The sequence below is a fragment of the Saccharothrix sp. NRRL B-16314 genome (assembly GCF_000716595.1).
Lineage (GTDB): Bacteria > Actinomycetota > Actinomycetes > Mycobacteriales > Pseudonocardiaceae > Actinosynnema.
Genome location: NZ_JNXC01000038.1, coordinates 56,589 through 104,245, shown reverse-complemented (window position 1 = coordinate 104,245; position 47,657 = coordinate 56,589). Strand labels below are relative to the sequence as shown.

50 protein-coding genes (1 of these 50 only partly in view) are annotated in these 47,657 nt (G+C 72.2%); 24 read left to right on the top strand and 26 right to left on the bottom strand.

The annotated features are described in order from the left end of the window. The first annotated feature begins 251 nt into the window (after nucleotides 1-251). Genes OQ02_RS34890 through OQ02_RS34880 form a run of 3 tightly spaced genes read left to right on the top strand, consistent with a single transcriptional unit; the run spans nucleotide 252 to nucleotide 2,185 of the window. Nucleotides 252-848, top strand: a complete 597-nt coding sequence (locus OQ02_RS34890; protein ID WP_033442920.1) for an ATPase AAA — start codon at nucleotides 252-254, stop codon at nucleotides 846-848. Further along, nucleotides 845-1,450 carry a hypothetical protein gene (locus OQ02_RS34885; protein ID WP_033442919.1) on the top strand — a complete coding sequence of 202 codons (606 nt, stop codon included), beginning with the start codon at nucleotides 845-847 and terminating at the stop codon, nucleotides 1,448-1,450. The genes OQ02_RS34890 and OQ02_RS34885 overlap by 4 nt, the downstream gene beginning before the upstream one ends. Before the next feature lie 36 nt (nucleotides 1,451-1,486). Beyond that, nucleotides 1,487-2,185, top strand: coding sequence for a hypothetical protein (locus OQ02_RS34880; RefSeq protein WP_051773163.1), 699 nt, complete (start codon nucleotides 1,487-1,489; stop codon nucleotides 2,183-2,185). 6 nt (nucleotides 2,186-2,191) lie between these two features. Here the strand turns inward: OQ02_RS34880 and OQ02_RS34875 are convergent, their stop codons facing one another. The 5 genes from OQ02_RS34875 to OQ02_RS34855 all read right to left on the bottom strand — a co-directional run bounded on the left by OQ02_RS34875 (nucleotide 2,192) and on the right by OQ02_RS34855 (nucleotide 7,164). Beyond that, nucleotides 2,192-2,794, bottom strand: coding sequence for a TetR/AcrR family transcriptional regulator (locus OQ02_RS34875; RefSeq protein WP_197043634.1), 603 nt, complete (start codon nucleotides 2,792-2,794; stop codon nucleotides 2,192-2,194). Between the two features lie 14 nt (nucleotides 2,795-2,808). Then, nucleotides 2,809-4,704, bottom strand: a complete 1,896-nt coding sequence (locus OQ02_RS34870) for a YhgE/Pip domain-containing protein (RefSeq protein WP_033442918.1) — start codon at nucleotides 4,702-4,704, stop codon at nucleotides 2,809-2,811. After that, on the bottom strand, nucleotides 4,701-5,324 hold the full coding sequence (locus tag OQ02_RS34865) for a hypothetical protein (protein WP_033442917.1): 624 nt from the start codon (nucleotides 5,322-5,324) through the stop codon (nucleotides 4,701-4,703). The genes OQ02_RS34870 and OQ02_RS34865 overlap by 4 nt, the downstream gene beginning before the upstream one ends. Before the next feature lie 75 nt (nucleotides 5,325-5,399). Beyond that, the gene (locus OQ02_RS34860) at nucleotides 5,400-6,323 is read right to left on the bottom strand and encodes a GNAT family N-acetyltransferase (protein ID WP_033442916.1); all 924 of its coding nucleotides are present in this window, start codon (nucleotides 6,321-6,323) and stop codon (nucleotides 5,400-5,402) included. A 10-nt stretch (nucleotides 6,324-6,333) separates the two neighbouring features. After that, a complete protein-coding gene (locus tag OQ02_RS34855) occupies nucleotides 6,334-7,164 on the bottom strand; it encodes a class I SAM-dependent methyltransferase (protein WP_033442915.1) in 831 nt (276 codons plus the stop codon). 190 nt (nucleotides 7,165-7,354) lie between these two features. On the opposite strand from OQ02_RS34855, the gene rpsA reads away from it, so the two are divergent. The 3 genes from rpsA to coaE all read left to right on the top strand — a co-directional run bounded on the left by rpsA (nucleotide 7,355) and on the right by coaE (nucleotide 10,816). Next, complete coding sequence (gene rpsA, locus OQ02_RS34850) at nucleotides 7,355-8,851, top strand: 30S ribosomal protein S1 (RefSeq protein WP_033442914.1); 1,497 nt, start codon at nucleotides 7,355-7,357, stop codon at nucleotides 8,849-8,851. Between the two features lie 134 nt (nucleotides 8,852-8,985). After that, the gene (locus tag OQ02_RS34845) at nucleotides 8,986-9,600 is read left to right on the top strand and encodes a hypothetical protein (RefSeq protein ID WP_051773162.1); all 615 of its coding nucleotides are present in this window, start codon (nucleotides 8,986-8,988) and stop codon (nucleotides 9,598-9,600) included. Between the two features lie 43 nt (nucleotides 9,601-9,643). After that, the gene (gene coaE / locus OQ02_RS34840) at nucleotides 9,644-10,816 is read left to right on the top strand and encodes a dephospho-CoA kinase (protein ID WP_033442945.1); all 1,173 of its coding nucleotides are present in this window, start codon (nucleotides 9,644-9,646) and stop codon (nucleotides 10,814-10,816) included. Nucleotides 10,817-10,823: 7 nt separating this feature from the next. Here the strand turns inward: coaE and OQ02_RS34835 are convergent, their stop codons facing one another. Beyond that, a complete protein-coding gene (locus OQ02_RS34835) occupies nucleotides 10,824-11,342 on the bottom strand; it encodes a DUF402 domain-containing protein (RefSeq protein ID WP_033442913.1) in 519 nt (172 codons plus the stop codon). A 136-nt stretch (nucleotides 11,343-11,478) separates the two neighbouring features. Beyond that, entirely contained in the window at nucleotides 11,479-11,991 is a 513-nt protein-coding gene (locus OQ02_RS34830; RefSeq protein ID WP_033442944.1) for a DUF402 domain-containing protein, read from the bottom strand. A 108-nt stretch (nucleotides 11,992-12,099) separates the two neighbouring features. Here OQ02_RS34830 and OQ02_RS34825 point away from each other — a divergent pair, with 108 nt between their 5' ends. Both OQ02_RS34825 and uvrB read left to right on the top strand, forming a co-directional pair. After that, a complete protein-coding gene (locus OQ02_RS34825; RefSeq protein ID WP_033442912.1) occupies nucleotides 12,100-13,416 on the top strand; it encodes a DUF5685 family protein in 1,317 nt (438 codons plus the stop codon). Nucleotides 13,417-13,486: 70 nt separating this feature from the next. Further along, the gene (gene uvrB / locus OQ02_RS34820; RefSeq protein ID WP_033442943.1) at nucleotides 13,487-15,646 is read left to right on the top strand and encodes an excinuclease ABC subunit UvrB; all 2,160 of its coding nucleotides are present in this window, start codon (nucleotides 13,487-13,489) and stop codon (nucleotides 15,644-15,646) included. Nucleotides 15,647-16,253: 607 nt separating this feature from the next. On the opposite strand, the gene OQ02_RS34815 is transcribed toward uvrB, so the two are convergent. From OQ02_RS34815 to OQ02_RS34805, 3 genes are all read right to left on the bottom strand, one after another. Continuing rightward, nucleotides 16,254-16,646 carry a hypothetical protein gene (locus OQ02_RS34815; protein ID WP_033442911.1) on the bottom strand — a complete coding sequence of 131 codons (393 nt, stop codon included), beginning with the start codon at nucleotides 16,644-16,646 and terminating at the stop codon, nucleotides 16,254-16,256. Nucleotides 16,647-16,712: 66 nt separating this feature from the next. Then, on the bottom strand, nucleotides 16,713-17,639 hold the full coding sequence (locus OQ02_RS34810) for an ABC transporter permease (RefSeq protein ID WP_033442910.1): 927 nt from the start codon (nucleotides 17,637-17,639) through the stop codon (nucleotides 16,713-16,715). Further along, nucleotides 17,636-20,500, bottom strand: a complete 2,865-nt coding sequence (locus tag OQ02_RS34805; RefSeq protein ID WP_033442942.1) for an alpha/beta fold hydrolase — start codon at nucleotides 20,498-20,500, stop codon at nucleotides 17,636-17,638. Before OQ02_RS34805 ends, OQ02_RS34810 begins: the two co-directional genes overlap by 4 nt. A gap of 295 nt (nucleotides 20,501-20,795) precedes the next feature. Here OQ02_RS34805 and OQ02_RS34800 point away from each other — a divergent pair, with 295 nt between their 5' ends. From OQ02_RS34800 to OQ02_RS34780, 5 genes are all read left to right on the top strand, one after another. Continuing rightward, nucleotides 20,796-21,806 (top strand): TerC family protein, encoded by a 1,011-nt coding sequence (locus tag OQ02_RS34800; protein WP_033442909.1) that lies wholly within the window; start codon nucleotides 20,796-20,798, stop codon nucleotides 21,804-21,806. Between the two features lie 53 nt (nucleotides 21,807-21,859). Beyond that, complete coding sequence (locus OQ02_RS34795) at nucleotides 21,860-23,788, top strand: S9 family peptidase (RefSeq protein WP_033442908.1); 1,929 nt, start codon at nucleotides 21,860-21,862, stop codon at nucleotides 23,786-23,788. Nucleotides 23,789-23,856: 68 nt separating this feature from the next. Continuing rightward, the gene (locus tag OQ02_RS34790; protein WP_033442907.1) at nucleotides 23,857-24,540 is read left to right on the top strand and encodes a Crp/Fnr family transcriptional regulator; all 684 of its coding nucleotides are present in this window, start codon (nucleotides 23,857-23,859) and stop codon (nucleotides 24,538-24,540) included. A gap of 200 nt (nucleotides 24,541-24,740) precedes the next feature. Further along, the gene (locus OQ02_RS34785) at nucleotides 24,741-25,334 is read left to right on the top strand and encodes a hypothetical protein (protein ID WP_231500351.1); all 594 of its coding nucleotides are present in this window, start codon (nucleotides 24,741-24,743) and stop codon (nucleotides 25,332-25,334) included. Between the two features lie 33 nt (nucleotides 25,335-25,367). Beyond that, nucleotides 25,368-25,934: a GNAT family N-acetyltransferase gene (locus OQ02_RS34780; protein WP_033442905.1), complete on the top strand. Its 567-nt coding sequence runs from the start codon at nucleotides 25,368-25,370 to the stop codon at nucleotides 25,932-25,934. Between the two features lie 92 nt (nucleotides 25,935-26,026). Here the strand turns inward: OQ02_RS34780 and OQ02_RS34775 are convergent, their stop codons facing one another. Further along, entirely contained in the window at nucleotides 26,027-26,683 is a 657-nt protein-coding gene (locus OQ02_RS34775; protein ID WP_033442904.1) for an RES family NAD+ phosphorylase, read from the bottom strand. Between the two features lie 259 nt (nucleotides 26,684-26,942). Beyond that, the gene (locus tag OQ02_RS34770) at nucleotides 26,943-27,527 is read right to left on the bottom strand and encodes a hypothetical protein (RefSeq protein WP_033442903.1); all 585 of its coding nucleotides are present in this window, start codon (nucleotides 27,525-27,527) and stop codon (nucleotides 26,943-26,945) included. Between the two features lie 212 nt (nucleotides 27,528-27,739). Here OQ02_RS34770 and OQ02_RS34765 point away from each other — a divergent pair, with 212 nt between their 5' ends. Next, complete coding sequence (locus tag OQ02_RS34765; RefSeq protein WP_197043631.1) at nucleotides 27,740-28,873, top strand: glycosyltransferase 87 family protein; 1,134 nt, start codon at nucleotides 27,740-27,742, stop codon at nucleotides 28,871-28,873. Here OQ02_RS34765 and OQ02_RS34760 read toward each other — a convergent pair. The 3 genes from OQ02_RS34760 to OQ02_RS41630 all read right to left on the bottom strand — a co-directional run bounded on the left by OQ02_RS34760 (nucleotide 28,857) and on the right by OQ02_RS41630 (nucleotide 32,088). Then, entirely contained in the window at nucleotides 28,857-29,723 is an 867-nt protein-coding gene (locus OQ02_RS34760) for a hypothetical protein (RefSeq protein ID WP_033442902.1), read from the bottom strand. The two genes, OQ02_RS34765 and OQ02_RS34760, sit on opposite strands and share 17 nt — an antisense overlap. Nucleotides 29,724-29,898: 175 nt before the next feature. Further along, nucleotides 29,899-30,246 carry a toxin-antitoxin system YwqK family antitoxin gene (locus OQ02_RS34755; RefSeq protein ID WP_051773158.1) on the bottom strand — a complete coding sequence of 116 codons (348 nt, stop codon included), beginning with the start codon at nucleotides 30,244-30,246 and terminating at the stop codon, nucleotides 29,899-29,901. A 3-nt stretch (nucleotides 30,247-30,249) separates the two neighbouring features. Beyond that, a complete protein-coding gene (locus tag OQ02_RS41630; RefSeq protein WP_051773157.1) occupies nucleotides 30,250-32,088 on the bottom strand; it encodes a hypothetical protein in 1,839 nt (612 codons plus the stop codon). Nucleotides 32,089-33,418: 1,330 nt separating this feature from the next. Here OQ02_RS41630 and OQ02_RS41625 point away from each other — a divergent pair. Then, nucleotides 33,419-34,165 carry a hypothetical protein gene (locus tag OQ02_RS41625; RefSeq protein WP_156077495.1) on the top strand — a complete coding sequence of 249 codons (747 nt, stop codon included), beginning with the start codon at nucleotides 33,419-33,421 and terminating at the stop codon, nucleotides 34,163-34,165. 24 nt (nucleotides 34,166-34,189) lie between these two features. Further along, nucleotides 34,190-34,552: a hypothetical protein gene (locus tag OQ02_RS41620; protein WP_051773155.1), complete on the top strand. Its 363-nt coding sequence runs from the start codon at nucleotides 34,190-34,192 to the stop codon at nucleotides 34,550-34,552. On the opposite strand, the gene OQ02_RS34745 is transcribed toward OQ02_RS41620, so the two are convergent. From OQ02_RS34745 to OQ02_RS34735, 3 genes are all read right to left on the bottom strand, one after another. After that, entirely contained in the window at nucleotides 34,536-34,838 is a 303-nt protein-coding gene (locus tag OQ02_RS34745; RefSeq protein WP_033442901.1) for a type VII secretion target, read from the bottom strand. The two genes, OQ02_RS41620 and OQ02_RS34745, sit on opposite strands and share 17 nt — an antisense overlap. A 60-nt stretch (nucleotides 34,839-34,898) precedes the next feature. Further along, nucleotides 34,899-35,489 carry a YbaB/EbfC family nucleoid-associated protein gene (locus OQ02_RS34740; protein WP_033442900.1) on the bottom strand — a complete coding sequence of 197 codons (591 nt, stop codon included), beginning with the start codon at nucleotides 35,487-35,489 and terminating at the stop codon, nucleotides 34,899-34,901. A 185-nt stretch (nucleotides 35,490-35,674) separates the two neighbouring features. Then, entirely contained in the window at nucleotides 35,675-36,049 is a 375-nt protein-coding gene (locus tag OQ02_RS34735) for an FKBP-type peptidyl-prolyl cis-trans isomerase (RefSeq protein WP_033442899.1), read from the bottom strand. Nucleotides 36,050-36,207: 158 nt separating this feature from the next. Between OQ02_RS34735 and OQ02_RS34730 the strand changes: the two genes are divergently transcribed. Then, nucleotides 36,208-38,157 (top strand): beta-propeller domain-containing protein, encoded by a 1,950-nt coding sequence (locus OQ02_RS34730; RefSeq protein WP_033442898.1) that lies wholly within the window; start codon nucleotides 36,208-36,210, stop codon nucleotides 38,155-38,157. Here the strand turns inward: OQ02_RS34730 and OQ02_RS34725 are convergent. Further along, nucleotides 38,150-38,902 (bottom strand): EI24 domain-containing protein, encoded by a 753-nt coding sequence (locus OQ02_RS34725; protein ID WP_081916155.1) that lies wholly within the window; start codon nucleotides 38,900-38,902, stop codon nucleotides 38,150-38,152. The two genes, OQ02_RS34730 and OQ02_RS34725, sit on opposite strands and share 8 nt — an antisense overlap. Before the next feature lie 152 nt (nucleotides 38,903-39,054). On the opposite strand from OQ02_RS34725, the gene OQ02_RS34720 reads away from it, so the two are divergent. Further along, nucleotides 39,055-40,395 (top strand): helix-turn-helix domain-containing protein, encoded by a 1,341-nt coding sequence (locus tag OQ02_RS34720; RefSeq protein WP_033442897.1) that lies wholly within the window; start codon nucleotides 39,055-39,057, stop codon nucleotides 40,393-40,395. A gap of 87 nt (nucleotides 40,396-40,482) precedes the next feature. After that, on the top strand, nucleotides 40,483-40,782 hold the full coding sequence (locus OQ02_RS34715) for a hypothetical protein (RefSeq protein ID WP_231500350.1): 300 nt from the start codon (nucleotides 40,483-40,485) through the stop codon (nucleotides 40,780-40,782). 52 nt (nucleotides 40,783-40,834) lie between these two features. Here OQ02_RS34715 and OQ02_RS34710 read toward each other — a convergent pair whose 3' ends face one another. The 5 genes from OQ02_RS34710 to OQ02_RS34690 form a co-directional block, all read right to left on the bottom strand. Continuing rightward, nucleotides 40,835-41,272 carry an SRPBCC family protein gene (locus tag OQ02_RS34710; RefSeq protein WP_033442896.1) on the bottom strand — a complete coding sequence of 146 codons (438 nt, stop codon included), beginning with the start codon at nucleotides 41,270-41,272 and terminating at the stop codon, nucleotides 40,835-40,837. Between the two features lie 53 nt (nucleotides 41,273-41,325). After that, on the bottom strand, nucleotides 41,326-41,511 hold the full coding sequence (locus OQ02_RS34705) for a hypothetical protein (RefSeq protein ID WP_033442895.1): 186 nt from the start codon (nucleotides 41,509-41,511) through the stop codon (nucleotides 41,326-41,328). Nucleotides 41,512-41,684: 173 nt separating this feature from the next. Beyond that, entirely contained in the window at nucleotides 41,685-42,131 is a 447-nt protein-coding gene (locus OQ02_RS34700) for a DUF309 domain-containing protein (protein ID WP_033442894.1), read from the bottom strand. Nucleotides 42,132-42,169: 38 nt separating this feature from the next. After that, complete coding sequence (locus OQ02_RS34695) at nucleotides 42,170-42,580, bottom strand: VOC family protein (RefSeq protein WP_033442893.1); 411 nt, start codon at nucleotides 42,578-42,580, stop codon at nucleotides 42,170-42,172. Between the two features lie 23 nt (nucleotides 42,581-42,603). Continuing rightward, a complete protein-coding gene (locus OQ02_RS34690) occupies nucleotides 42,604-42,966 on the bottom strand; it encodes a helix-turn-helix transcriptional regulator (protein WP_051773165.1) in 363 nt (120 codons plus the stop codon). A gap of 77 nt (nucleotides 42,967-43,043) precedes the next feature. Here OQ02_RS34690 and OQ02_RS34685 point away from each other — a divergent pair, with 77 nt between their 5' ends. Both OQ02_RS34685 and OQ02_RS34680 read left to right on the top strand, forming a co-directional pair. After that, a complete protein-coding gene (locus OQ02_RS34685; protein WP_033442936.1) occupies nucleotides 43,044-44,075 on the top strand; it encodes a DNA polymerase IV in 1,032 nt (343 codons plus the stop codon). After that, nucleotides 44,072-44,635: a dihydrofolate reductase family protein gene (locus OQ02_RS34680; protein WP_051773153.1), complete on the top strand. Its 564-nt coding sequence runs from the start codon at nucleotides 44,072-44,074 to the stop codon at nucleotides 44,633-44,635. Before OQ02_RS34685 ends, OQ02_RS34680 begins: the two co-directional genes overlap by 4 nt. 40 nt (nucleotides 44,636-44,675) lie before the next feature. Here OQ02_RS34680 and OQ02_RS34675 read toward each other — a convergent pair whose 3' ends face one another. Further along, on the bottom strand, nucleotides 44,676-45,470 hold the full coding sequence (locus OQ02_RS34675; protein WP_051773152.1) for an SDR family NAD(P)-dependent oxidoreductase: 795 nt from the start codon (nucleotides 45,468-45,470) through the stop codon (nucleotides 44,676-44,678). Between the two features lie 48 nt (nucleotides 45,471-45,518). Here OQ02_RS34675 and OQ02_RS34670 point away from each other — a divergent pair, with 48 nt between their 5' ends. After that, nucleotides 45,519-45,923 (top strand): winged helix-turn-helix transcriptional regulator, encoded by a 405-nt coding sequence (locus OQ02_RS34670; protein WP_033442891.1) that lies wholly within the window; start codon nucleotides 45,519-45,521, stop codon nucleotides 45,921-45,923. Here the strand turns inward: OQ02_RS34670 and OQ02_RS34665 are convergent. After that, nucleotides 45,875-46,537, bottom strand: a complete 663-nt coding sequence (locus OQ02_RS34665; protein WP_033442890.1) for a type 1 glutamine amidotransferase domain-containing protein — start codon at nucleotides 46,535-46,537, stop codon at nucleotides 45,875-45,877. The genes OQ02_RS34670 and OQ02_RS34665 overlap by 49 nt on opposite strands. A gap of 115 nt (nucleotides 46,538-46,652) precedes the next feature. On the opposite strand from OQ02_RS34665, the gene OQ02_RS34660 reads away from it, so the two are divergent. After that, the gene (locus tag OQ02_RS34660) at nucleotides 46,653-47,546 is read left to right on the top strand and encodes a LysR family transcriptional regulator (RefSeq protein WP_033442889.1); all 894 of its coding nucleotides are present in this window, start codon (nucleotides 46,653-46,655) and stop codon (nucleotides 47,544-47,546) included. A 68-nt stretch (nucleotides 47,547-47,614) separates the two neighbouring features. After that, nucleotides 47,615-47,657, top strand: partial view of an ADP-ribosylglycohydrolase family protein gene (locus OQ02_RS34655; protein ID WP_033442888.1) — the beginning only. The gene runs 791 nt beyond the window's last position; only the first 43 of its 834 coding nucleotides appear in the window; the start codon lies at nucleotides 47,615-47,617; the stop codon falls past the right edge of the window.

Below are 47,657 nucleotides of genomic sequence, written 5' to 3'. Positions count from 1 at the left end.
CGCCCGACCCGCCCGACCCGCCCGACCGCAGCCCGACCTGCCCGCCGCCCGACCCGGCCGCAGCCTGGCCCGGTGTCCGCCTGACCTGGCGTCCCAGCCCATGGAGCCCCGCCGCCGCCTCCTTCTTTCCCGGCAACGCAGCTCGCTCCCCCAAAGTTGCCCATTCATCGCCGGTTAGCTCGGAAGGGTGATCTTCAGTCGGTGATCGCTGGTCACCACCAGGGCTTGCGGTGCGGCGGTAGCCTTGCTCGGTGCCGCTCTTGGGACCAGCCGACGAGTTGCCGCATCCGCCGCGCCGGGTGCTCGTGGCCGGCACGTCCGGCTCGGGGAAGTCCACCTTGGCGAACCTCGTCGCCCGCACCCTCGGCTTGTCCTACGTCGAAATGGACTCCCTGTTCCACGGTCCACAGTGGACGCCCCGGCCGGAGTTCGAGTCCGATGTGCGCCGATTCGTCAAGCTCGACACCTGGGCGACGGAGTGGCAGTACAGCCTGGCCCGGCCGGTCCTGCTGGAGCACGCGGACACGTTGGTCTGGTTGGACCACCCCCGCCACGTCGTGATGCGCCGGGTGGCGGTGCGCACGGCTCTCCGCCGTGTCCGCCGCCAGGAACTGTGGAACGGCAACGTCGAACCGCCCCTGCACACGGTGTTCACCGACCGGGAGCACCTGCTGCGCTGGGCGTGGAAATCACACGGCCGCACCCGCGAACGAGTCCGCGTCGTGCTCGAAGGGGCGCACGCCGAACGGGTCGCGGTGGTGCGGCTGCGAGGGCAGCGCGAGGTCGACCAATGGCGGTCAGGCCCTCTGCGCCGGGCCGCCGAACGGGGCGAGGAGTCGGTGCGATGAACGAGCGGACGGCGTTGGTGCTGGGCGGCACGGGGATGTTGAAGGGGTGCGCGGACGACCTGCTCGCCCAGGGCTGGCAGGTGGTGCTCCCCAGCCGCCGACCGGAGGGGAAGTTGGGTCGCGCGGCCAATGCGGCGTTGCGCGGGCGCAGCCACCTGCCGCACGTGAGCCAGGTCCGGGAGGTCGGTGCCGCGCAACGGGTCACGGTGACGGCGGACTGGTCCCGGCCGCAGGAGCTGACCGACCGCGTCCGCGAGGTGATGGACCGACCGGCGGACCTGCTGGTGGCGTGGGTGCACGCGAGCTACCGGGACGACGTGCTCCAGGCCGTCGCACCGCTCCTGGCCCCGCGCGCCCCGGTGGTCGAGGTCCACGACAGCGGCGCGATCAACCCGGTGCGCGGCGTGCCCGACCCGGCCCTGGACGGCCACCCGACCCAGCAGGTGGTGCTCGGCTTCGTCCGGCACGGCGGCAGCACCCGCTGGCTCAGCCACGAGGAGGCGTCGGTGGGCGTCCTGGAGGCCGTGCACCGGGCGCTGGCCGGCAGACCGCCGTCGGTGCACCAGGTCGGCGAGGTCGACACCTGGGTCATGCGGCACTAGACCACCGATCACCGAAGCTCCGGCACGGAGAAGGGCATGGCAGGCAACGACTACGGCGACGCGTCGATCACGATCCGCGAAGTCGACGAAGCGTTCCGCCGCAACCCGTCCCTGTTCTTCGGCGTCGGCCGGGACGACCCGAAGGCGGCGACCGCGGTCCTGCGCGGCGTCCTGGGTCACGGACTCCACCCGGCCACGGCCGTCGCGCCAACGCACACCCCGCAGGTCGACGCCCGAGTCCGCGGCGACCTCACCTTCGACGTCACGGACGACCAGTCCGACGCGGTGGACGAGCGGGGTGCGCTCCACCTCGGCTTCTACGGGGCGCTGCTCGGCCCCAACCGCTGGGCCGCTGCCGCCGCGGCTGCCCTCAGCACGCGCACCGAGGTCGAGGTGTGGCGGGACGGTCGAGGCTTCCGGCAGGTGCTCGCGGGGCTCCGCCCGACCGGGGAACCGGAGCCGTTCGACCCGCCGCCGGGGACCGGGACGCGGATGGCGTTCGACCTGGACCGCGACCACTTCGCCGTCGGGATCACGACCGAGCTCGGCTCCCTGGACCTGCACGGCCCGGACTGCCGGCCCGACCCCGCCGCACTCGGACTCGTCGTGCTCCGCGATCTCCGGCGCGACCGCGATCACGACCCGGACAGCGATCACGACACGGGCAGCGATCAAGACCCGGACAGCGGTCAAGAGCCGGACAGCCACCGTTGCCGGGAGCACCGCTTCAGGTAAGGGCGGTCAGCTCGGCCGCAAACCACGAACCAGCGACAACACCGACTCCCGGACCTCCACGAGGCTCCGCTCGGGCTGGAACACCTGCCAGTCCAGCGCGATCACCAGCAGCGTGCCGAACAACGCCGCCGACGCCGTGCCCACCTGCACACCCTCGGGCAACCGACCGGTGTCGGCCAACCGCTGCATCTGACCGCGCACGATCGACACGATGTCGTCCCGCAGCAAGCTCAACGTGTCGTGCCACTGACCTGGCGTCCGCCACAGCTCGGACACCAGCAACTGCCCGAACGCCGGGTACTCGGCGAAGAACCCGAGCATCCCGTCCACCAGCGACGCCATCGCCGCCGCCGTCTCCGACTCCTCCTCGGCCACCCGGAGCCGAGCCGCCAGCAGGTCGACGCCGTGCCGCAGCAACGCGTCCACCAGCGCGTCCTTGCTGGCGAAGTTGTAGTAGACGGTCCCCTTCGCCACCCCCGCCTCGGCGGCGATCTCCTCCACGGTCACGCCCGCCGCACCCCGCTCGCCGACCAGCCGCAGCGCGGCGTCGAACAGCTTCTGCTTGGTCACGGCGGTACGGCCCGGTCGCGTGCCGGTCACAGCCGCCACCCCCTCGGTCAGAGTCACAGCACCAGCTCGGGCCTGAGCCGAGCCGGCGTCCACACCCGCTGCCGGTACGCGGCGAGCGTCGCCAAGGCTAGGCCCGCCACCAGGTAGCCGACCAGGACCAGCGCGTCCCGTCCCACACCGCCCAGCGGCCCGCCGTACATGAGGTGCCGCAGCCCGTCCACCGCATACCCCATCGGCAGCCCGTGATGCAGCGGGTGCAGCGCCACGGGGATGGTCTGCCACGGGAACGTGCCGCCGGCGCTCACCAGCTGGAGGATCAGCAGCACCAGGCCGAGGAACTTCCCCACCGCCCCGAGCAGCGCGTTCAACCCGTGCAGCACCGCCACGAACGTCGCCGACACCAGCAGCAGGAACGCCTGCATGCCCACCGGGTGCGCCGGCCGGATGTCCACCACCACCGTGACCACGGCGAACATCACCACGACCTGCGCCGCGCCCAGCAGCACCCCCGGCAGCCAACCGCCCAGAGCCACCCGGAACGGTGACCGCCCACCCGCGAGCCCACGCCGCGACAACGGCCTGAGCAGCAGGAACAGCACGAACGCGCCGATCCACGTCGCCAACCCCAGGAAGAACGGCGCCAGCCCCGCGCCGTAGCTGCCCGCCGACGTCTGGCTCACCCCGCGCACGCTCACCGGGTCGCCGATGGTCCGCGCGGTCGCCTCACGGGTCGGATCGTCGGGGTCCGGGATCTCCGCGACCCCCGCCGCCAACCCGTCGCGCAGCTGGTTCGCCCCCTCCACCAGCTGTCCCGAACCGTCGCGCAGCCGCCCGGCGCCGTCACGCACCCGCACCGCACCTGACGCGACCTGCGCAGCCCCGTCGTCCAGCTTGACCACCGCATCGATCAACGCGGGCGTGCTCGCGGCGAGCTGCGCCGCACCGTCGGACACCCGACGAGCACCGTCCGCCAACGTCCGCAGCTGCCCGGCCGCGCCCTGGACCTGGGCGTTGGCGTCGTTTACCGGCTTCCGGGCCTCGCCCAGAGCCGCCACCACGCGCTGCACTTCCTCCTCGGAGAACCCGAGCGCGCGCAGCCGTGCCGCCACGTCCCCGTCCACCGCGCCGAGCCGGTCGACGAGACCCTGCGCCTTGACCGCGTAGTCCTCGGCCGTCGCCGCGACCTGCTCGTTCCCGTCGGCGACCTGCCGTGCGCCCGTCGCCAGCTGCTCGGCCCGCCCCGGCAGTTCCGCCGTCGAGTCGCGCAACCGCGTGAGCCCGGACGCCACCTGCGCCGCGCCGTCGGCCAACGGCACCGCACCGTCCGCGAGCTGCTGGGCACCGGCGTACGCGTCCTGCTGACCGCCGGCCAGCTTCGTCGCGCCGTCCGCCGCCTCGGCGGTCTTCTGCCGGATCGTGGAGAAGCCCAGCAGCAGCCGGTCCGCCGCCTCCGCGCCGACCTCCGCCGACACCGACCGGCGCACCTCGGCGACGACCTGGTTGGCGATCGTGGACCCCAGGTAGTTGTTCGCGTCGTTGGTGGTCAGCACGAGGACGCCCTGCCGGGGCGTGAAGTCGCCGGACGACTGCAGGGCCCGGGTGAAGTCCTCGGGCAAGGTCAACCCGAACGTGTAGGTCCCGTTGCGCACCCCTTCCTCGGCCTCCGCCGCGCCCACCCGCTGCCAGTCGAACCGGCCGCCGCGCACCAGCTCCTCGGCCACGTCGTGCCCGGCGTCCACGCGGGTGCCGTCGCTCGCGGTCGCGCCCTCGTCCTCCACGACCAGCGCGGCGGGCACCTGGTCGAGGTGCGCGTACGGGTCCTTGTTCGCGTACAGGTACAGGGCCGCGTACAGCAGCGGCACCAGCGTCAACGCCAGCACGGCGAGCTTGGGCAGCCGGCCGGCGGTGACCCGGCGCAGCTCGTTGAACGCCATCCGAACGGCGGTCACTCGGACTCCTCGGGAACGTTGTCGACGCCGATCCGCGCGACGGGCACGCCCAGGACGCCGGCAGAGGTGGTGGTGCAGAGCGCGACCACGGACCGGTCGGGCGTCACGTGCCCGCGCGCCAGCTCCCACCAGCCCTTCGGATCGCCGTGGTAGCGGTCGGGGCTGTCCAGCACGAGCGCTTCGACGCCGGGACGTCCTGCGGCGAGTTCCAGCGTCAGCGCGCACCGGGTGGCGGCCGGCACCTGCTCGAACCGGTGGTCCAGGTACTCGTCGGCGCCCCGCTCGACCAGCCAGGCCGCCACCGCCCTGCGCCCGCTGCGGACGCCGTTCATGGCCAGTTCCTCGCCGACCACGCCCGCCAGCGTGAGCGACCCCTCGGGCTCGGTCACGTCGGGGGAGTCGACCAGCACGACGCGCTCGCGCAGGTCGGCCGGGGAGGGCGAGACCTCGCCGGTGCTCGGCCGCATCCGCCCGGCCAGCACCAGCCCGAGCGCCGTGTGCCCGGCGCCGGGATCGCCCGCCACCAGCACCAGCTCGCCCGGCTCGACCAGCAGGGACGTCGGCTCCAGCAACGGGCCGCGCGGCCCGGTGACGCCGACGCGCCGAGCGTGGATCTGCACCGCGGACCTCCTTTTGAACTGACCGGTCAGTTCAAATAGTCGTCCGGCCCGTGCCGACCCGCAAGCGGGTGTGACCTATCGCAACGCCCCCGCCGGGCGCACCTCCCACATCGTCCACAGCGGCCGGTACCCCTGGCGCGGCCAGAACACCGAGGACAGCGGGTTCGGCGGGTTGTAGTACAGGTAGGTGCCGACCGTGCCCAGCCGGTGCAGCTCGCGGTGCGCGTGCGCCATGACCTGGCGGCCCAGACCGGCGCCCCGCGCGCCCGGCAGCACGGACACGCAGTTGACGTAACCCCACCGCCCGTGCGGCAGCCTGGTCGCGGTCCAGTTGCCCGGCTCGGACGTCACCACCGCGCACTCGGCCAACGCCACCGCGATGCCGTCCCGCTCGGCCAGCCACGCCGGACCGCCCGCGGCCAGCCGCTCGGCCAGCGTCCGCCGCTTCAGCTCCACCGCGTCCGGCCGGTGCACCGTCGAACCCACCATCGACGAGTAGCGCAGCTCGGCCAGCGCGAGCGTCAGCACCGTCTCCAGGTCCGCGGGCGTGGCGCGGCGGATCGTCGCGGTGCCCGTCGCCGGCGGGGGAGGACCCTGGCGCACGGCGATCACGGTCAGCGGCACCAACCCGTGGTCCAGCAGCGCCCTGGACGCCTCCGCGTCCCGGCTCGGCCAGGTCAGCACGCACGCCGAGTCGCGTTCGGCCGGCGACAGCAGGTCCAGCCGCTTGCGCCACGCGCGCAGCAGCGCGTCCATGCCCGCCGCGCCCGTCGCGCCCAGCAGCGGCGTCAGCTCCCACACCTCGGTGGCCGACCACAGCCGGGCGGCCGACCGCCGCTCGTGCACCTGCCGGTGCAGCACGCCCGCGACCCTGGTGCCGTCCGGCAGCGCGGCGGTGATGACGTCGCCCTCCGGCGGCGCGACCACCGGCGGCAACAGCGGGTCGACGCTCGTGAAGCGCGCGCTCTGCGCGTCCATCAGCCCTTGACCGACGGTCATGCCAGGCAGGTTACGGCTTGCGCGTGCGGAAGATCGCGGTGCCCGGGAACAGCCGGCCGCGCAGCGGGCTCCACTGGCCCCACGTGCGGGTGTGCCCCGCCGGCCACTCCGGCTCGACCACGTCCACCAGCTCCAGGCCCGCGCCGACGAGCGCCCGCACGTAGTCCCCGGTGGTCCGGTGGTGCTCCACGTACGTGGCCCGGCCGCTGTCGTCGACCTCGACGTACGGGGTGCGGTCGAAGTACGACTGGGTGACGGTCAGCCCGCCCGGCCCGGGGTCGTCCGGGAAAATCCACCGGATCGGGTGAGTCACCGAGAAAACCCACGGCGCGCCCGGCCGCAGCACCCGCGCGACCTCGCCGAACACCTCGCCGACGTCCGCCACGAACGGCACCGCGCCGAACGCCGAGCACGCCGCGTCGAAGCTCCCGGACGCGAACGGCAGCTGGTCCGCGCTCGCCTGCACCAGCGGCACGGCCACGCCGGTCGCCTCGTTCGCCGCCACGGCGTGCCGCAGCATCCCGGCCGAGATGTCGAACGCCACCGCGCGCGCACCGCGGGCCGTCAGCCACCTGGCGCACGGCGCGGAACCGCAGCCGACCTCCAGGATTCGGCGTCCGCGCAGGTCACCGAGGTAGCCGGCGTCCTCCTCGCGGACACCTTCCGGGCACCAGACGAAGTCCGCCGAGCCAAGGAAGTCGCCGTGCTCGGCGTGGTAGTCGTCCGCGTCGGCGTCCCACCAGATCCGGTTGGCCGTGCGCGACTCGGCCGCGTCGACGCCCCGCTTGGCGATGCCGGTCGTGCCGAGCGCCAGTTCCGCGCTCGCGTGCTGGTCGGACACACTGCTCCATTCAAGGGGGTGCGTTTGCCGGGTGGACGGCCGGCCGCGTACGATATCGCCCGCGTAGTGGGTTCGCGCTGTCCTTGATCGGTGATCACCTGGTGAGTCGGTCTTCGCGGGTGGGGCGCGCCCTCCGCGTAGCGTTGAACCCGCAGGCCTAACCCCAATCCGTACCGGAGCCACCTACCTAATGTCCACCGACACCACCACTGTCCCGGTTGCCGCTGCGCCGAAGCAGGTCGCCATCAACGATATCGGGACGGAGGAGGACTTCCTCGCTGCTATCGACAAGACGATCAAGTACTTCAACGACGGCGATATCGTCGAGGGCACCATCGTCAAGGTCGACCGGGACGAGGTCCTGCTCGACATCGGCTACAAGACCGAGGGCGTCATCCCCTCGCGCGAGTTGTCGATCAAGCACGACGTCGACCCCAACGAGGTCGTCAAGGTTGGTGACGAGGTCGAGGCTCTTGTTCTCCAGAAGGAGGACAAGGAAGGTCGGCTGATCCTCTCCAAGAAGCGCGCGCAGTACGAGCGCGCCTGGGGCACCATCGAGGCGCTCAAGGAGAAGGACGAGCCCGTCAAGGGCACGGTCATCGAGGTCGTCAAGGGCGGCCTGATCCTGGACATCGGCCTGCGCGGCTTCCTCCCCGCCTCCCTGGTCGAGATGCGCCGCGTGCGCGACCTCCAGCCGTACGTCGGCCGGGAGCTCGAAGCCAAGATCATCGAGCTGGACAAGAACCGCAACAACGTGGTCCTGTCCCGCCGTGCGTGGCTCGAGCAGACCCAGTCCGAGGTCCGCAGCGAGTTCCTCAACCAGCTGCAGAAGGGCCAGGTCCGCAAGGGCGTCGTGTCCTCCATCGTCAACTTCGGTGCCTTCGTGGACCTGGGTGGCGTGGACGGCCTGGTGCACGTCTCGGAGCTGTCCTGGAAGCACATCGACCACCCGTCCGAGGTCGTCGAGGTCGGCCAGGAGGTCACGGTCGAGGTCCTGGACGTCGACATGGAGCGCGAGCGCGTGTCGCTGTCGCTCAAGGCGACGCAGGAAGACCCGTGGCGCCAGTTCGCCCGCACCCACGCGATCGGCCAGATCGTGCCGGGCAAGGTCACCAAGCTCGTCCCGTTCGGCGCGTTCGTCCGGGTGGACGAGGGCATCGAGGGCCTGGTCCACATCTCCGAGCTGGCCGAGCGCCACGTCGAGATCCCGGAGCAGGTCGTGCAGGTCGGCGACGACGTCATGGTCAAGGTCATCGACATCGACCTCGACCGTCGCCGGATCTCGCTGTCGCTCAAGCAGGCCAACGAGGGCTTCACGGTCGACTCCGAGTTCGACCCGACCCAGTACGGCATGGCCGCCGAGTACGACGACCAGGGGAACTACATCTACCCCGAGGGCTTCGACCCGGAGACCCAGGAGTGGCAGGAAGGCTTCGACAAGCAGCGCGAGGAGTGGGAGCGTCAGTACGCCGAGGCCCACACGCGCTACGAGGCCCACATGAAGCAGGTGGCCAAGGCCGCCGCGGCCGAGGAAGAGGCCGCCGGGGAGACGAACTACTCCTCCGGTGGCGAGGCTCCGGCCGCCGCGACCTCGTCCAGCACGGGCGCCCCGGCTCAGGCCGGCGGCACCCTGGCGAGCGACGAGCAGCTGGCCGCGCTCCGCGAGAAGCTGTCGGGCGGCGCCTGAGCAGCACCGGCCGACGGCACCTCGTCGGCTGACTGATCGACACGATCGCCCCCTGCCCACTACGGGCGGGGGGCGATCGTCGTTTCGGCTTCTCGCGGTGCGAAGTCGTTGTGGTGCGCTAAGTTGAGAGTCCTATGGGCGTGCGGACGGCGGTGTTGGCAGCTGTGGTGGTGCTCGTGTGCGCGGCGTGCTCCACCGAGAAGAGGCCGCCCGCAGCCGCTCCGCAGATCCCGACGATCCTGCCGCCGACGACGTTCACCAGAGCGCCGCAGATGACGGACAGACCGCTGCCCGACGACTGCGAGCTGATCGTGCCCGTCACGAGCCTGCACAAGTTCCTCGGCCGTGAGCTGCCCGGCGAGCTGAGAACGATCATCGGCATCCCGGAGCCCTCGCTCGCCCGGACCGGGAAGGTCGACTGCTACTACGGCCTCGGTGAGCGCCAACCGCTCGGCGCCGCGCCCGTCGTCGTCGGCCTGGCCACCTACGCGGACCCCGGGGCGGCCGGCACCAGGGTCGAGGAGAGCGTCGCCGCCGAGCGCGAGGACGGTGCTTCCGTCACCCAGGTGGACGTGGGCAAGGTGAAGGCGTCCCTGGTCAGGACGAAGGACGAGCGGCTGCTCATCGGGTCACTGGGCAAGACCACGTTCGTGAGCCGCGCGAAGGCCGACGTGGTGCCGGACGACCAGGTCGGGGTCTTCCTCGCCGCCCTGGCCCAGCAGTCCATGACGCCGATCGAGGACGCCTGAGGCCGACGGCCGGGTGGAGCCGGAGCATGGCAGGCTGGTCGTCATGTTGCGCGTGGGGCTCTCCGGGGGAATCGGGTCGGGCAAGTCGACGGTGGCGGGCAGGCTCGCCGAGCACGGGGCGGTGGTCATCGACTCCGACCGGCTGGCCCGGGAGGTGGTCGAACCCGGCACCGACGGCCTCCGCGAGATCGTCGAGGCGTTCGGCCCGGACGTCCTGGACGCCGACGGCGCGCTGAACCGGCCGGCCCTCGCGGCCAAGGTTTTCGGTGACGACAAGTCCCTGACCACGCTGAACGGCATCACCCACCCCAGGATCGCGGCCCGCACGGCCGAGCTGCTCGCCGCCGCGCCCGAGGACGCGATCGTGGTGCACGACGTGCCGCTGCTGGTCGAGAACACCATGGCGCCGCTCTACCACCTGGTCCTGATCGTGCACGCGGACCTCGACCAGCGCCTCACCAGGCTGCGTGACCGCGGCATGGCGGAGGAGGACGCGCGCCGCCGCATCGCCGCGCAGGCCGACGACGAGCGCCGCCGCGCGGTGGCGGACGTGTGGCTGGACAACTCCGGGCCGCGCGAAGTGGTGCAGGCGCAGGTGGACGAGCTGTGGGCGGACCGGCTGGTGCGATACGAGTCGAACATCAGGCTGAAGCGGTACGCGCCCGGTGCGCCGGTCGTGGTGCCGTACGACGAGACGTGGCCGGTGCAGGCGGAACGGGTCGCGGCCCGGATCAGCGTGGCGGCGGGCGGCCGGCGGGTCGAGCACATCGGGTCCACGTCCGTGCCGGGGCTCGCGGCCAAGGACGTGCTGGACTTCCAGGTGGGCGTGACGTCGATGGAGGAAGCCGCCGGGTTGGAGGAGGCGCTGACGTCGGCCGGGTTCCCGAGCCTGGGCATCCGCGAGGATGCGGTGCGGTACGAGGGCGACGCGCCGGAGGACTGGCACAAGCGGCTGCACGCGGGGGCGGACCCGGGTCGGCGGGCCAACCTGCACGTCCGGGTGGAGGGCGGGCCGGCCTGGAACTGGGCGGTGCGGTTCCGCGACTGGCTGCGCGCCGACGAGCGGGCGCGGGACGAGTACGCGGCGGTGAAGCTGGAGCTGGCCGAGAAGCACAAGGGTGACGCGGAAGGCTTCGCGTACGGCGAGGCCAAGGAGCCCTGGATGGCCGCCGCGACGGCGCGGGTCGACGCCTTCTACGGGGGAGTGCGGGCGTGACCGCTGCTCAGAGCGACGGCCACATGTCGTAGATGCCGCGGTGCGTCAGCCACGTGCGGAGGTCGTGCCGGTGCAGGCTGACCTCCTCCAGGGTGCGGTGCACGGTGCGCAGGGCCTGGTCGGCGTCGCCGGGGCCGAGGACGCGCCCGGCGACGGCGGCGGCGAACTCCTCGCAGCGCACGATCCGCGCGGTCGTGCCGCCCGGCACGGCCAAGCCCAGGAGCAGGTCCGTCGTGCGCCACGAGCGGCCGTCGCGCTGGACGCGAACGGCGCTCAGCACGCTCGGGCCGCTGCGCGCGTGCCGTGAACGGGGCCGGTGGTGGGTCAGCCGGAGGCCCAGGTCGGGCATCAACCAGGTGACCTCGGAATCGGAGAAGGGATCCTCCGGGGTGGGGCATTCGAGCCGCAGACCCCAGGGCTCCACCCGACAGGTGGACAGGTACCGCGACATCCCACTGGAGTAGCTGCGAACAGCGCTGACGGTGTCGACAACGTCGACCAGCTGAGGTGTGATGACCGCTCCCACGCGACCCGAGGGTAGCCGGAGATGTGCTCCAGGTAACTATGCGGGTTGATTCGTTACATCACGGTCTGTGTGGTAAGCGGTCTCTATCAGGTGACGGACACGATCGGCGGTTGACCAGCAAGTGTGACCGTCTGTATTAGCGGCGACACCAGGTGGTGACCGTGCCCTGGGAGGCCAGCCAGCGCACCGCGTCGTACCCGTGCGCCGAGATCCCCGCCACCGCGCGGTACGTCGTCTCCAGCGCCCACTGCGCCCGGTCCGCCTGGACGAGGCCCTGGTCGAGGGCGGTCAGCAGCTCGTCGGTGTCCAGCACGGTCACGCTCCGGCCGGTGCGCACGACCAGGTCCAGGTACAGGTCGACGGTCTTCCACACCGAACCGCTGGAGCTGATCTCGACCACGTCCACGTACAGGTCGTAGTCGCGCTCGTGCCCGGGGTGCCAGGACTGCCGGGTCAGGCGCAGGCCGTGCGCGGGCAGCAGCCACGACTCGAAGTGGGTCAGGTGCGGGTGTCCAGGCACCGGGCGGGACATGTACAGGCCGTCCGGTGTCAGCCGGTACTCCTCGACCCCGCGGAGGTGGCCCTTGGGATCGGTGTTGCTCTTCGCGTCGAGGTCGAAGTACTCGATCTTCGGCGGGTGGATGTGCATGCGGGTCCCGGCGGTGCTCGACGTCACAACGGCGACTTTAGGCAGCGACACCTCTGGATTACCCCTTCCTGTCACCCGAAAGAAGGATGATCGCTTACTCTTCCCGCCATGTTCGGCATCATCCGCCCCTGTCGCAACCGCCTCGGCCCTGAGCTGCGGGAGTCCTGGATGGCCCACCTGTGCGGGCTGTGCCTGGCGTTGCGGGACGACCACGGCCACATGGCACGCCTGGTCACCAACTACGACGGCCTGGTCATCTCGGCCCTGGTCGAGGCACAGGTGGGTGCGCAGTCCGGGCGGACGCGGCGGGCCGCGGGGCCGTGCGCGCTCCGCGGGATGCAGTCGGCGGACGTGGCCGTGGGCACGGGTGCGCGCTTGGCCGCGACGGTGTCGCTGGTGCTGGCGTCGGCGAAGGTCGGCGACCACGTGTCCGACGGCGACGGCGTGTTCGCGAGCGCGCCGATGCGCGGGGTCGGCCGGCAGGTGGCGCGTCGGTGGGCGGCGCAGGCCTCGGCCACCGGGCTTGACCTGGGCTTCGACACGGCGGTGCTGGTGGACGCGGTGCGGCGGCAGTCGTCCGTCGAGGCTGCGGCCGGCTTGGGGTCGTCGGTGCTGCTGGTGACCGAGCCGACGGAGACGGCTTCGGGTGAGGCCGTGGCGCAGACCGCCGTGCTGGCCGGACGTCCGGGGAACGCGGAGCCGTTGCGCGAGGTCGGGCGGCTGTTCGGGCGGATGGCGCACCTGCTGGACGCGGTGGAGGACCTGGAGGAGGACCGGGCGTCCGGGTCGTGGAACCCGTTGTCGGCGACCGGGACGACGGTGGACGAGGCGCGGCGGTTGTGCGATGACGCGGCGTTGGGGATCAAGCTCGCCCTGAAGGAAGTGGAGTTCGCGGACGACCGGCTGGTGCACGTGCTGCTGGTGCACGAGGTGCAGGAGTCGATCCGGCGGGCTTTCGGCGAGGGGCACGGGCACGGGGCGCACGAAGGGCCGCGCCTCCACACCCCACCCCCGCCGCCGGGGTGGCAGCCCGCGCCGGGGATGTACCCGCCGCCGGCGCCGTACGGGCAGCAGCCCGGCCCGCACCGGGGGAGCACGCCGCCTCCCGGGCACGTGCCGCCGCCCTCGGCTCCCGGTCACGGCGGGCCGCCGCAGCCGCCGACCGGTGGCAAGGGCCGGAAGAAGCGCGGCGGCGAGCCGTTGCGGCCGGGCAGCGGGCTGTGGTTCTGGCCCAAGCTGAAGGAGCCGCCCGTGAGGCGCGGGGCGATCCTGGGCTGCCTCGCGGTGCTCTACCAGTGCGGCACGTGCCAGCAGTGCTGTCGCGACCCCTTCCCCGGCCCGTTCAGCGGCAAGCCGAACGGCACGTGCGGCGACTGCTCGTGCCCCGACTGCTCGGGCTGCTCGGGCTGCGACTGCTCCTGCTGACGGCGTGCCCTGACGTGGTGTGACCTGGTGCGATGGAACTTTGTCGTACCCCCGGCGTACCGTCGTGTCCGTGGCTTTCCCTACCGAGATCCCGGTCAAGGCGCACTCGTCGCACCGTCCCGTCGGTGACATCCCGCGCACCGACGGGAAGTTCCGCGTGGTCAGCGACTACCAGCCGGCGGGCGACCAGCCCGCGGCGATCGCGGAGCTCGAACGGCGCGTCCGCGCCGGTGAGAAGGACGTGGTGCTGCTCGGCGCCACCGGCACCGGCAAGTCCGCGACGACGGCCTGGCTCGTGGAGAAGGTGCAGCGGCCGACGCTGGTGATGGCGCCGAACAAGACGCTGGCCGCGCAGCTGGCGAACGAGCTGAAGGGGTACTTCCCGGACAACGCGGTGGAGTACTTCGTCAGCTACTACGACTACTACCAGCCCGAGGCGTACATCCCGCAGACGGACACGTACATCGAGAAGGACTCCTCGATCAACGAAGACGTCGAACGGCTGCGCCACTCGGCCACGATGAGCCTGCTGACCAGGCGTGACGTGATCGTGGTCGCGTCCGTGTCCTGCATCTACGGCCTCGGCACGCCCCAGTCGTACCTCGACCGGTCGATCAAGCTGGAGGTCGGCGGCGAGGTCGAGCGCGACCTGCTGCTGCGCGCCCTGGTCGACATCCAGTACACCCGCAACGACATCGCGTTCAACCGCGGCACGTTCCGGGTCCGCGGCGACACGGTCGAGATCATCCCGGCGTACGAGGAGCTGGCGCTGCGCGTCGAGTTCTTCGGCGACGAGATCGACAAGCTGTACTACCTGCACCCCTTGACCGGTGACGTGGTCAAGGAGGTGGACGAGCTGCGCATCTTCCCGGCCACCCACTACGTCGCGGGTCCGGAGCGGATGGAGAAGGCGATCCGCAACATCGAGACCGAGCTGGCCGAGCGGCTGGCCACGTTGGAGCGGCAGGGCAAGCTGCTGGAGGCGCAGCGCCTGCGCATGCGCACCGCGTACGACGTCGAGATGATGCGCCAGGTCGGCTTCTGCAACGGCATCGAGAACTACTCCCGGCACATCGACGACCGCGGCGCGGGCACCGCCCCGGCGACCCTGATCGACTACTTCCCGGACGACTTCCTGCTGGTGATCGACGAGTCGCACGTGACGGTGCCGCAGATCGGCGGCATGTACGAGGGCGACGCGTCCCGCAAGCGCAACCTGGTGGACCACGGCTTCCGGCTGCCGAGCGCCCTGGACAACCGCCCGTTGACGTGGGAGGAGTTCGCCGACCGGATCGGGCAGACGGTCTACCTGTCGGCCACCCCCGGCCCGTACGAGATGGGCCAGGCCGGCGGCGAGTTCGTGGAGCAGGTCATCCGGCCGACCGGTCTGGTCGACCCGGAGGTCGTGGTCAAGCCGACCGAGGGGCAGATCGACGACCTGGTCCACGAGATCCGGACGCGGGCGGAGAAGGACGAGCGGGTCCTGGTCACCACGCTGACCAAGAAGATGGCCGAAGACCTGACCGACTACCTGCTGGAGCTGGGCATCCGGGTCCGGTACCTGCACTCCGAGGTCGACACGCTGCGCCGGGTCGAGCTGCTGCGCCAGTTGCGGCTGGGTGACTACGACGTGCTGATCGGCATCAACCTGCTGCGCGAGGGGTTGGACCTGCCGGAGGTGTCGCTGGTCGCGATCCTGGACGCGGACAAGGAGGGCTTCCTGCGCTCGGGGACCAGCCTGATCCAGACGATCGGGCGCGCGGCGCGCAACGTGTCCGGTGAGGTCCACATGTACGCGGACCGGATCACGGACTCGATGCGGCACGCGATCGACGAGACGAACCGCCGGCGGGCCAAGCAGGTCGCGTACAACGAGGAACGCGGGCTCGACCCGCAGCCGTTGCGCAAGAAGATCACGGACATCCTGGAGCAGGTGTACGCGGAGGCCGAGGACGCCATCGCGCCCGGCGGGTCGGGTCGCAACGCGTCGCGGGGCAAGAAGCCGACCGGGGACCCGGGTGCCGGCGGTCGTGCCGGCTCGGGGGTGCTGGCCGGTCGCGACACCGGGACCATGGCGCGGTCCGAGCTGGCCGATCTGGTGCAGCAGCTGACCGACCAGATGATGAACGCGGCCCGGGAGCTCCAGTTCGAGCTGGCGGCCCGGTTGCGCGACGAGATCCAGGACCTGAAGAAGGAGCTGCGCGGGATGGACGCGGCCGGCGTCAAGTAAGGCGTCGCGCCTGGCGGCCGGTGGCGCGCCGGGCGGCTAGATGCCGCGCCGGGCGGCTAGATGCCGCCGGGTGGCTGCTGCGGTGCCCGGATGGCTGGTGGCGGGCCGGGTGTCGGGTGGCGTGCCGGGTGGTTGGCGGCTGGGTGCCGCGCCGGGCGGCTGCTGCGGTGCCGGATGGCCGGTGGCGGGCCGGGTGCCGGTGGTTGGCGGCTGGTGGCGCGCCGGGCGGCTGGTGGCGCACCAGGTGGTTGGCGGCTGGATGCCGCGCCAGGCGGCTGCTGCCGCGCCGGATGGCCGGTGGCGTGCGGGGGGTTGGTGGCTGCTGCCGTGCCGGGTGGCTGGTGTAGGGCCGGGTGGCTGCTGCGGTGCCGGGCGGCTGGTGGCGTGCGGGGGGTTGGTGGCTGCTGCCGTGCCAGGTGGCTGGTGTCGGGCTGGGTGGCTGCTGCGGTGCCGCGTGGCTGGTGGCGAACCAGGTGGCGGGTAGCGCGCCGGGTGGCCGGTGTCGGGCCGGGTGGCCGCTGAACCGCCACCCGGCGAGCGTTCCGGCTCCCGGCCGATTACCGCCTCCCGCCGACCACCGCCTCCCCGCCGCAGCCCGGGCGGCGGTTCAGCGGGTGGTCAGGGCGGTGCGGATCTTGGCCACCACGGCGTGTTCGGCCTGGCCCACTCGGCCGTCGGCCGAAGCGACCTCCTCGCAGATCGCGAGCACGGTCGAGGGGAAGGCGTCGGCGTCCCCCGGGGCCTTGGCGGCCAAGATCGCCACCGAGTGGCGCAGTGCTTCGAGCACGCCGTGCTCCACGTCGGTAGTCGTGCCGGCGGGGAGTTCGGGTCGGGCGGCGCCCAGGAGTCGGCGCAGCGGCGGCGAGAACGTCGCCATGGCCCGGATGCCCGCGTGGCTCTCCTCGTCCAGGGCACCCGGCTCTGCGGTGGACACCAGCACCATCGCGCCGAAGACGGCCGTGCGCAGGGTCCGGCTCTCCTCGTCCGTGTAGACAGTCACGTGACCACCTTAAGAGAAGCGGCGCACCGGGAAGTCCCGATGCGCCGCTCCACCCTCGTCACCAAGTCAGCTGGTGATGTCCTTGCGGGCGAACTTGCGGGCTGCCAGCAGGGTGAAGAACGAGCCGAAGGCGAGGGCGGAGAACGTGCCCTTCGCCATCTGCGACCAGTCGACGTCGGACGACAGCAGGTCCGCCCAGGCCAACGCGTAGTGCGTCGGCAGGTAGTCCCGCAGGCCTTCCAGCGCGGTGATCTGGTCGAGGATCTGCGACACGATCGACGCCAGGACCGCGCCGCCGACCGCACCCAGGGGCGCGTCCGTCGACACCGAGAGGTACAGCGCCAGGCCCGCCACCCAGAACAGGTGGATCGAGATGTAGACGACGGCCAGCGCCACACCGTAGACACCGGCGCCGAACGACGCGGCCTCACCGGTCGGTGAGACCGCTTCCCCCGCCCCGTACCAGACGACGCCGACGCCCAGGGCCACCGCGGGCAGGAGCGCCAGCGCGAACACGGACATCAGGCCGGACGCCAGCGCCTTGCGCCGCAGCAGGCGGTGCCGGGGGATCGGGGCGGCCAGCAGGTACTTCAACGAGGACCACGACGCCTCGGACGCGATCGTGTCGCCGAAGAACAACGCCACGATCATCGGCAGCAGGAAGCTCCCGCTGACGAACAGCGTCAGGATCACGAAGTTCACGCCGCTGGCCGTGGCCAGGTCGACGAACCCGCCCGCCCGGCGGTTCGGCGACGCCTGCCCGAGTTCGAACGCCACCACCAGGATGACCGGCAGCAGCACCAGGAAACCCAGTACCAGCTGCGTCCGCCTGCGGCGCAGTTGCCGCATCAGCTCCACCCGGACGGGCAGCGTCCGGCCGGCCCGGTAGCCGACCTTCGAGCCGTCCGGCGCCACCGACGAGTGCTCGGCCGCCGCCGCGTCCGTCAGGTCGGAGATCGCCGCCGGATCAGTGTGCACACCGTTCTCGCTCATTCGCCGCCCACCAACTCCAGGAACGCGTCTTCCAACCGCCAGCGGGGACCGGCCTGGTCCACGGCGACGCCTGCTGCCACCAGCGCCTGCAACGCCGACGCGCGTGGCGTGCCGTTGAGGCTGGCGTGGACCTGTTCGCCGTCCACGTGCACGTCGTGCACGCCGGACAGGCTTCGCAGGACGGTGGCCGCCTCGTCGGGCCGGTCGACCCGGAAGCTCGCCTCGCCGCCACCGGTCGCGATCTCGTCCACCGGACCGGCCGCCACCAGCTTGCCCTTGTGCATCACGACGACGTGCGAGCACGTCTGCTCGACCTCGGCGAGCAGGTGCGACGACACCAGCACCGTCCGCCCGGCCGCCGCGTAGCGGCGCAGCACCTCGCGCATCTGGTGGATCTGGGGCGGGTCGAGACCGTTGGTCGGCTCGTCCAGCACCAGCAGGTCCGGCAGGCCGAGCATGGCCTGGGCGATCGCCAGCCGCTGCCGCATGCCCTGGCTGTAGGTCCGCACCCGCCGCTGGACGGCGTTGCCGAGACCCGCGATCTCCAGGGCCTCTTCCATGTGCGCCTGCTCCGGCGGACGGCCGGTCGCCGCCCAGTAGAGCCTCAGGTTCTCGGCACCGGACAGGTGCGGCAGGAAGCCGGAGCCCTCGACGAACGACCCGATCCGGGACAGCACGGGTGCTCCCGGGCTCACCCGGTGGCCGAACACCCGGATTCCGCCGTCGCTGGGTCGGATCAGGCCCATCAGCATGCGCAGCGTGGTGGTCTTGCCCGCGCCGTTGGGGCCGAGCAAGCCCAGCACCTGGCCGTGCTCCACCCGGAAGGACAGGTCCTTCACGGCGGTCAGCCCGCCGGGGTAGGACTTGGTCAGGCCCTCGATCACCAGCGGCACCGCTTCGAGGTCCGGGTCGACGTCCGCGGTCAGCCTGCGGCGGAACCAGGCCACCACGCCGGTGATGACGCAGACGGCCAGGACGATCGCGATGCCCCACAGGGCCTCGGTCGGCACCTCGCTGGTCGCGTTCACGCCGGCCACCACCGGGACCGACAGGGCCGGGGAGGCCAGCGAGATCCGGTAGGCGGCGGGCTCCTCCGCGTTCGCGTACGCCATGTCGGTGGTCGACACGACCAGCTGCAGGCGGTGATCCGCCTCGACCGGGCGCACCGCGCCGGGCAGGGTCACGGTGACGTCGACCGGCGTGCCGTCGGCGGGGAGCGCCACGCGCACCGGTGCCACGGCCGAGCCGGGCAGGGTGCGCACGCCGCTGCCGTCCGCGTCGTACAGCTTCACGAACAGGACCGCGCCCTCCGGGGGAACGGCCTGGCCCGGCACCGGTGCGACCCGCAGCTTGACGGTCGACGCGCCGGTCAGCAGGGTCTGCGCGGTCTGCGGCTCGCTCTGGAACACCGCTGCCTGCCCCGGCAGGTCGAGGGACAGCCGGGAGGCGAGCGAGCTGGACCTGGTCAGCGCCGAGCCGAGGCCCGGCAGGCTGGACACGGCGGCCGGGTTGCCGCCCGCCGGGTTGACCACGACCTGCTCGCGGCCGGAGAGCCCGATGTCCCGTCGCTCGGCTCCGGTCGAGCCGTCGAGGCCGGGGTAGCTCGGCGCGACGACGTTGCGCAGTGACGGCGCACCGCTGCTGCGGAACGCGCCGACCACGGTGTACTCGAAGGTCGTGCCGGGGTCGGCGCCCTTGCCCTCCAGGTGGAACGCCATCCAGTCGGCGATCTGGCCGCGCAGCTCCGGGCCGGGTGAGCCGCCGTCGTGGCCGCCAGAGTACCAGACGACCTTGACCTTCGCGTTGTTCGCGGCGATCTCGCGGGCGTTGGCGTCGGCCTGGTCGAGGCCGAACAGAGTGTCCTGCTCGCCCTGGACCAGCAGCGTCGGCTGGGTGATCTTGTCGGTCACGGCCGACGGCGAGGCGCGGCGGAGGATCTCCAGCGTCTCCGGGCCTGCCTTGCCGGTGGTCGCGACCTCGGTGTAAGCGGCGCACACGTCGGCCTGGAAGCGACCGCAGGCGCCGTTCACCGGACCGGCGGGCCGGGGGTCGTCGCCCTGCTGCTGGGGCGGTGTTGTTGCCGCCGTGGCCGCGCTGTCGAGGTTACTGCCCGCGTCGTCGTCCTGCCCCGGCTCGGAGGCCTCCTGGCCGGGGTTCGCGGTGTCCGCGCCGGACAGCCCGGCGGAGAAGAAGATGCCCGCCCAGGACCGCTTGAACACGCCGTCGTCGGCGAACGCGCCGGGTGACGGGGTGGCGCCGGCCACGTCGTCGGTGCTCGCCGAGTTCGGCAGCAGCGCCTGGCCGAGGTCGTTCCAGGTGATGACGGGCGCGATGGTGTCCACCCGCGGGTCGACGCCGGCCAGCGACAGCGCCAGCGCGCCGCCGTACGAGCCGCCGGTCACACCGACCTTCGGGTCACCGCCACCGTCGGTCACCACCTCCTCCCGGGTGGCCAGCCAGTCGAGCAGCTTCTGCGCGTCGCGGACCTCGTGGTCCAGCGAGTTCAGCGCGATCTGCCCGGTGCTGCGGCCGAAGCCGCGCGCCGAGTACGCCAGCACCACGAACCCGCGCTGCGCGAGCTCGGTCGCCTGTGCGGCGACGCTCGCCTTGCTGCCGCCGAAGCCGTGCGGCAGCAGCACGGCGGGCGCGGGTGTGCGTTCGGGCAGGTAAAGGGTGGTGTCGATCTGCACGGTGCGGTCGCTGTCCGGACTTTCCGGCACGTCGATCACCGCGTCGCGGGTGCTCACCGGGGCGGGGTCGTCTCCCTGGCGCGTCCAGACGACGAAGGCGCCCACGAGGGCGACCAACACGACGAGCGCGGGGAGCGACCACCTACCGCGGAGGCGGTTGAGGGAGGCCACGGAGTTGACCATAGGCGCGATTACCTGAGAACGGGCTGTCAGCCGAGCGTGGCACCCCTCAGGTGCGTCCGGCCGTCCGAGGCCCCGGACGGGTGCGTCCGATCACCTCCGCTGGCGCGAACCCGCATTCATGCGTGAGACTGTGCTGAGCGTGGAGGGGAGTACTCCCTCGCGGCGGTGTCGTCAGCACGGAGCCTGGCGTGAGGTTCCCGGTGCCGCCGGTCGGTTTCGCGGAACCGGCGGAGGAGACCTCCGGTCATTGGCGTGCGCGCGATGCACCGGAGGTAATTGTCTGATGTCCGTACCCGTGTGGCTGTGGTTTGCCACGATCGCCGGCCTGGTGGTCCTCCTGGCCATCGACCTCTTCATCGTCGACCGCAAACCGCACGAGGTCACCATCGGTGAAGCAGCCCGGTGGGTCACGTTCTACGTCGGGGTCGCGATCCTGTTCGGCGTCGGGATCTGGTTCTGGTCCGGTGGTGTGTACGCGGGCGAGTTCTTCGCCGGGTACATCACCGAGTACTCCCTGAGCGTCGACAACCTGTTCATCTTCCTGATCATCATGACCACCTTCAAGGTGCCCGCGATCCACCAGCACAAGGTGCTGCTGATCGGCATCCTGATGGCGCTGGTCATGCGCGGCATCTTCATCGCCGTGGGCGCGGCGGTCATCGCCGAGTTCAGCTGGGTCTTCTACCTCTTCGGGTTGTTCCTCATCTACACCGGCTACAAGCTGGCGCGGACGGACCACAACGAGGAGGAAGAGGAGTACAAGGAGAACATCGCGCTGCGGCTCGTCCGCAAGGTGTACCCGGTGACCGACGGCTACCAGGGCTCCAAGTCGTTCGTGAAGATCGACGGCCGGCGGTTCGTCACGCCGATGTTCATCGTCATCGTCGCCATCGGCACCACGGACCTGCTGTTCGCGCTGGACTCCATCCCGGCGATCTTCGGCCTGACCAAGGAGCCGTTCCTGGTCTTCACCGCGAACGCGTTCGCCCTGATGGGTCTGCGCCAGCTGTACTTCCTGCTCGGCGGGCTGCTGAGCAAGCTGGTGTACCTGTCCATCGGGCTGTCGGTGATCCTGGGCTTCATCGGCGTGAAGCTGATCCTCGAGGCGCTGCACACGAACTCGCTGTTCTTCCTCAACGGCGGCGAGCCGCTGCACGTGCCGACCATCGGCATCGAGCTGTCCCTGTCGGTGATCATCGGCGTACTGGCGATCACCACCATCGCGAGCCTGGTGAAGGCGAAGCGGGACGCCGCCGAGGCGGTCGAGCAGGCGTCCGGGAGTGACCATCTGTGAGCGTCAAATTCTCGTGAGCCTTGCTAAGGATCGGTGCGGTAGCGTCCTGGGACGTGCGCCCCGATGACTTGCAATCGCTGACCCTGCCCGGCTCCGTGTCGGTGCGCGGTGACCTCGTCCTGGTGGACGTGACCTGCCCGGACGTCACCGCGAACGCCTACCGGGGCGGGCTGCACCGCGTCGCCCCGGACGGCGGCGGGGTGCGTCGATGGACGTGGGCGGAACGCGATCTGGCCCCCCGGATCTCACCGGACGGGCGCTGGGTCGCGTTCCTGCGCGTCACGGCCCGTGGCAAGGCGCCGCAGCTGCACGTGATGCCGGCCGACGGCGGCGAGGCCCGTCGGGTCACCGACCTGGAGCTGGGCGCGGGCGTGCCGGTGTGGGCGCCCGACTCGCGTCGGCTCGCGTTCACCGCACGGGTGCCCGAGCGCGGCCGCTACGGCGCGCCGCTCGTCGAGGGTGAGGAAGCGCCGGCACCGGACGCCGAGGCGCCCCGCCACATCACCCGGCTCGACTACCGGCTGGACGACGTCGGCTTCACCGCCGACCGGCACGCGCGGCTGTTCGCCGTGGACGCGCTGGACCCGGACACCGAGCCGGTGGAGCTGACCGACGGCACGTTCTCCGCGGCGGAGCCGGCCTGGACCGCGGACGGCGAGGCCGTGCTGTTCATGGCCGACCGCGACCTGGGCGTGGCCGAGTCGTTCGACAACGACGTCTACCGCGTGCCCGCGTCCGGTGGCGCCCCCGAGCTGGTCGTGCGGACGGCGGGCTGGGCCGCGAGGCCGGTCGCGCTGCCCGACGGCGGGGTGCTGTTCTACTCGGCCGAGCACGGGCCGGTCTCGGGGCCGGGCACGGTGTCGGGCACGGTCGCGCGGAACACGAGCCTGTGGCGGTTCGACGGCGAGCGCGTCACCCGGCTCACCGACCTGGAGACGGTGGACTGCGAGAAGGCCGCCGGCCCTCCCGTGGTGACCGACGCGGGTGTGCTCGTGGCGGTCCGGAACCGGGGCGCGGTCGAGCTGCGCCGCGTGCCGCTGGACGCCGACAACGCCGTGCTGCCCGACCTCGAAGTGCTGGCCGGTGCGCAGGCCGAGGTGAAGTCGTTCGACGCGGACGGCGACCGGATCGTGGCCGTGGTGTCCACTTCGGACAACCCCGGCGAGGTCGTGCTCGTCGGCGGCGGCACGCTGACCGACTTCGGCTCGGAGGTGCCGCTGCGGCGGGCCGCGGAGCTCACCGGCACCGCGCCCGACGGTTACCCGGTGCACGGCTGGGTCGTGCTGCCCGAGGGCGAGGGCCCGCACCCGGTGGTGCTGGCCGTGCACGGCGGCCCGTTCATGTACCACGGCTGGGGCTTCTTCGACGAGGCGCAGGTGTACGCCGCCGCCGGGTACGCCGTCGTGCTGCCCAACCCGCGCGGTTCCGCCGGGTACGGGCAGGCGCACGGCCAGGCCGTGATCGGCGCCTTCGGCACGGTCGACGTGGACGACGTCCTCGCCGTGCTCGACGTCGCGCTGGAGAACCCGGCCCTCGACGCCGACCGCGTGGGCGTGATGGGCGGCTCGTACGGCGGGTTCATGACCTCGTGGCTGGCCGCGCACCACGGCGAGCGGTTCCGCGCCGCGTGGAGCGAGCGCGCCGTCAACGCGTGGGACTCGTTCGGCGGCTCGTCGGACATCGGCTGGTTCTTCGCCGACGCCTACTGCGGGCCGAGCCCGGAGCGGCAGCGCGCGATGAGCCCGCTGACCTACGCCGAGAAGATCACCATGCCGTTCATGGTGGTGCACTCCGAGCACGACTGGCGCTGCCCGCTCGAACAGGCGCAGCGGATGTTCGTCGCCCTGCGCCGCAACGGCGTCGAGGCGGAGATGCTGCTGTTCCCCGGTGAGGGCCACGAGCTGACCCGCTCCGGCAAACCGCGCCACCGCAAGCAGCGGTTCGACGCGGTGCTGGAGTGGTGGGGCCGCCACTTGGCCTGAAATACGGCAAAAGACGGGATCGGTGACCTCCGCGGGCGGCAGACTGGGTGCTCGCGGAGGGAGGCACGATGGCGATCCCGTCGAACTGGCCCGTCGGAACCTATCTGGACACGCTCGATCCGGCCGCGCAGACCGCACTGCTGGGCCTCGGTGTGCCGAAGGTGTTCCGGCGCGGTGACGTGATCATGCGCGAGTCCGAGCGGTCCGACCACGTGGTGGTGCTGGTGCAGGCGCTGGTCAAGGTCACCGAGACGCTGGACAACGGGCGGGTCGCGCTGCTCAACATCAAGGTCGGCGGCGACGTCGTCGGCGAGATGGCGTTCCTGAGCGGCGAACCGCGCTCGGCGACCGTGACGGCGTGCCTGGACACCAGGGCGCGGGTGGTGACGGCGGCGCAGTTCCAGCGGTACCTCGGCGAGTACCCCGAGGCGAACCTCGCCCTCACCCGGATGATCATGAAGACGCTGCGCTGGAACCAGCAGCGCCGGGTCGACGTCAACGGCTACTCGGCGGTGGTGCGGCTGGCCCGCGTGCTGAACCACCTGGCCGACGCCTACGGCAGCCAGGGACCGGACGGCGTCACGCTGAAGCTGGGGCTGACGCAGGGCGAGCTCGGGTCGCTGGTCGGCGTGGAGGAGGACACCGCGCGGCGCGAGCTGCGTGCGCTGAGGGACCGGGGCGTCATCAGGATGGGGTACCGGGCGATCACGATCGTGGACCGGGACGTGCTGGCCAAGGTCGCCTGCTCCTGACCGCCGGGAACGTGGCTCGGGGCGGCTGGGAACGTGGTGCGGGCTGCCGGGAACGTGGCGTGGGCTGCCTGGAACGTGGTGCGGGGCGCCGCTGGAACGTGGGGCCGGCAGCGCGGGGCCGGGAATGGGAAACCCGACCGGAAACGGGAAACCCGGCGTTCGCCCTACTTCCGGGCACCGGACGGCCGGATGCTGTGGCGGTGACAACAGACACCATGACACCGCTCGACGGACTGGTCTACCGCCTCGTGGTGGCCGTGGACGTCGAGGGTTACAGCAAGCTCGACGCGCTGGACCAGTCCCTGGTGCAGTCGAGGCTGGGCGAGGCCATGGACCTCGCCGCCCACCACGCCGGACTGGACCGCTCCCACTGGTACCGGCAGCTCCGCGGTGACGGGGAGCTGGCGGTGCTGCCGGCCGACGCCGACACCGCGTGGGTGGTCGCCCACTTCACCGAGCGACTGGCCGCCGCGCTCGCCGAGCTGCGCCGCGCCGGCACCCCGTTGCGGATGAGGGTGGCCATGCACTGCGGCACGCTCACCGCGGGCCGGTTCGGCCTGGTCGGCGACGCCCCGATCGTGACGAGCAGGCTCCTGGACGCCAAGGTGGTCCGCCGCGAACTCGCGCTGGCCGACAGCGACCTGGTGCTGATCATCTCGGAGCGCCTGTTCGACGACGTGGTCCGCACCCGCTTCCACGACCTCGACCCGAACATGTTCCGGGCGACCCGCTTCCGGGTGAAGGGCATCTCCTATGCGGGCTACCTGTGCCCCGGCCCGCCGCGGCGGGGCTAGCGGACGGTGCGGTGCGTGCGGCACGCTCTCCCGATGCAGTGGACCGTGCGGGCCGGACAGCCCGACGACGCGCCCGAGATCGCCAGGATCAACGTCGACGCCTGGCAGCACTCGTACCGGGGGATAGTGGACGACCCGGTGCTGGACCGGATGCTGCCCGAGAGCAGGCTCCCGGCGTGGGCGCGCGTGCTCAGGCTGCCGGACCCGAGCCGGGTGTTCGTCGCGGTCGAGGAGGGCACCGGCAAGATCGGGGCGTACAGCGCGGTCGACGCGGTCCGCGAGTCCAAGGACGCGCACCCCGACCTGCACACGGGCGAGCTGGTGGCGATCTACGCGGACCCCCGCTACCAGGGCAGGGGCGCGGGCCACGAGGTGCACGAGGCCGCGATGCGCCACCTGATGGAGCAGGGTTTCCGGTACGCGGTCCTGTGGGTGTTCCAGGACAACGCCAAGAGCAGGGCGTTCTACGAGTCGCACGGCTGGCGGCACGACGGGCTGGTGCACCGCTACGAGCTGGGCGGGCAGGACCTGCCCGAGGTCAGGTACGGCCGGTTCCTCCCGGCGCCCCGCAAGCGGGGCAGGCAGGCGACGAAGGTCTGAGGGGCCGACGCGCCGCGCGAGGTCGTGCTCTCGATGCCGACGCCGACGTCCCGCTTCTCGACGCCGACGCCGACGCCCTGCCGGTCGACCCGTCAGCCGAGCAGCGTGTAGTTCAGCTCTTCGCAGACCCGCGCCAGCGGCAGGTCGAGGCCGGGGTGCTCCAACGGCAGCAGCACGTCCGGTGAGACGGGCAGCCCGGAGCCGCCGGGCGGGTCCCACAGGCACACCGCCGGGTCACCGGAATCCATCGAGGACCGGTACCAGAGCCCGTCCAGCTCGGGGTAGGCCGCCCGGATTGCCCGCGCCCACTGCTGGGTCAAGGCCTTCGGCCCCGAGCTGATCTCCTGCGAGGCGCCGACCCTGGTCGGCCACAGCCCGGCCAGGTCGAGCAGCCGCAGCGTCCGCCGGGGCCGCAGCACCACCAGGAACGGGCTGCGGGTCCGCCGGTCCACCACGGACGTCGCCTGGTACACCTCGGCCACCGACGTCCGCACGGTCATCCCGAAGTACAGCACCCCCTGGTCGTGGGCGTGCGTGGGTGAGCCGTCGGGGCCGGGTGGCTGGGTGTCGAACCGCGCGTGCGGCAGCGGCCCGGTGTAGCGGAAGCTGTTCCACCGCTGCGGGTGCAGGCCCTTCGCGGCGAAGATGCGGACCAACCGGGTGGCCCGGTGCACCGCCACGACGTCCTCGGTGCGGCGCAGGTTCGCCTGGAGCACAGCGGGAGCGGGCGGCAGGGGAAGCCGTGACATTCGCGTCCAAGGTTCTCGGCGACAGGATCATCGACGGCAAGGTCGACGGCAGATCTGGTGCCCGACGGCGTCGTCGGGCGGGGGTGTCGCGGGTTTTGTCGGCAGCCGGTGCGGTCGCAGCCGGTGTCGTCGGCGGTTCGGGGTCGTCGCAGTTCGCTGTTGTCGCAGTTCGGTGTCGTCGCGGTAGGTGTCGCGCGGTGTGTTCTCGCGGTCCGTCCTTCGCGGTCGGTGTCGTCCGGTCGGTGTCGTCGCGGTCGGGTCAGGCGGGTGTGCCGAGCTGCGCGGCCAGCGCCGTCACCCGGCGCGGCTCACCGCCCGCCAGCAGCCACTCGCGCGGCGTCGTCGGCTTGCCGTCCACCACCAGGTCCTCCTGCTCGGTCGTCATGAAACCGGCAACCACCAGCGCGGGCTGGTCCGCGGGCACGGTGGCCAGCACGGCCTCCAGCCCCGGCAGCACGCCACCGCCGGCGAACTGCCAGGCGGGCAACCGCCAGCTGCCCCGGTCCTTCCAACCGACCAGGCGGCCGACGCCCAGCCGGTGCCGGATGCGGCTGGTGTCCACGCCCAGCTGACGGGCGGCCTCGGCCACGGTCAGCGCCGAGTCCCGCAGCACGGCGTGCGCCACCACGGTCCGCGCGCGTCCCCGGTCGTCGGTGATGCGGTGCGGGCTCAGGTCAAGGCCCACCTCGACCAGCGCGTCGCGTTGGTCCGGTGGGAAGTAGCTCGCCGGGTCCGGGTGTGGCGGCGCCAGCTTCTTCGCCGCGTCGGCCACCAGCGACAGGAATTCATCGGGGGTGACCTGGAGGCCTGCTTTGGCCAACACCGACTCCAGGGCGGGACTCATGCGCACAGGGTATCCCGTGCGTGCGCTTTTGTGCGCCCAGGTAACCCGATCGTCCGAAGTCCTCGACTGTGTGCGCACACTCCGCCACCCTACGTAAACGAACGAGGTGGGGCACGGTGATGTCGACCTCACTCGGTGCCTCGGCACACGGTGTCCCGGGCCGGTCCGGACCGCCGGCTACGATGCCGCGGAAGACACATCGGGGGTGTTCGGTGGCTGTGCCGGTTCGCACGGACAAGCGGGTCGTAGGCGTGTGGGTGGCGGTGATGGCCGTCGCGCTCGCCGTGGTCCTCATCCGGTCGGGCACCGGGCTGATCGATCTGCGGGTGTACCGCGTCGGCGGCGAGGCGTGGCTGGAAGGCGTGCGCCTGTACGCCGAAGGCTTCCCGAAGCCGCTGGACGGGCCCGCGCTGCCCTTCACCTACCCGCCGATCGCCGCCGTCCTGTTCTCGCTGCTCGCGGTCGTGCCGTGGTCGGCGGCCGTGCTGGTGTGGACGGGTCTCGGCCTCGCGCTGCTCACCGTCGTCTGCCTGGCCACCGCGCGCCACGTGCACGGCGTCGGCGAACGCGCCGTGCTCGTCGGCCTCGGCGTGGCCGCCGGGTCGCTCGTGCTCGAGCCGGTCCGGGAAACGCTCGACTTCGGCCAGATCAACCTGCTGCTGATGGGGCTGGTCGCGCTCGACTGCCTGCTGCCGAAGACGAAGTGGCCGCGCGGCCTGCTGATCGGCGTGGCCGCCGCGATCAAGCTCACGCCCGCGATCTTCGTGCTGTTCTTCCTGCCCCGCCGCCAGTGGAAGCCAGTGGTGACGGCGTTCGCGTCGTTCGTCGGGTTCGGGCTGGCCGGTTTCGCCGCCGCACCGACGGACACCAAGCAGTACTGGTTCGAGTCGCTGCTCGACCCCGGCCGGGTGGGCGGCCTGGCGTACGTCGGCAACCAGTCGTTGCGCGGGCTGGTGCACCGGCTCGGGCTCACCGGGCTCGCCGAGACCGCCGTGTGGGGGCTGCTCAGCCTCGGCGTGGTGGCGCTGGTGTGGGTCGCCGTCGCACGCGCCAAGGACGACCACGTGGCCGCACTGCTCGCGGTCGCCGTCGGCGGGCTGCTCGTGTCGCCGGTGTCGTGGACGCACCACTGGGTGTGGATCGCGCCGGGCCTGATCTACCTGGCGTACCGGTCGCGGGTGTGGACCGGGTTGCCGGCGTTGCTGTTCCTGGTCGCGCCGATGTGGTTCCTGCCGCACGAGAAGGACCTGGAGTTGCAGTGGACGTGGTGGCAGCACCTCGTCGGCAACGCCTACGTGTGGGTCGGCGTCGCCGTGCTGGTGGTGCTGGTCAGACCCCGCCGGTGATCATCGCGACGGCGCGTTCACGGGTCGCGTCGTCCACCTCGTCGAGCCGGAAACCGCGGGCCACGATGTGCTCCACCAGGTCGGGCTCCGGCGGGAGGCCGTGCTTGCGCAGGTAGTGCGGCACGGCGCCGGCCCAGATCCAGGCGCCGTCGGTGCGGAAGTTCAGCGGCACGTCCCGGTCGGCGGGGACGAACTCGTCCACGTCCAGGTCGCGCGCGGCCAGCACGACCGGCGCGCCCTCCAAGTAGGTGAGCAGGGCGTCGCCGAGCTGGCGGTCGATCGCCTGCCGGTTGACCACCGGGCGGCCTTCCTCGTCCCGGCCGTCGTAGACGTGGGCGGTGCGCAGCTCGCCGTCCTGCCCGACGGGTGCGGCGGGCTGCTCCGGCTCCGGTTCGACGGGCGTCGGCAGCGGGGGCAGACCCAGCCGTTGGCGCAGCCACTCCGGGATGCGCTCGTCGTGGCGGGGGAACGTGCGCAGCTCGTCCTGGAAACCGATCAGCGGCGGCGCGTTGCGCCAGCGCGGCTCGTCCTCGGCGTTGAAGTCGACCGAGAACGCCGCCGGCGCCTCGATCTCGTACACGGCGCTCAGCCACGTGCCGCGGACCGGCTCGTACATCCCGGTGCGGAGCCGGCCGAACAGCTGGACCACCTCCATCGGCGGTCGCACCGGACGCCACTGGCCGTCCGGTCCGGCGAACGCCAGGTCCACCTCGACGTGCCGACCCGCGGCCCGGTACTCGGCCCGGATCCGCTGCCAGCCCGGTGGGAGCGCGGGGAGCATGGCGCGGCCGATCTGCTTGACGAGCTGGTTCTGCTCCTGCTCGGAAAGCGGTGTGGCTGGCTGGCTCATGCGTCGAACACCCCTTCGGCTCCCCCCGGACACGTGCCGCTGATCTTAACGGCCACAACACGACGACGTGGTCCGGTCGGGTGCGACCGCCGGTCAGGCCAGTAGGCCGTATTGTCGAGCGCCGTTCTCGAGCACCGTTCTTCGAGCACCGCGCTCGCGGGCAGGCCGGGTCGGCTCAACTCAACTTCTGGTCCTGGACGAGGTTGCCCTCGGCATCCCACCGCTTGACGTGCAGCGGCCAGCCGTTGTCGTTGAACGTCCGGTGCATGGCCGGTCGCCCGTCGGGGTGCCACTGGTACCAGTCGCCGACGGCCTTCCCCATCTTGCTGATGCCCCGGACTTTCCGCTCCCCGCTCGGGTACCACTGCTCCTGCACGCCGTGCGTCACGCCCTCGTAGTAGTTGGCCAGTTCCAGCAGGTTGCCGTCCGCGTCCCGGTGCTCGAGCTCACCGGTGAACAATTCGTCCTCGTAGAAGACGCGCTGTGTCTCGTCGACGTACGTGTCGTTAAGGTCGATTCGCATTCGTCATTCCGTTACTGGGGGGATGAGACTGCCGCGGGACCGGTAGTCGAAAGGCGCGAATTGCAGCCTGCCAGTATAACTGCCGACATCCCGCAGGATAACGTTGCAGTTGCCGCACGCGGGACCGGGATCGCCGATGTGGCCGACCTGCGTCCGTTGCCCGTCGATCTTGCGGTACTGGTCCTGGAGGTGCCGCGGGTCGAAGCGCATGTCTTCGAGGGCCTGCCGGCTCAGCGGCGGCGGGTCCGAGTCCGGGCCGTGCTGCCTGCGCCACTCGATCTCGTGGTCGCGCTGGCGCGCCCACAGCAACTCGTTGGCCGCCTTCACCTCGGCGTGCCGCAGCGGCACATCCTGGTGCACCTGGCCCTGGAGGACCCAATCCTCCCGGATGACCTGGTTGTCGGCGTCCTTCAACGCCTTGCCGTCCTCGCCGAGCACCGGGATCTGCTGCCGGTCGGTCTCGTTCTTCATGACCGGGTGCTGCCACTCGTCCATGTCGCGGAAGTTCTCGCGCAGCAACGGGTGCAGGTTCGCGGGTGCGATGACGTCGAAGTCCTGGCCGTTGACGCCCTCGGTGATCAACCCGGTGCGCCGGTCGATCGCGACCGCGCCGAACGGGCCGTTGTCGCGGTTGGCCGGGCCGCCGTTGTGCGCGGCCCGCGCCTTGGACAGGTCCTCGACGTACTCCTTCACCGGCTTGCCGTCGATCGTCTCGATCAGACCGTCCTTCGTCGTGACCCGCTTGGGGTCGTTGACGTCGACCTGTTCGACGATCGAGCCGCGCGACCGGTCCTGCTCGAAGTCCGGCTCGCGGGTGTCCGGCGCGGGACCGGGGTCGACGGGGTCGGGGAACTCGGACGGCTCGCGGGGATCGGAGGCCGACGGCGGCTTGTGCGGGTGCTCGTCGTCGGTCCGGTCGGCGGGGTCCGTGCCGTCGTCGCCGCGGTCCCGGGCGTCGGTGGGGTCGAGGTCCTGCTTGTCGGACTTGTCGGTGCCGGGGGCGAAGCCGTCGTCGCTCGCCTTGCCGGAGGTGCCGTCCGGGCGGTGGGTGTTCCACTCGCCGTTGGGCGGGATCTTGGGCTGGCGGTTGCCGTCGGGTCCGATCTCGGCGTCGCTGGTGTAGACGCGGCCGTTGGAGTCGGTCCAGGCGGGTTTGGTGGGTGCGAGGACGTCGGCGCCGGTGTGGGTGGAGAGGCGGTTGGCGAAGTTGTTGGTGCCGGCGTCGCAGCCGATGAGGCGGATGGGCGTCTTGCCGTCCCAGCCGTTGCGGCGGAGGAGGTCGCCGTACTGCTCGGGGGTGTAGGTGTGGTTGCCGATGCGGGCGCGGCCGTCGGGGGTGATGTGGACGTCCGCGGTGAAGTAGCGGGGGTCGGCCGGGACGCGGTGGGGCAGGTCGCCCATGTCGGGGTCGCCGCGGTGGTGGGAGATGCCGGCGGGGGTGGTCTCACCGTGGCGCGCGTGCGCGTCGTCGATGTCCGGCCCGTCCGCGCCGGTGCCGTCCGTGCGGTCGCCGTCGGCTGGGTCGCTTTCGGTGCGATCGCCATCCGGTCGGTTGCTGTCCGGGTGGGTGCCGTCGGAGCGGCTGCCGTCGGGATGGGTGCCGTCGGGACGGTCGGAGTTCGGCTGGTCGGAGTTGTTGCCGGTGCGGTCGTTCGGGCGGTCGTTGGGGCCGCCGTCCTGGTCCCGGTGTGGGGTGTCGGGATCGCGGCGGTGCTGCGGGCCGGAGTCCGGGTCGCGACGAGGGCTGGGCGGACCGTCCGGGTCGCGACGGGATGACGGGGTGCCGTCCGGGTCGCGACGGGATGGCGGGGTGCCGTCCGGGTCGCGACGGGGACTGGGCATGCCGTCCGGGTCGCGGCGCGGCGGTGTCCAGCTGTCGGGGTCGCGGCGCGGGGGCGGGGCGCTGTCCGGGTCGCGTCGGTGTTGTGGGCCTGTGTCAGGGTCGCGCCGTGGTGCGGGCGGGCCGTCGGGGGCGCGGTGGGCGCCCCCGGCCGGGTCGCGGCGCGGCGGGGGAGGACCGTCCGGGCTGCGGTGCTGAGGTGGCGGGCCGTCCGGGCTGCGGTGGGGTGGTTGTGGCGAGCCGGGGTGCGGGCTCGGCTGGTTGTGGGGGCCTGGGCCGTTGGGGTTCGGGCGGTCGGGGGAGTTCGGGTGACCGCCTGGCCCGTCGCCGCCTCGGGGACGGGCGTTGTCCGGGTGGGTGCTCGGTGACGGACCGCCCTGAGGCCCGCCGCGGTGCTGCGGCGACCCCGCGTTCGACGGTCCGCTGTGTGACGGACCCGTGCCGCCTGGTCCGGTGTGTGACGGCCCGTTGTTGCCGGGTCCGGTGTGCGAGGGACCGTTGTTGCCGGAACCGCTGTGTGATGGGCCTGTACTGCCGGGACCGCTGTGTGACGGCCCGTTGTTGCCAGGGCCGGTGTGCGAGGGGCCTGTGCTGCCGGGTCCGGTGTGCGAGGGACCGTTGTTGCCGGGGCCGCTGTGGGACGGGGAGTTAGGGCTGGCGCTGGGGTGGGTGGGGCCCGGCTGTCCGGGGGCGTTGCCGCGCGGACCGTTGGGGGCGTGACCGTTTCCTGGGCCCGCATGCGAAGGGCCGCCGCCGGGACCGGTGTGTGCCGGGCCGGAACCTGCCGGACCGCTGTGGCCTGGGCCGCTTGGTGGCCCGCTGGCGTGTGACGGGCCAGTCGGTGCGGGACCGCTGTGGGAAGGACCCGCGTGGCTGGGGCCGGTGCTCGACGGGCCGAAAGAGGACGGCCTGGGGCTTTCCGGACCCCTTGAGCCTGGTCCGCCCGGTCCGAGGTCGCCTCGGCCGGTGGGCGCGCTGGGTGTGTTGGGCGCAGCAGGGCTACCGGGAGTGCCGGTCCAGCCGCCGCCGGCTCCTGGCCTGGCACCACCTCCGGGCGCACCACCTCCCGGAGCGCCACCGCCGGGCGCGCCACCACCTGCCGGTGCGCCGCCGGGAGCGGCTGCGGGCTGGTTGGTCTGCGGGGTGGAGCCGGGGTCACGGGACGGAGCGGGCGCGTTCGGCTGGTCCGCGCGCGGTGGGGCGTCCGGGGTTGCGGCGGTTGAGGCCGAGGTCTGGTCCAGCCTCGATGGGGGCGGCGTTGTCGGTGCGCCACTGCCACTGCCACTGCCAGAGTTGCCGCCACCACCAGGGCCACCACCAGGGCCACCACCGTTGCCGGGACTGCTGGCTCCGGGGCTGCCGGCTCCGGGGCCGCCGGAGTTGGGGGCGCCGCCGCCATTGTTCGGGCCGCTGCTGCCGGGACTACTGCTGCCGGGACTGTTGCCGCCGGGGCCGGTGGTGCTGGACGGGACGTTTCCGCCGGGCGCCGGGCCGTTCGTCGTGGGACTGGAGCCGGACGGGGCGTTACCCCCGGCACTCGGGCCGCCGGTGCCTGCCGGGGTTCCGCGCGGTGGCACGTCGGTGTCCGGGGTGCCGGAGTCCCGGGTCGGTCGGGTCGTCGGCGGAGGCACGTCGGTCGGATCGCCCCCGGTGGCCTTGCCCGCGAGCTTCCCGACCACCTTCATGATCTTCTCGAAGACCTCGACCAGACGCTTCAGCATCGGCGAGACCTTCTTGATGGTGTTCAACAGGTCCTGGATGATCTTCGCGATCTTCGCGGCCCACTTCGAGATCGCCGTCACCGCCTGCGCGACGATCACCGGCGTCCCGAACCCGAGCGTGAACACCGCCTCCAGCACCCACGCGATCAGCTTGCCGACCAGGTCCGCGATCAGGTCACGGACCATCTCGCGCACGAACCCGACGACCATCCCCATCAGGCCCACGACCGTGCCCACGGTCCCGGCCGCCGACGCCGCACCGGTCAACGCGTCCCCGTGCACCGCCGAGTTCGTCCGGTACGCGTCCGCCGCCGCACCCGTCCACCCCTCGGTGCCCGACCGCACGGAGCTGTTGTAGTCCTCCGCGATCTTCCCCAACTCCGTGGCCACGTTGTTCCACGTCGTGGAGTACGACTCGATCACCGGCGGATCACCGGCCAGCCAGTCCAGCATGTCCTTCAGCGGCTGCACGTGTTCCATCAGGAACGACGCCGCCGACGACAACAACGTCCCGAACGGGTCGATCGCCATGGCCGCCGCGTCGGCCGCCAACCCGACCATCCCCAGGCCGGCCTCGACCCAGTTCCCGTCCTTGACCCCGTTGAACGTGTCCATCGCGGACTCGGCGATCGAAATCCCCGTCGCCCAACCGTTGTCGCCGGTACCGGCGTTGACGAAACCGCCCGGCTCGGCCGGTGGTGCCGCGACCAGCGGGTTCTCCCCCGCCATCACCCACCGGCCTTGAAGCTGTCGCGGATGGCGTCTTCCATCTCCTGGTACTGGTTCACGGTGTCCTTGACGGACTTCCCGGCGGCCTCCATGGCCTCCACCGCGCCCTGGAGGGCGTCCAGCCCCCACTGCTCGACCGGGTCGAGCATCATCCGGAACGGCTGGCAGATGATGCCGTACGCGTCGGTCGGCATGCTGACGGTCTTCGCCGCGTCCACCGCGCCCTGCAACCGCGCGCCCAGGTCGTCCAACTGCTTGCTGTGCGCGTCGAGGGTCTCCGCGACGATCTCGAAACCGGCCATGCGATCCCCCTGGAAGGCTGGTCAGGACTGGAAGACTGGACTGGGACGGGGCAAGGGCGGCTAGGAGAGGAACGACTGCCCGTCGAAGTCGTCGTCCTCGTCCGGCCTGCGCGCGGGCCTGCGCGGCGGTGGTTGCGGCGCGGGCGGCGGCGGGCTGAACGGCTGCGGGGTGAACGGCTGCGACGGCGGAGCGGGCCGCGACGCGGTGGGCGGCGTGTCGTCGTCCTCGATGCCGAACCGGATCTCACGGCCGACCGTCGGCGGTGGCGGCACGTCCTCGTGCGGCGGGGCGGGGAAGTTGCGCTTGGCCTCGTCGAACAGGACGTTGGCCGTCTCGTCCTGGGTGCCGATGGTCTCCGCCATGGCCTGCTGGAGCAGCTCCGGGATGCGCGCCTGCGCCCGCTGCAACGTCCGCATCACCTCGGCCGACACCTCGGCCATCCGCTTGTCCTTCGCCGACTCGGCGATCTCCAGGTTGGTCAGGATGCCGTTCGACCCGATGGTGAGCCGCACCGAGCCGTCCCGCGACGACTCGGAGATGGTCATCCCCTGCACGCGGGTGGCCATCTCCTGGTAGCGCTCGGCCTTCTCCTGGATGCTCTGCTGCCACTGGCCGAGCATCCGCTCGGAGGCACCGATGTCCTCGGGCACGGCGGCTTTCCCCTCGATGACGGCGTTGACGCCGGTTGGTCGGTCCTCTGAGGATGACGCGATGGTGAACGGCCCGGTTCCGTCCGGCCGTCGGTTTCTGCGACCGGAAGCGAACCGGGCCGGGAGGGCGGGGCAGCCGCCGCGCACTCGGCGACGGCCGTCCACGAGCCTTGGTGGCGGAACCGCTAGTTCACGCCGAGCAGGTCCACCACGAAGATCAGCGTCTCACCGGGCTTGATCACGCCGCCCGCGCCGCGGTCGCCGTAGCCCAGGTGGGCCGGGATGACGAGCTTCCGCCGGCCGCCGACCTTCATGCCCGCGACACCGCGGTCCCAGCCGGCGATGACGCGCCCGGCGCCCAGCGGGAAGCTGAACGCCTCGCCGCGGTCCCAGGAGGCGTCGAACTGCTCGCCGGTCGAGTGCGACACACCGACGTAGTGCACGTTCACGAGCTGACCGGGCGCCGCCTCGGTGCCCTCGCCGACGGTGATGTCCTCGATCACCAGGTCGGCGGGCGGGGCGCCCTCGTACGGCTCGACCACGGGCTTGCTCGGGGCCATGTTGACTCTCCTGTGTCGTTCCGCCCCCGGACGGGGGCGTTGGGCAAGGTCCTGGCCTACTCAATCACGTCGCGGTTCGCGGGGCCGACCGGCCCGCGCCCCTCACACCGGACCCGGGGTCGCGCAACCGTTCGGCCACTTCGTCCCGTCCTCTGGACATGACGAGACGGCCCTGGGGTTCACGGGCGGCGCTTTTCGGTGGTGCCGCACTGGTGGTGGGGGTGAGCGCGGCGTCGGCCGTGCCCGCCGTGGTGGACGAGTGGCGGACCACACCGCCGATCGAGGCGGTGCCGGTCGAACTGGTGGCGTTCGACACCTGCGACACGGCCCTGGCGGAGCTGCGCGACGCGATCAGCCCCCACGTCGGCGTGTACGGGCTGGGCTCCGGCTTCCTGAGGGCGCACGGCGAGGTCACCACGGATTCCCGGGCGAGCGCCGATTCGAGCGCGGGCACGCCGAAGAGCGCGCCCGAGGCGGCCGACGCGCCCGAGCACTCCACGACGAACACGCACGAGGCCGGGGTGGACGAGCCGGACCTGGTGAAGACCGACGGCAAGCGGGTCGTGACGGTCGCCGACGGCAAGCTGCGCGTGCTGGACGTCGCCACCCGCCGGATCACCGGGACGCTCGACGTGCCCGGCGGCCACGCCTCCCAACTGCTGCTGCACGAGGACCGCGCGCTCGTCGTCGGCGGCGGGGGCGGCGTGGCGGGGCACCGCATCGCCGTCGACAGCCCGCACGAGCCGTACGCCGAGGGCGCGGCGGTGACGTTGGTCGACCTCACCGCCGAGCCGCGCGTCCTGAACACGCTCACCGTGGACGGCCGGTACGTGGACGCCCGCCAGGTCGACGGCGTGGTGCGCGTGGTCGTGCACTCGGGGCCGCGGCTGCCGTGGGTGTACCCGACGGAGGAGCGCACCGAGGCGGAATCCCTCATCAAGAACCGGGCGCTCATCGTCACCGCGCCGATCGGGGACTGGCTCCCGCGCTACGAGCTGACCTCCGCCGACGGTTCCCGATCCGAGGGCGCGCTCGTGGCGTGCGACCGGGTCAGCCGCCCCGAGCAGCACTCGGGCACGTCCATGCTGTCCGTGCTGACGTTCGACTTCCCCGGCGACCTCGGCACCGGCGACGCCGTGACGATCTTGGCCGACGGCGACACCGTCTACGGCACGGGAACGTCCCTCTACGTGGCCGACGACCACCACCTGCGGCCGATGACGCGCACCGCGCGGAACACCCCGTCGACCACCGCGATCCACCAGTTCGACATCTCGCAGCAGGGACCGCCGAAGCACGTGGCGTCCGGCCAGGTCGGCGGCGTGCTGTTGAACCAGTACTCGCTGTCCGAGCACGAAGGCCACCTGCGGGTGGCGACGACGTCGGCCGACGCGCCCGGCATCCCGGAGGCGGAGCCCGCGACGCAGAGCTCGGTCACCGTGCTGAAGCGGGACGGCGCGAAGCTCCAGGAGGTCGGCAAGGTCGACGGGCTCGGCGTCGGCGAGCGGATCTACAGCGTCCGGTTCGTCGGCCCGGTCGGGTACGTGGTGACGTTCCGGCAGGTCGACCCGCTCTACACGCTGGACCTGTCCGACCCGGCCAAACCGCGCAAGGTCGGCGAGCTGAAGATCACCGGCTACTCGGCGTACCTGCACCCGGCGGGCGACGGGAAGCTGATCGGCGTCGGCCAGGAGGCCACCGGGCAGGGCCGGACCACCGGCACGCAGGTGTCGCTGTTCGACGTGTCGGACCCGGCCGCGCCGACCAAGGTCGCGGGCCACCACCTGCCGGGCGCGAACTCCGAGGTCGAGTTCGACCCGCACGCGTTCCTGTACTGGCCGGCCCGCGACCTGGTCCTGCTGCCGGTGCTGGACGTGCCCGTCGGGCGCAAGCCGGTCGAGCCGACGTCCAGCGGGCTGCTCGTGCTGAGGCTGGGTGACGGCGCGTTCACCGCGCTGGGCACGGTCCGGCACGAGGCGTCGACCTACGACCCGGGCATCCGCCGGGCACTGGTGATCGGCGACGACCTGTGGACGGTGTCCGCGGCCGGGATCCAGGTCACCCGGATCGACGGGCTGGCGACCCGGTCGTGGGTGCCTTTTACCTGATCTGGTCGTGGAGCAGGCGGTGCGCGAGGACCGTGCCGCCTGCCATCGCCGCCGGCAGCACCACGAGCGCCGCCAACGGGATGAGGCACAGCAGGTAGGTGGGCACGGCGAACCCGAGCGTGACGGCCCGCCGCTTGCGCAGCACCTGCCGCCGGACGCGGAGCTTCAGGCCGCGCCGGGTGAACGGGATGCCGGTCAGCTCGATGCCGAGCAGCGTCGCGTTGACGCACACCGCGATCACCGGGACGACGGTCTGCCCGATGACCGGGATGAACCCGGCGGCGAACAGCGGGATGGCGCACAGGATCGCCAGGCCGACGAGCATCACCGCGTCCCGGATGCCCACCGCGGCGGACTTCGCCCAGCTCGCCTGGTCGGCCTCGGGCACGCCGCCGAGGTGGGTGTCCTCCACCGTTTCCGCGATGTGCTCGTAGAACGGACCGCCGATGATCAGCGTGATCGCGGTGAACAGCAGCAGCCCGATCGCGATGAACGCGCCGATGATGGAGAACCCGGCGGCGAACCGGGTGGCCGCCCGCACCGCCTCGTTCCAGTCGTCGGCGAACGGCGTGGCCCACGCGGCGATGTCGTCGATGTAGGCCGCCAGCGCGACGGCGCCGCCGATGAGCAGCACGGTCGTCAGCAACGCCGGGATCGCGCCGATCAGCAGCAGTTTCGGCGAGCGGAACACCAACCCGAAACCCTGCCCGAGCAGTCCGACACCGGTCGAGAAGTCCCGCATCACCCTGATCACCGGCGGAGCATATCCGCGCGGCCGGCCACGTGACCCCGCAACGGCCACGTAAAGCCCGCAACGGCCGCGTGACCCCCATAACGGCGGTCGCGCGGTTCTGGGAGCGGTGCCAGGATGCTGGGTCTGCCAGGAAGGGGGTTGGTATGGCACTCGATCGCACCGACCCGGGCGCGGGGCGGCCCGCGGTGGTGGTCCCGCAGGCGCCGCTGCCGCCGTTGCCCGGGTCGCTGTGGGAGAGCCGCGAGGTGCGCGAGGCGGTCCGCAACCAGACGCCGGGCGCGGTCGTGGCCGTGGCACGGCGGGCGCACGGGCTGCGGCAGGACGAACTCGGCTCGCTCGCCGGGTTCTCCCAGTCGGCCATCTCACGGCTGGAGTCCGGCAGCAACATCTCCTACGACCTGCGCGTGCTGCGGCCGATGCAGCGCCTGCTGGGCATCCCGGCGCACCTGCTCGGCCTGGCCGACCACTCGCTGCCGGTGGGCGGCGCCGACGTCGAACGCCTCGCGCCCGGCTTCGCGGACCTGCTGAACGGCGTGGTCGGCATCGACGTCGACGCCCTCATGGCGCTCACCACGGCGGCCGTGTTCGGCGGGGGCGGTGCGTCCGGCGGCCCGGTCGCGGACGACGCGCTGAGCCGGCTGCGCGTGCTGCGCCGCATCCTCAACGACGCGCACAACTGGCGCAGCTCCCGCGCCCTCATGCCCACCGCGCGCGGGTTGTACGACTTCATCGACGTGCTGCGCCGGTCGGCACGCGGCGAGCAGCGCCGGGAACTGCTCGGCATCGCCGCCACCTACGCCGAGTTCGTCGGCTGGCTGCACGACGAGCTCGGCGACCCGCGCGGCGCGATCCAGTGGACGGCCCGTGCGTTGGAACAGGGTCAGGCCGCGGACAACCGGGACGTCGTCTCCTACTCCTACGTGCGGATGTCCCAGCTGGCGGAGGCCGACGGCGACGCCGACCGCGTGGTCGGCCTGGCCCGCGCGGCCCGTCGCGAACAGGACCTGAGCCCGGTGGTGCGCGCCCTCGCGCTGCGGCAGGAGGCGCGCGGCCTGGCGGGCGCGGGAGACGAGGCGTCCTGCATGGACCGGCTGGACGAGGCGCGCGCCGAGTTCGAGCGGGTGGAGCCGCGCACCGACGACGAGTACCGGATCGGCTACTGCGCCACCGCGCAGCAGTTCGACATGGAACGCGCGGCGAGCTGGCTGGCGCTGGGCAAGCCGAACCGGGCGATCGAGGTCTACCAGGACGTCCAGGACCGGGTGTGGCGGCAGCTGTGCACGTGGGAGCAGGGCGTGCACACCGCCAAGCTCGCCCACGCGCACGCCATGGCCGGTGAACGGGAGCACGCCGCCGTGCTGGCGTACGAAGCGCTCGACAACGCCCGTTCCAGCAGGTCCGCGCTGGTGGTGCGCGAACTGGGCAGGCTCGGTTCGTGGGAAGGCGCGCCCGACGTCGCGGAGCTGGCCCGCGACCTCCGCTGAACCGGTCCCCATGCGACTTCCGGGTACGGCGCGGCCGATCTGCCGTCGACGCTGTGCTACCCGGCGGTCACGAAGCACGATGGGTGGGTGATCGAACCGGGAACCACGGAGCCGCCACGCCGGGACGCCGCCGGTGACCGGCGTACCGGCTGGACCGCTCCGCAACGCTCCCAGGAGCGTGTGCTGCTGGTGCGCAAGCGGGACGACCTCGGCGGCGAGTGGGAGCAGTGCTGCCACCTGGCGCCGCTGCCGGACGGCACCCGGTCGGCGCTGCTGACGTTGTGCGGCGAGCGGATCGACGTGGGCTCGGCGGAGCTGCTGCCCGAACCGGAGGGCATGCCTTGCGTGGCGTGCCTGCTCTCCGCGCCGCCACCACACCGGGATTGAAGGCCGCAGGTCTGAAGCCCGCTGGTCCGAAGCCCGCAGACTTCGAGTCCGGTCAGTCGACGTGGCGGGCCAGGTCCCGGAGGTCCTTGCGGATGTTGGCCCGCACGAACCGCGCCATGAGCGGACCGAACAGCCGGTAGTGCCGGCTCGCGTCGCCGCGGATGCGGATGGAGGCGGACGTGCCGCCGCCCGGCGCGGTGTCGAACCGGTACGTCACGTGCATGGGGAACGGCCCGGCGACGGACTTCATCTCCAGCAGCGTCGGCGGGTCGTGCGCCATCACCCGCAGCACGTAGTCGATCTTCTTGCCGAGGAAGTGCGCGGTGCGCGTCACCTCGGCGCCGACACCGAACCCGCCGCCGGCCGCGGGAGTGCTCAACTCGGCCCGCTTGATGCCCTGGGTCCACTCGTGGTCGTGGCGCCAGTCCATGGCGTACCGCGCCACGACCTCGGGTGGCCGGGGGATCACTCGACTCGCGGACACGTCCACGGGTCGATTGTCCACCCGGGACGGTGCGTGCACCCGGCGGACCGGGCACGACGTCAGCGCCGACGGCGGCGGAAGCTGATCGACTTCGCACCGGCGCCGACACCGGCGAGGTGCAGCGCGACGCAGAGCAGTCCGGCCATCAGGAGCGTCCCGCCGTCGAGGACGGTGCCGAACGACGCGTTCGCCAGGTCGAGCAGGAGAGCGAGGCCGAAGATGACCGCGGCGATGATGGCAAGCACTGGAGCCTCCAGGTTGGGGTGGTTACCCGCCAGTTACCCCGTCGTCAGGTCCCCCAAGCAGGCGTTCGGCCCAACTTCGAGCCAGTCCGAGTCCCGCCAAGACCTGATCGCCGCGTCCCGACCGTCCGGCGACCCGCGTTACGACCGTCCGGCGAGCCGAGGCACGCGCCGCGTTACGACCGCCGCGCGAGCCGAGGCACGCCGGTGCCCGTCGCGGCCCAGTCCAGCAGGCCCGCCACGTCCACCCCGTGCGGCGGGTCGTCCCGGTACGGCGAGATGTTGCGCGCCCCCCGGTCCAGCAGGGACGAAGCGCCGGAAGCGTTGCCGCGCAGCGCGTGCGTCAGGCCGACGGCCAGCTGAGCCAGCCCGCGCCACAGCTCCCGTTCGGACTCGGGCGCCGTCTTCCACGCGTCCTCCAGCACTTCGTGCGCGTGGAACGGCCGGCCGAGGTCGAGCAGGCGTTGGGCCTCGGTCAACGACTCCGCGGGCGTTCGCGGCACACCCTCGGGCTGCCGCTCGACGCCCGGAGCCCCGTAGGGCAGAGGACGACCGAGCCCGTCACGCGGTCTCGCGTTGCGGGCCCGGCCCTGCTCGTCGCGGTCGCGCGGGCTGGTCGACACGCCTTGATCGTGTCACGGACGACCGTCGCGCGAAACGGTCAGCCCTTGATCGGCCCGGAGAAGCGGATGTGGTTGCCCGACGGGTCGCGGAACGCGCAGTCGCGCACCCCGTACACCTGGTCCACCGGCTCCTGCATGACCTCGGCGCCCGCTGCCCGGACCTGCTCGAACTTGGCGTCGCAGTCGTCCACCTGGAAGATGACCGACCCCAGCGACCCCTTGGCCATCAGCTCCTTCATCGCGGTCGCGTCGTCCGCGGGCCGGCCCATCTCCGGGTTCTCCAGCATGATCTGGACGTCGGGCTGGTCGGCCGGTCCCACGGTCAGCCAGCGGTACTGCTCGATCGGCGCGTCGAGGCGCACTTCGAGGCCGATCACGTCGCGGTAGAACGTCAGCGCCTCTTCCTGGTCGCGGACGTGGAGGAACATGTGGGAAACCTTGATGCTCATGACCGTGAACCTATCCTCGCTGGTCAGGCTCGTGCTTCTCGAAATCTGCTCGGTCGTGTGACGGCCTTGGACCAGCACGCGGGCACGACGGCGACCGCGTCGTGGCTGCGGGCCCGGTAGGCGCTGGGCGTCTCGCCGACGAGCTCGGTGAACCGCGAGCTGAACGAGCCGAGCGACGTGCAGCCGACCTCGAAGCACACCTCGGTGACGGTGAGGTCACCCCGCCTCAGCAGGGCTTTCGCGCGTTCGATGCGCCTGGTCATCAGGTAGTTGTAGGGCGTCTCGCCGTAGGCCGACTTGAACTGCCGGGCGAAGTGCGACGGTGACATGAGGGCGGTGCGCGCCATCGCGGGCACGTCCAGCGGTCGGGCGTACTCGCGGTCCATCAGGTCGCGTGCCCGGCGCAGGTGGGCGAGTTCTTCCGGTCGCACGCGAACAGCATGGCACGGTGATACTGGCGGACGTGTCCGAACAGGACTGGGTCCTGCACGTCGACCTCGACCAGTTCATCGCGGCGGTCGAGGTCGCGCGCCGGCCCGAGCTGCGCGGCAGGCCCGTGGTCGTCGGAGGAACCGGCGACCCGACGCAACGCGCCGTGGTGGCCACCGCGTCCTACGAGGCGAGGGAGTTCGGCGTCCACTCGGGCATGCCGTTGCGGCTGGCCCGGAAGCGGTGCCCCGACGCGGTGTTCCTCCCGTCCGACGGGCCCGCCTACGAGGCGGTGTCCGCGCACGTGATGGACGTGCTGCGCGAACTGCCCGTGGTGGTCGAGGTGATCGGCTGGGACGAGGCGTTCCTGGGCACCCGAACCGACGACCCGGAGGCGCTGGCCCTCGCCGTCCGGCGGGCGGTGAAGGCGGAGACCGGGTTGGACAGCTCGGTCGGCATCGGCGACAACAAGCTGCGCGCGAAGCTCGCCACCGGTTTCGCCAAGCCCGCCGGCGTGTACCGGCTGACCAGGGACAACTGGGTGGAGGTGATGGCCGGACGGCCGGTGACCGCGTTGTGGGGCATCGGTTCCCGCACCGCGGCCAAGCTCGCCGCGCTGGACGTCCGGACGGTCGAGGAGCTGGCACGTGCGGACGTCGACGTGCTGGCGGCGCGGTTCGGCCCGGCGATGGGGCCGCACTTCCGGCAGCTGGCGCTGGGCGCGGGCGACACGAACGTCTCCGCGACGCCGTGGGTGGCGAAGTCGCGCAGCCGGGAGACGACGTTCCAGCGCGACCTGGCCGACCCGGACGAGATCCGCGCGCAGGTGCGGCTGCTCGCACGGCGGGTGGTGGACGACGTGCGCGCGGAAGGGCGGCCTGCGGTGCGCGTGGTGGTGAAGGTGCGGTTCGTGCCGTTCTTCACCTACACGCGGGGCGTCGCGCTGGGGGAGCCGACGATGGAGCCGGAACCGATCGAAGACGCGGCTGTGGCGGCGTTGGCGCGTTTCGAGGACACTCGCGCCGTGCGCTTGCTGGGTGTGCGCGTCGAGTTCTCCGGGGGATGACCGTGGGCAAAGTGGTGTTGAACGGGTCGGTGTCGCTGGACGGGTACAGCGCCGGGCCGAACGCGAGTGACGACCACCCGATGGGCGAGGGCGGTGAACGGCTGCACGAGTGGATGTTCGCCGAGGGCTCGGACGGCGACGCCGCGTTCGCCGCGACCGTCGGCGCGGTCGTGCTGGGCCGGCGGACGTTCGACCTGGGGCTGCGGTTCTGGCAGGACACGCCCTTCCCGGTGCCGAGCTTCGTGCTGACCCACGAGGGCCGCCCGCCGCTGGCGATGGAGTCGGCGTCGTTCACCTTCGTCACGGACGGCCCGGAGAGCGCCGTCAGCCAGGCGCGTGCGGTGGCCGGTGACAAGGACGTGCTCGTGATGGCGGCGGCGGAGTCCGCGCAGCACGTGTTGCGGGCCGGGCTGGTGGACGAGATCCGGCTCCAGTTGGTGCCGGTGTTCCTCGGTGGCGGCGCACGGCTGCTGGACGGGTTGAAGCCGACCGAGCTGGAGCGGATCGCGGTGGCCGAGGCGGACGACGTCGTGCACCTGAGGTACCGCGTCCTCAAGTGACGCGGTGCCCCAGTCGCGGTGTCGCGCCGGCGTTCCGCCGTCACGTCGAGCAAGCGGCCGTGATGCCCTCCATCACGGTGTAGAGGCGGGCGGCGGTGGCCCGGTCGAACTCGGGCCTGTCCAGGGCGACCGGTGTGCCCGCCCGTGAAGCGGTGAGGGGCGCGGTGGGCGGGTCCGCCAGGAACCGGTGGACCTGGTCCGCCGCGTCGGCCACGTTCCGGGCGAACAGCCCGGCCACCACGTCCAGCGCCTTGCCGCGCAGCCCGCCGACCTGCGCGCCGAGCCCGCTGTCCACGAACATCGGGTTGTGCAGCACGTACCGGACCGCGCTGCCCGGGTACCGGTCGGCGAACCCGGCGCCGAGCAGGTCGGTGGCGCGCGACGCCTGGCTGACCGCGTGGAACGCGCGGTACCTCCCGCTCAGCGCCAGGTCGTCCCACCGGATGCCCGGCCCGCGCAGCCCGGCCACCCCGCACACGCTCACCACCACCGCCCCGGTGGGGAGCACGGGCAGCAGCCGGTCGACCAGCGCGAACCGGCTCACCGCGTGCAGCGCGAACGTGTGCTCCAGGCCGTCCGCGGTGATCACCCGACGCGGGCTGAACCGCCCCGCGCCGAGCACCAGGTGGTCGACCACGTCGAACCGCGCCGCCACCTCGTCGGCCACGGCCGCCGTGCCCGCCACCGTGCCGAGGTCGCCGCGGATCAGCTCGACCCCCTCGGGCGCGACGGCCGACCGGCCCACCACCGCCACCCGGTGCCCTTCGCGCGCCAGCCGTGCCGCCAAAGCCCTCCCGATGCCGTTCGTGCCGCCCGTGATCACCGTGTTCGCCATAACCTGAAGCCTGGATCGCGGCGCGACGACACGAAAGAAGGCACATCCATGTCACTGGTGCCCGTGCCGGTCACCCCGGCCGACCGCGCCGCCTGCGGCGTCGGCGACGTGCTGGCCCGGGTCGGCGACAAGTGGAGCCTGCTGGTCCTGGTCCTGCTCGCCGAACGCCCCTACGGCTTCAACGAGCTCGACCGCGCCGTGCACGAGCTGAGCCGCCGCATCCTCACCCGCACCCTCCGCCAGTTGGAACGCGACGGGCTGGTCAGCCGCGAGGTGCGGCCCGGCAGGGCCGCCGGCGTGGAGTACGCGGCGACCGGGCTGGGCCGCTCCCTGCTCGACCTCGTCGTCCCCCTGGGACAGTGGGTGCTGGAGCACGGCGATGACATCGACGCCGCGCGTTCCCGTTACGACAACGCGTCCAGCACCCGCCGCGCGGTGTCCACACTGGACTGAGGGTTCTGGCCGGTGACCAGGTTGCCGTCGACCACGACCGTGCTCGACCACGCCGGCCCCGTCTCCGGCACCGCGCCCAGCTCGCGCAGCCGCGACTCGACCAGGTACGGCACGGCCAGGCCGCCCTGGCGCTCCTCCTCGTCGGTGAACACGGTCAGCCGCCGGCCCGCGAACGCGAACGTGCCGTCCTCCCGCACCGCCGACAGCAGCCCGGCCGGCCCGTGGCACAGCGCGCCGACGACCTTGCCCGCGTCGTCGAACGCCACCAGCAGCCGACCGAGGTCCGGGTCGGACGCGAGGTCCGCCATCGGGCCGTGCCCGCCGGGCAGCAGCACGCCGTCGTAGTCCGCGACGTCGACGTCCGCCAGCCGGAGCGGCGCGGCCAGCTCTGCGTCGATCGACTTCAAGTACTCGCCGAACTCGTCGGTGAGGCTGGCCGCGTCCACGGTCGGCCGCGCGCCGCCCGGCGTGGCGATGTCCACCCGCACGCCCGCGTCCCGCAGCACGCGGACCGACTCGACCACCTCCTCGGCCCAGAAACCGGTGGGGTGGCTCGTGCCATCGGCCAGCACCAGCTCGTCGGCCGCCGAGACGACCACCAGAACCCTGCTCATCGGTCCAACCCTTCGCTTGTGTTCCGCCTGCTGTCCGGACAACCGCAACCCCATCACGTTTCATCCGGTAGCGTTCGGCGAGCCATCACATTCCTTATAGCCGCGGAGTTGCGCGATCACCGATCTCGACCTGCTGGCCACCTTCGTGGAGATCTACCGGGCCGGCTCGCTCACCGCCGCCGCCCAGCGCCGCGGCCTGACCCAGCCGGCCGTCAGCGGGCACCTCGCCCGGCTGGAGCGGGAGCTCGGCGAGCCGCTGTTCACGCGCTCCAGCCGGGGCGTGACGCCGACGGCGCGGGCCGACGAGCTGGCCCGGCGGGTCGGCGCGCACGTGGACGGGCTGCGGTCGGCACTGTCCGAAGTGGACGACCGTGGGGCGTACGCGGGCACGGTCCACCTGGCCGGCGCGGTGGAGCTGATGACCGCACGGGTACTGCCCGCGCTGGCCGCGTTGACGGTGCGCGGGCTGCGGCTGCGGATCACCCTCGGCCTGGCCGACGACCTGCTCACGGCGCTGGCCAACGCCCGACTGGACCTGGTGGTGTCGTCGGTGCGCCCCGCGGACCGGGCGCTCGTCGCCGCGCCGTTCGTGGACGAGGAGTTCGTGCTGGTCGGCGCGCCGACGCTGGTGCGCACGATCGACCGCTCCCTGCTGGCGACCGACCCGGTGCGGGCGCTGGCGCACCTGCCGCTGGTCGCGTACGCGGAGGAGCTGCCGATCGTGCGGCGGTACTGGCGCAGCGAGTTCGGCCGCCGTCCGCCCAACCCGGTCGCGGTCGTCGTGCCGGACCTGCGGGCGGTGCTGGCGGCGGTGGTCGCCGGCGCGGGCGTGTCGGCGTTGCCGCGCTACCTGGCCGAGCCCGCGCTCGCGGCCGGGTCGGTGGAGTTGGCGCACCAGGCCGCCGTGCCACCGTTGAACACGCTGTTCCTGGTGACCAGGGTCGGCGGGCTGGCGAACCCGTCGGTGGCGTTGGCGCACGGCCACCTGATGGCCAGGTCGCGCGACTAGGGCGTGCTGTGAGCCGGGTCGCGCTGTGAGCTGGGGCGTGCTGCGAGGCGGGCGATAACGTCTGCGCCATGCTTGTCGAACTGGCCATCGGGGACGCGTACGGCGCGGGCT

Bases quoted from the DNA above. Each gene is read 5' to 3' on its own strand.
- OQ02_RS34885 (WP_033442919.1), top strand. From the start codon at position 845: ATGAACGAGCGGACGGCGTTGGTGCTGGGCGGCACGGGGATGTTGAAG.
- OQ02_RS34675 (WP_051773152.1), bottom strand. From the start codon at position 45,470: ATGGCGAACACGGTGATCACGGGCGGCACGAACGGCATCGGGAGGGCT.
- OQ02_RS34780 (WP_033442905.1), top strand. From the start codon at position 25,368: ATGCAGTGGACCGTGCGGGCCGGACAGCCCGACGACGCGCCCGAGATC.
- OQ02_RS34670 (WP_033442891.1), top strand. From the start codon at position 45,519: ATGTCACTGGTGCCCGTGCCGGTCACCCCGGCCGACCGCGCCGCCTGC.
- OQ02_RS34730 (WP_033442898.1), top strand. From the start codon at position 36,208: ATGACGAGACGGCCCTGGGGTTCACGGGCGGCGCTTTTCGGTGGTGCC.
- OQ02_RS34755 (WP_051773158.1), bottom strand. From the start codon at position 30,246: ATGCGAATCGACCTTAACGACACGTACGTCGACGAGACACAGCGCGTC.
- rpsA (WP_033442914.1), top strand. From the start codon at position 7,355: ATGTCCACCGACACCACCACTGTCCCGGTTGCCGCTGCGCCGAAGCAG.
- OQ02_RS34860 (WP_033442916.1), bottom strand. From the start codon at position 6,323: ATGACCGTCGGTCAAGGGCTGATGGACGCGCAGAGCGCGCGCTTCACG.
- OQ02_RS34680 (WP_051773153.1), top strand. From the start codon at position 44,072: ATGACCGTGGGCAAAGTGGTGTTGAACGGGTCGGTGTCGCTGGACGGG.
- OQ02_RS34810 (WP_033442910.1), bottom strand. From the start codon at position 17,639: ATGAGCGAGAACGGTGTGCACACTGATCCGGCGGCGATCTCCGACCTG.
- OQ02_RS34800 (WP_033442909.1), top strand. From the start codon at position 20,796: ATGTCCGTACCCGTGTGGCTGTGGTTTGCCACGATCGCCGGCCTGGTG.
- OQ02_RS34825 (WP_033442912.1), top strand. From the start codon at position 12,100: ATGTTCGGCATCATCCGCCCCTGTCGCAACCGCCTCGGCCCTGAGCTG.
- OQ02_RS34690 (WP_051773165.1), bottom strand. From the start codon at position 42,966: ATGGACCGCGAGTACGCCCGACCGCTGGACGTGCCCGCGATGGCGCGC.
- OQ02_RS34735 (WP_033442899.1), bottom strand. From the start codon at position 36,049: ATGGCCCCGAGCAAGCCCGTGGTCGAGCCGTACGAGGGCGCCCCGCCC.
- coaE (WP_033442945.1), top strand. From the start codon at position 9,644: ATGTTGCGCGTGGGGCTCTCCGGGGGAATCGGGTCGGGCAAGTCGACG.
- OQ02_RS41630 (WP_051773157.1), bottom strand. From the start codon at position 32,088: ATGCCCAGTCCCCGTCGCGACCCGGACGGCACCCCGCCATCCCGTCGC.
- OQ02_RS34695 (WP_033442893.1), bottom strand. From the start codon at position 42,580: ATGAGCATCAAGGTTTCCCACATGTTCCTCCACGTCCGCGACCAGGAA.
- OQ02_RS34665 (WP_033442890.1), bottom strand. From the start codon at position 46,537: ATGAGCAGGGTTCTGGTGGTCGTCTCGGCGGCCGACGAGCTGGTGCTG.
- OQ02_RS34830 (WP_033442944.1), bottom strand. From the start codon at position 11,991: ATGCACATCCACCCGCCGAAGATCGAGTACTTCGACCTCGACGCGAAG.
- OQ02_RS34760 (WP_033442902.1), bottom strand. From the start codon at position 29,723: ATGAGCCAGCCAGCCACACCGCTTTCCGAGCAGGAGCAGAACCAGCTC.
- OQ02_RS34745 (WP_033442901.1), bottom strand. From the start codon at position 34,838: ATGGCCGGTTTCGAGATCGTCGCGGAGACCCTCGACGCGCACAGCAAG.
- OQ02_RS34720 (WP_033442897.1), top strand. From the start codon at position 39,055: ATGGCACTCGATCGCACCGACCCGGGCGCGGGGCGGCCCGCGGTGGTG.
- OQ02_RS34790 (WP_033442907.1), top strand. From the start codon at position 23,857: ATGGCGATCCCGTCGAACTGGCCCGTCGGAACCTATCTGGACACGCTC.
- OQ02_RS34880 (WP_051773163.1), top strand. From the start codon at position 1,487: ATGGCAGGCAACGACTACGGCGACGCGTCGATCACGATCCGCGAAGTC.
- OQ02_RS34775 (WP_033442904.1), bottom strand. From the start codon at position 26,683: ATGTCACGGCTTCCCCTGCCGCCCGCTCCCGCTGTGCTCCAGGCGAAC.
- OQ02_RS34770 (WP_033442903.1), bottom strand. From the start codon at position 27,527: ATGAGTCCCGCCCTGGAGTCGGTGTTGGCCAAAGCAGGCCTCCAGGTC.
- OQ02_RS34845 (WP_051773162.1), top strand. From the start codon at position 8,986: ATGGGCGTGCGGACGGCGGTGTTGGCAGCTGTGGTGGTGCTCGTGTGC.